Here is a 57,671-nt window from a genome sequence, read left to right on the forward strand (position 1 = left end):
CGGGTTTTTGTGATTTCTGTACCGATGCTCTAGTGACCAATCACAACTTAATTGTCACAGTCTTCACCTCAGTGTATTGCTGCAAACCGTACTCGCCGAGTTCGCGACCAATACCGGACTGCTTAAACCCACCAAAAGGTGCAGCAGCGTCAAAAACGTCATAGCAGTTTACCCAAACAGTACCCGCACGAACGTTGTTAGCTATGGCGTGCGCTTTGGTGATGTCTTTTGTCCACACAGCAGCCGCTAGCCCATAGATGGTGTTATTAGCTCGTTGAATGACTTCATCAATATCTTTGAATTTGATGATGCTCATCACCGGACCAAAGATTTCATCTCGCGCAATTTCCATGCGATCTTGCACATCAGCGAAGATTGTCGGGGCGATGAAGTAACCCTTGTCACCAACTTGGTTACCACCACACAGTATTTGAGCACCTTCTCGCATTCCCGACTCTATATAATGCATCACTTTATTGAACTGGTCTTTATCTACCTGCGGACCTTGTTTGGTATTGAGGTCGAAGGGATTGCCAACAGTACGCTGTTTCGCTCGTTCGACACTCTTGGCTACAAACTCGTCGTAACATTTTTCTTCCACAAATAACCGCGAACCTGCAACACAGCACTGTCCCTGGTTAAAGAATAGAGCATTGTGAGCACCTTCTATAGCCTCATCCATGTCAGCGTCGGCAAAAACTATATTGGGGCTTTTACCGCCAAGTTCCAGAGTTATGCGTTTGAGGTTACTCTTGGCAGCTGCTTCCATCACCAAATGCCCTACTTCAGTGGAGCCAGTAAAGGCAACTTTGTCAATATCCATATGGTGAGAAATTGCCGCACCTGCTGTTGGTCCGTATCCCGAAAGAATATTCACAACACCAGGGGGGAAACCAGCTTCAATAATGAGTTCGCCAAGCCGCAATGCTGACAGTGGTGTTTGTTCGGCTGTTTTCATAACTACGGTATTGCCAGTTGCCAAAGCAGGTCCTAACTTCCAAGCCTGCATGAGCAGTGGAAAGTTCCAAGGAATAATTTGACCTACCACACCTACTGGCTCGTGACGAGTGTAGCAAAAGTAAGGACCATTAATGGGGATAGTCTTACCTTGTACCTTATCAGCCCACCCCGCAAAGTAGCGATAGCAGGCGATGACCAATGGTAGGTCAGCATTCATCGATTCTGAAATTGGCTTACCATTGTCTAATGTCTCCAACTGTGCCAGTTCTTCTTTGTTTTGCTCGATTAAGTCAGCGAGTTTGTATAGTAATTCGCCGCGACGAATGGCGGACATTTTACGCCATTCTCCATTATTGAAAGCAGCACGAGCAGCATGCACTGCCTTATCTACATCTGCTGCATCCGCCTCTGCGACACTGCAAATCGTCTCACCCGTAGCAGGGTTAATTGTTTCAAAACGCTTACCGCTAACACTTTCTACCCACTCGTTATTAATCAGCAGATTGGTTGGACCGATTTTAACCTGGTTTTCTAGTTTGAGTGCTGTAACCATCTGGTCCTCCTATAAGCTAAGCTTTTATTAGAACATTGTTTAAATCTACTTAATATGTTGCTTGGTACGTGAGGTATCGTGTAACTTTCTTTATGTAATTTTATAGTTCGCTTTATATATGGAAAACATCATTGCAGTTGCTCAACAAACAAGACAAGCTGCACTCAAACTAGCAGTGCTTTCGACAGAGGCAAAAAATCAAGCGATTGAGGCGATCGCACAAGCTTTAGAATCGGCCAAAGATGAAATTTTGCAAGCGAATATTGCTGATTGTGAAACATCTCTTGCAGAAGGAATCGCCGAACCGCTCTACAAACGTCTCAAGTTAGACGAACATAAGTTAAGAGATGCGATCGCGGGCGTTAGAGATGTTGGGAAACTAGCCGAGCCCGTGGGGACTGTACAAATTCATCGCGAAATTGATACAGGCTTAATCCTTAAGCGATTAACTTGTCCTTTAGGAGTCTTGGGCATCATTTTTGAAGCACGTCCGGAAGCAGCTATTCAAATTGTTTCCCTAGCTATCAAGTCAGGCAATGGCGTTATTCTCAAAGGTGGAAAAGAAGCTATTCGTTCTTGTGACGCAATAGTCAAAGCAATTAAACAAGGATTATCTCAAACTGCGGTCAATCCAGATGCAGTCCAGTTGTTAACAACGAGAGAAGAAATATTGCAACTTTTGAAATTAGATAAGTATGTAGATTTAATTATTCCCAGAGGTTCTAACTCATTTGTGCGCTTTGTTCAAGACAATACGCGCATTCCAGTCCTCGGTCACGCTGATGGGGTTTGTCATCTTTATATAGATAAAGCTGCAGACGTAGAAAAAGCTGTTGCCATTACAGTTGATGCAAAAACGAGCTATCCGGCTGCTTGTAATGCAATTGAAACTTTACTCGTTCATGCCAATATTGCTCCAAAAGTCTTACCACAGATAAGCGAAGCTTTGCAAAAACTGAAAGTTGAATTAAGAGGTGATGAACGCACGCGCCAAATTCTACACAATATCTTAGAAGCAACCGAGCAAGACTGGGAGACAGAATACACTGCTCTGATTTTATCAATCAAAATAGTGGATTCCTTAGAAGAAGCAATTGCTCATATCAATGAGTACGGTTCCAAACATACTGATGGAATTGTTTCTGAAGATGAAGAAGCTGCTCAAACGTTCCTAGCTTTGGTAAATGCAGCCGGAGTTTACCACAACTGTTCCACCCGCTTTGCTGATGGCTTCCGTTATGGTTTTGGTGCAGAAGTTGGAATTAGCACTCAACAAATGCCACCTCGTGGTCCTGTTGGTTTAGAAGGTTTGGTAACTTACAAATATCAAATGAGCGGTAACGGTCATATTTCGGCTACTTATACGGGTGCAAATGCTAAGTCCTTTACCCATCGAGATTTGCTATAACAGTGAGCAGTGAGCAGTGACCAGTGTGCAGTGACCAGTGACCAGTGACCAGTGTGCGATCGCTCCTTTGAGTTGTGATTACGATATATTAATCGGAATTGGATATGACTAGTGAGTCAGATTTAGTCAATGAGGTACTAGGTATTATTACAGTTGGTGTGAGTCGTCAATGCAATGAGAGATGAAGACAAGACAAAAGAGCAGCTGATTCAAGAAATAGCTGAACTGCGACAACGTGTTTGTAGTTTAGAAACATTAACTGCTCAACAGCAGCAAGCAGAAAAGGCATTGTACGAACACACTCAACGGCAAGTTCAAAGAGAGCAAGCACTCAATCGAGTTATTCAAAGCATTCGGAATTCTTTAGACATAAAAACAATTTTTTCCACAGCAGCCCGTGAAGTGGCACAACTCGTACAAGCCGATCGAGCAGAAATTGTACAATATCTATCAGAACGGCAACTGTGGTTAAATGTAACGGATTACCGCAAAAATCTAGAGTTACCAAGTGCTTTGGGATTAGAAATTCCTGATGTCAATAATGAAGTAGCATCTCGACTCAAGCGATTGGAAGTTGTTCTTATTGAAGATGCAAGCACTTACCCAGACGAAATCAACCGCGATTTTGCTGAAACTTATTCTGGAGCCTGGTTACTGGTACCGTTGCAAGTTGGCTCTTCAGTTTGGGGTAGTCTGAGCGTGATACGCACTCACCAATCTTCCCCTTGGCAACAGGAAGATGTGGAATTAACATGTGCTGTAGCTGACCAATTAGCGATCGCCATACAGCAATCAACCCTCTACGAACAAGTACAAAGCGAATTACTCGAACGCAAACGAGCAGAGGCAGAAATTTACTTTCAAGCGCATTTATTATCAGCAGTAGAACAAGCAGTCATTGCCACTGATTTAGATGGAAAAATTATTTATTGGAATCGCTTTGCAGAAACTTTATATGGATGGTTGGCACAAGAAGTGCTTGGTCAAAATATTATGGATGTTGTCTCAACTACGACTTCACGAGACCAAGCAATTGAAATTATGTCTAACTTGCAGCAAGGTAAAAGTTGGTCAGGCGAATTTCTCGTTCGGCGTCGAGATGGGACTCCTTTCCTTGCGCTAGTTACCGACTCACCAATTTATAATGACCAGGGGGTAATAATCGGAGTTGTTGGTATTTCTGTTGATATTACCGAACGCAAACAAACAGAAGAGAAGATCCGCCAACAAGCTGCGTTGCTTGACATTGCTACAGATGCTATATTGGTTCGAGACTTAAACCACAAAATTCTCTTTTGGAACAAAAGCGCCGAGCGTCTTTACGGTTGGAAAACACAAGAAGCTTTGGGACAGAATGCTCAAAATCTGTTATACAGGGAAATACCGCCACAACTGCAAGAAGCGCTACATCAAGTTAACAAGACAGGCGAGTGGTATGGCGAATTAAACAAAGTCCGAAAGGACGGCAAAGAAATCATCGTCGAAAGCCGATGGACACTCGTACAAGATGAAAACGGCAAACCAAAATCAATTCTGAACGTTGACACCGACATTACAGAAAAGAAACAACTTCAAACTCAGTTTCTTCGCGCTCAGAGATTGGAAAGCCTTGGTACACTTGCTAGCGGTATTGCCCACGACCTCAATAATATATTGTCTCCAATTCTTTTATCAGCTCAAATTTTACAAATAAAAATTGGCAATGAACAGCACAATAAGCTACTTGAAACTTTAGAAATTAATACTCAGCGTGGTGCAAATTTAGTCAAGCAAGTCCTCTCCTTTGCGCGTGGCGTTGAAGGTCAGCGCACGGTGTTACAAATTAAGCACTTGATAATGGAAATTCAGCAGCTTGCCAAACAGACATTTCCTAAATCTATTGAATTTGTTTGTAAAATAGCGCCAAACTTGTGGACTGTCTGTGGAGATGCAACACAACTCTATCAGATGTTGATGAACTTAGTTATCAATTCTCGTGATGCGATGCCCAAAGGTGGTATTTTAGAACTTTCTGCTGAGAATTTTTTCATTGACGAAAACTATGCAAGGATGAATATTGAGGCAACTGTTGGACACCATATTGTTATCTCTGTTAGAGATACAGGCATAGGTATGTCACCTGAAGTCTTAGATAGAATTTTTGAACCTTTCTTCACCACCAAAGCAGTTGGACAAGGAACGGGATTGGGTCTTTCAACTGTGCTTGGTATTGTTAAAAGTCATAGTGGGTTTATCAATGTTTCTAGTTCTGTTGGCAAAGGAACAGAATTTCAGGTTTTTTTAAAAGCTGTGATGGAAAATGAAACGCAGTCAATAGAAAATTCGGAAATACCAACAGGGAATGGAGAATTAATTTTGGTGGTAGATGATGAAGCAAAAATCCGAGAAATTACTAAAACAACGTTGGAAAATTATAATTATAAAGTCCTAATTGCTAGTGATGGTATTGCAGCTATTTCATTATATGCCCAAAATGTATCTGATATTCGCGTGGTTTTGTTAGATATGATGATGCCGACTATGGATGGCTTTACCACGATCCAAACCCTGAAAAAAATCAACCCATTTGTGAAAATTATTGCCTCTAGCGGTCTTCGAGAAAATCAGCTACTTGCGGAATCTGTTGGTATTCACAAGTTTTTGCCAAAGCCATATACGGTTAAGCAGTTATTGCTAATGTTACAAAGTCTCATTTGAAAATAAGGAGTTAGGGGTTAGGGGTTAGGGGTTAGTTATTAGTACTTCTTCCTCGTCCCTACTCCCTACTCCCTACTCCCTACTCCCTACTCCCTACTCCCTACTCCCTATACTTATACCAGCGCTCTTAACAAAGCTTGTAGCTTGAGCTGAACCTCTGCAAGTTCCTTGTCAGGATCGGAACCAGCAACAATACCAGCACCTGCATAAAGTCTTGCGCGATCGCCATCTATAAGTGCCGAACGAATTCCTACAATAAACTCACAGTTTCCTTCAGAGTCCACCCAACCTAATGGTGCTGCATACAATCCTCTTTCAAAGTTTTCATAACGGCGAATTTCACGACAAGCAATCTCTCTAGCTGCACCTGCAACGGCTGGTGTTGGATGCAATTGCGCGACTATCCTTAAAGGATGTACGTTATTAGGAACAATGGCATTGATAGGAGTCCATAAATGTTGAATGTTAGACAATTGTCGCAAGCGTGGTCTTAACACTTGAGGTAGTAAACCCAGTTGGGACAGCCGTTGTGTAATAAAATCAATCACTAGAGAGTGTTCGTGCCTTTCCTTTATACTACTCAACAAGCGACTGGCATTCACTGCATCTTCAGCTGGTGTTTTACCCCGTGGTGCAGAACCAGCTAAAGCATCAGTAATTAATTGCTGCTTGTGAATGCCGATCAAACGCTCCGGACTTGCTCCTATAAAGTTCTGTCCTTTTCCATTACTTATAGAAAAAATACAACAATTGGGGTGTATCTGTCGTAAATTATTTAAAGACTGTAGTAAGTTAAATCGAATGTTGGCTCTAACATCCAGTGCATCTGCTAAGACAACTTTCCTGAGACGCGTTGACTGAATACTTTCCAAAGCCCCTAATACCGATCGCTTAAATTGCTCTGGATTGGCTACATATTTTTGGCTAAATTTTGGCTGCGTCACCGTCAATGGTGAAAAGTCATATTCTAGAGAATTAATAGTTTCAAGTTTACTCCACAAAACCTGTAATATTTTTTGAATATCCACATTAGCATTAATTGAGATATTGGCAACAAATGTGTATCGATTGTTTTTAACAGCCACTTGCCAACGGGGAAGAAAAATAGTAGCAGATGGAAATGGATAATCTGCTTGACTGAGTTCTTCAAAGAAACTAAAACTACATAAAAACTGCGGTTTAGAAAAAGCTCGCTCGATTTCCGAAAAACAAATTGTTCTGTCGAGACAATCTTTGATAAAATCTTCTGACTCCTTGAAGCGGTTTTTACCTGTTATTTCTAATTTAGCAACAGCATCAAAAGAAGCGATCGCCTCTTTTTTCCCTTTATTCTCCCAATAAAAACTAAATTGCTGAGGTTGAGCCAGTTTACCAAGTACAACCAGAGGATCGACTGGGTCAATCTCTATCGAAACACTAGCAATTTGCGTGCAATTCTTCCTTAGGCAATTTTGCTGAATCGCCCAAAGAAAGTGGTATAGCTCCTTATTGTATACAAAAAAGTCAGCGCGACATTGTGAAACTGTCATGATCTAAAAATAGTAAATTTTTTTGAAGTTATCTTCCAAAAGAGTCATAAATCATGGTCGTATTTCTACAGGTAACACAAACAGACCCTTTTAACCAGAGTGAGTTTAGCAAAGTTGTAGTTTTGCAAAAACTTGCCTGCGATGTCCAGTTTCTGCTGTAATTTGAGACTGAGACAAAAAGTGGCAACTTTTAAGTTGTTACCTACATAGAGTATATTTCCCAACCATAAAATTTTTTGGATTGGGAAGTGCTGGCAATTTTAGTAAATCGCGACTAATGACTACAAAGCTGATTTCTTATCCCAACAATAAGTTATGGATGGCGGCACTAAAACCGCCGATGTACAGCGTTGCTATTATGCCCATCTGGGTGGGTACGGCTGTTGCTTTTTCTGAAACGAAGACTTTTCATGGAGTAGTTTTTTCGGCCTTTGTAGCTGCTGCAATTTGTATCCTGGCTTGGGAAAATCTCAGTAATGATGTCTTTGATTCAGAAACAGGCATTGATAAAAATAAACACCATTCTTTGGTCAACTTGACTGGTAATAAAAGCCTGATATTCTGGTTGGGAAACTTATTTTTAGGTCTGGGTTTGCTAGGAATATTAGCAATAGCTTGGTGGCAACAAGATTTAACCGTAATAGGAATAATCATGTTGTGCTGTGCTTTAGGCTATACCTATCAAGGACCTCCCTTCCGTCTAGGATATCAGGGTTTGGGGGAAATCATTTGCTTTTTTGCCTTCGGTCCGTTGGCTGTATCAGCTGCATACTACAGTCAAACGGCGAGTTTGTCATGGCGGGCGTTGATAGCTTCGGTAGTCGTTGGGATTGCCACAAGTTTAATTTTGTTCTGTTCCCACTTCCATCAAGTAAAAGACGACATAGCTGCAGGTAAGCGTTCTCCGATTGTCCGGTTGGGTACGCAAAGAGGAGCCGATCTCCTACAGTGGTTTACAGGCAGCATTTATGCATTAACCTTCATAGGCGTGCTTTGGGGAATTTTCCCAGGTTGGACTTTGCTCAGTTGGGCAAGTTTACCCTTTGCTAGGAAGTTATGTAACCACGTCCAGACAAATCACAACCAACCAGACAAGGTAAATAATTGTAAATTTATTGCTGTATCAGTCCATTTTTGGAGTTGTTTGCTATTTGGATTGGGGTTTGTATTTGGTTAGTACGGGCGCAAGGCCGCCGCGCCCGTACAGTGGTTAATGGTAATTAGCCATTAGCATTTAGCATTTAGCATTTAGCAATTAAAAAATGCATTACCAATTTCAGTTTCGTCCTTATCGGCGGAGGTTTGTGCGATCGCTAACTACAAGTCATGGTGTTTGGGATACTCGCGAAGGTATAATTCTTAAACTCACAGATGATTTGGGTAAAGTTGGTTGGGGTGAAATTGCACCCATCAGCTGGTTTGGTTCTGAAAACTTAGAGCAAGCTCTTTTGTTTTGTCGTCAGTTACCAGAGATAGTGACAGACGAAACAATTTTCTCGATCCCTGACGAGTTACCCGCTTGTCAATTTGGCTTTGAATCAGCTGTTTGGGGAGTGGGGAGTAGGGAGTGGAGAGTAGGGAAACATCAGGGAGTGGGGAATGAGGAAGCAGGGGAAGACAATTCTACCTTGTCCTCTTTGTCCCTCAATCCAAAATCCAAAATCCAAAATCCAAAATCCCTAACATACAGCGCCTTATTACCTGCAGGAGAAGAAGCATTGGAGGTATGGCAAACACTGTGGCAGCAGGGGGATCGTACTTTTAAATGGAAAATTGGCGTTTACCCTGTTGCTGAAGAACTAAGAATTTTTCAAAGGCTCGCTCAAACCTTACCATCCTTGACAAAACTCAGGTTAGATGCAAACGGCGGATTGAGTTATGAAGAGGCTAACTTGTGGTTGTGGACTTGCGACAATGTCAAGGCTAACAGTACTTTGACTGTAGAAATTGAATTTATCGAACAGCCACTGTCTGTAGATAAATTTGATTCTATGTTGGAATTAAGTTACTGCTATAACACTGCAATAGCCTTAGATGAATCTGTCGCGACATTCAACCAACTAAAAACTTGTTACCAAAAAGGCTGGCGAGGGATTTTTGTCATTAAGCCGGGAATAGTTGGTTCGCCATCGCGTTTGCGTCAATTTTGCTGGGAGTGTGAAGTTGATGCTGTATTTTCTTCTGTGTTTGAAACTTCTATTGGTAGAAAAGCAGCACTCCAACTGGCTGTGGAATTATCGCGACACAACAGGGCGTTGGGTTTTGGAGTCAATCATTTTTTTGCAGAAGAGGAAGAAATTTGGTTGAAAAATTTATGGTAGAAACGTTAGAGTATCTTGGAGAAAAGTCATTTCGCTTACCTTCAGATTGGCTAATTTGCGAGCGCGATCGTCTATTTCCCCTCATTACTAAACAACGGTATCTAGAGTTAATGCAGTTTTCCAATGGGAAAACACCACCAAAGATTCTCTTAGCAGAACCTGAACCAGTCAAGTTTCTCGCCAGTTTTCTCGCAGCTTGTCAAGCGAGTTGCCCAGTTTTCCTTTGTAATCCTAATTGGGGACAACAGGAATGGGAACAGGTTTTTAATTTGGTTAAACCGGATATTATTTGGGGTATGGGGGAACAGCAACATTCTTTCCCTCACTCCCCCCCTCCCTCACTCCCTCACTCCCTCACTCCCTCACTCCCTCACTCCCTCACTTCCTCTCCACTCATCATGATTCCCACCGGCGGTTCGTCGGGAAAAATTAAGTTTGCCATGCATACTTGGGAAACTTTAATGGCATCAGTACAGGGATTTAAAGCATATTTTCAAGTAGATAAAATTAACTCTTTTTGCGTATTGCCTCTCTATCATGTTGGCGGTTTAATGCAATTTATGCGCTCCTTTACAACAGGTGGTCATCTGGCAAATCTCCCATTTAAAGAGTTACAATTCGGACAAAACTACAGCATTAAACCACAAGAATTCTTTATATCTTTAGTACCAACACAGTTACAACGTCTCCTGCAAAATCCAGAATCAACCCAATGGTTAAAACAATTTCAGACAGTTCTTTTGGGAGGTGCGCCTGCTTGGAATGAACTTTTAGAAGCAGCAAGAAGCCATAAAATCCGATTAGCTCTTACTTATGGCATGACAGAAACCGCCTCTCAAATAGCCACCCTCAAACCTGATGATTTTTTAAATGGTAAAGAGAGTTGTACCCAGCTTCTACCTCACGCTAAAGTCAAGATTTATCATGAGCAATGCGAAATTTTAAAGCCAAATCAAATAGGCAATATCAAGATTTATTCTCAATCCTTAGCTCTTGGTTACTACCCTAATAGTAAAGATAATCAGGGTTATTTACAAACAGATGACTTGGGATTTTTTGATGAACAAGGATATTTACACATCTCTGGACGTAGCAGTGATAAAATTATTACAGGTGGTGAAAATGTTTATGCTATAGAAGTTGAATCAGCCATTAGAGGAACTCAAATGGTAACAGATGTTTGCGCGATCGGTGTACCCGATCGAGTTTGGGGACAAGCAATAACGGCAATTTATATACCTAAAAATTCAAATATTACTGATTTAAAAATCAAGACATCTCTGAAAAATAAAATTAGCCGATTTAAAGTTCCCAAACATTGGATTCAAGTAGAAAGTTTACCTCGAAATTCTCAAGGTAAAGTTAATCGGCAGCAGCTACAGCAATTAGCTAGCAATTTTCTGCAAAAGAATCTTGATTAAAGTTAATACCATCAAAAAACCTTTGCTGTTATTGGGGGTCACGCTCTTTTTTCAAATTTGTATAACTTCATACTTTATCCTTCAGATAGTTTCTCTCGATTTTCTTCTCTCTACACTTTCCGCGCCTTTGCGATTTGTCTCCAACCATTGCTTCATATGTTCCGGTAACTCTGTTTTGGTTCTGCTAGATGTATCAATACAAACGTGTCTGGTAATCGCCTTTGCAGCAACTATCTCGCCAACAATAACTTCATAACCAACTTCAAATCTGTCCCCACTGAGTTGTTGGGGTATGAGTCTAATAACTAAATTATCCCCAGAGTACAACGGGCGAAAAAAATCGACATTCGCATGAACGATGGGGAAAGCAATAGATGGATTCGTAAAAAATTCTTTGAGATTAATGCCAAAGGTGGCTAGAGATTCTTCATAGGCTTCATGACATATAGCTAAGACATTGGCAAAGTACACAACTCCTGCTGCATCTGTATCTCGAAAGCGAACGGTGTGCTTGTATGTAAAAGCCATATTGAAAAATTGTGGGTATAAAGTATATAGCAGGCTGTTTGCCTGCTACTGTAACCAATTTTACCAATTATTTGTTGGTTCGATCTAAAGGTGAATAAATATCCTCAGAATCGGGATTGAGGTAGGGACGCTGTAAATCAATGCCTAACTTAGCAAAATGCTGATAAATTGCTGACATCCTCTTGTCGGTAGAATTATCACCGTTTTCCCAAGATTCTAACAAAGCATTCGCGACAATTTGGCAACGGTTCATGCCAAAACTTTCTTGGGAGGCAAATTTTTGGCTTGGTTCTTCTGCAAGACCGAGTCCTGGAGCTAAAAATTTAGTGAATAGAGGAATGTCTTTGTGAAAATGAACTTGATGCTTCACATAGACAGCTTTCAGAATTTTTCGCACTGCTAAGTAGTTTTCGCGTTCAAAGTAAAGGACTCCCGAATCGTAGCGTCCGTAGCTAGAGCGATTGTGTAAAACTTGGAAACTAAATGGAATTTCAGCAGAATTGAGTAGTTTTGTCAGACTATTCATGAGGGCGATCGCACCTGTTGGGGTTACATTAAAGTAGATTCGCCCTACTCCGAAATCACCGTCTAGGTTAACTTGTAAATCCTGACCGACATTGCTAACTGCTATATAAAAGCCGTTTTCTATACGATTTTTCGGCATCCAAATAGCAGTTACTTCACCAACTTTAGAAGATTGAATTATTGTTTCTAAGTTGGCAGGATGCTCAACGTATAATGTTAAACCACCTTTGGCCACTGCCATACTACCATCAGGTTCTTGCCGCAAGACCTCCCAACCAGAATCAAAATAACCAACACCGTGGTTGCTAGCATGTAGTTGTTCGTAAAATGGTAAGTCGATTTTAAAGTTAGAATCGCTTATCTTACTTTTGTGTGGAAGGTTACTAGGACAAATGCCATTTTTTTCTACTAGGGTCTTTTTTAGAGCACCATTGTAATAGATACCGTGAAGAAAATTTCTCAGTAATAGAGAGAGATATTTTTGTTGTAAACTAGGCGAAGTTTGCTGAAATCTATCTGCAACTCGGTCGGGTAAGGAAAAAGGTTGGTATTTAGGATGGCTAATGCAAAAGCTCGATTCAATTTGGATGTTGCTAGCTATATCTAAGAGAGATTTTAAGAGTGGTTTTGAAGATTTTAACATGATTCGGAGAATAGGGGAGTGAGGGAGAGAGGGAAGGAGGGAGGGAGGGAGGGAGAGAGGGAGGGAGGGAGTGGGGAGAAATTTTTTTATATTCCCTTGTCTGTTTCTTGTTCCCCACTTCCTCTAACTAACAGCCGCGCAAACGGGCTTGATTGTTGTAGAGGCGCAGCAAATTGACCTCTTTTTGTGCTTGAGAAAATTTCGGAAGTTTTACAATAGGTTTGACGATCTCTGCTTCCGAAACACCAAAAACAGTCATTACAGATTCTTGGGGTTTGGTAAGTAAACTTCTGGCAACTTGAAACGTACATATGCCTGAGTTATCAAAGTAGCGATGCTGCTTTATTTTTTCATCTATTTGATGAAGCAGCGCTAAACCCGCAAATTGAACAGTCCGGAGAAGAAAATCATTACGCTCTTGAAGAATTGTGGGAAAAGTATCGAGATAAGCCTGAATTAAAGCTAATATTGAAGGCTGGAGAATGTCTAATGGAATCGCAGCTAAATGCAAAGATTCATCTAACTCTAGAGTAGGGTCTACTACCAGACTTTCTAACCCCATTGCCAGATAACTGGCTACTAAAGTTCCCAAATCAAAAGCTGGATCTCCCCAAGCACAAGCTTCCCAATCAATCAGTCGCACCAAGCAGTTATCTAGTTGATCCCATTTGGAATGAAGCAAAATGTTGTCCAATCTCAACTCGTTATGAGTCAAACAGCAAGGCTTCCATTCATAAGATAATTCTGCGATCGCCCCTTCTATGGTTTCATAGCGTTGGTAGAGCGTGTAGAATTTTAAGGCGTTAGTGGGAACCGTACCAATGATTTCCGGTCCGATCGAGCCAAACCCTTGTGCTGGGTTATATAACTGATAGCGATACTCACCTTCTGGCGCAGTTGCCATAAAATCGCGATACTCGTGGCGCTTGAAGGTAGCACGATGCAACAATGCCACACAAGTACCGATCTCACTGGCAATAGTCTTGGGAAAGCGCAAGTTTTGTTGATAAAAACTGGCAACGTCAAAATAGTCTTTTAGGTAATTGCGAACTAAGATAGATTTTTTGTCATCAAAGTACACCACCAAGGATGCGATCGCAGAAATACTCCCCAAAGCAGGAAAGCGTCCAAGCAATTGGTGAAACAGCCACTCCTTGAAAAATTCGTGTGGTTTTCCATCATTATCAATATGGCGTTCCTGTTTCACCAACAGCTTGCGATTTCCTTTCAGAGTAACGAGCAAATTGGAATTTTTCTTGCTACTCTGTGGCAATTCAGAGTCGGTAGAAACGCCTTCTTCTGAGCTACACAGACCTGCTTCTTGCAAGTACTGGATAACATTATGAGAAGACAGTGAAGTTAACATGCTCTATTTCCATTCATCGAAAGATTGCTTAGAGAGTTTTTTGTAATGGAAGTTGGTTTTACTTCAGCAATAAGTAGATAGCAGCAATCCTGATATCAATAACCGTTTGTATAAACTATTAATATCTCATTTTAACAATTGACACCTGCCAAAATGGCAATACTCAACTTTAATCTCTCTTTAAATTTTACCTAAGAAAATGTTAGTCTTTTAACAATTTAAGCTGATTTACGTATATACATAAGTTTTGATGTTAAGCATTTGTTGGATTGTAGACTTTCCTGATTTTTAAATGACACGCGAATACACTTATGCACTTTTTCTCGTGACACCTCAAAATACAAGACACCCCAGTTAATTTCCGGATATTTCAAATTATTTTATGATACAGCAAGTTGCTGTAGGCAAGAGCCAAATGGCTTGAAACGATTGCTAGAATAAAATCCGTAACTTCAATCTTTCTAAAGGATGATATTTGCTTCTTTTTATTTTTTAGCACGCTGATTTTATTTCAGACAAAATACTAAACTTTCTGTAATTTAGGCAACAAATTATTGGTCACACGAGAATATTTAGAAATCAAAATAAAACTTCACTTATTTTTAATATTAAGAAACATTTTTTAACAGTGACCAGTAACCAGTGACCAGTGACCAGTGACCAGTTAATGGTCATCAGAAAATATTCCTAGAGTGAATAGCAAGAAATTGTTGTAATTAACAAGAATTGACAAGACAACTCGTGCAAAGTCTCCTACTGTTGAAGTAGTAAGCACGGTTAACTTCGCTTACCTTTCATAACAGGATAATGCAGGGAACAGATTGCAATCATGGGGCGATGCTCCCGAAGGGAGCCACTATGTGAACGCTCTATGATTGCTTTCATAATATGAAAGTATAATTTTCACGTATTAGTTGTTGTGGTTTCCAATGGATTAGTAAGGATTGAAGATCTCTGAATTAGTTTGACAATAGTTAAATTTACTTTAAGGGTCAATACTGTGGTAAAACGTTAAGAAATCTGAATCTTTTAAGGCAGAGAGTGTCAAGAAGCTTGACAAGATGCACTCCTGTAGGTAGGACTAGTTGGTGTCGCGGTGGGTGCTCCTCCGACTAAAACAATATCGCCATTGGTATCCATTACCCAACCAGAGGCTTCCACAATTTGAGTTGGGAAATTTGGAGTGTTAGTGTTGTTTTCTCCCAAACTTACCCTATCCCCATCTCCTTTTCTCCCAACCTCGGATGGAAGTTTTACCCAATTTGCGAGCACTGCATCACCCGTCAATGGTTCAGTGGGAGCCGATGGTAGTCCTCCACGTCCTGTGGCAGTCAATGAACCCCTTCTTTGTTTCCTGTCAAAACTGCAGTCAGTAGCGATTTGTTGTGTAGCATCTACTACATTGACTGGCAGATCAACTAAGTTGCGACTGGGATCGATGTCGGGTGTGTTGATTTGCACCGTACCGTTTATCCCAAATTGGGAACTGGCGTTGATATCACTAAACTCTGTTAGAGAAGGGCGGTACTGTAGCCCATAAATACCGTTCGTAATGATGTTAATGTTTCCTCCACGACCTCCAAAGGCGTTGGCAATAATGTTGCTATCTTCACTTGGGACAGCGACGATGAAGGTTGCATTGATTTTAAGACTACCGCCATTGCCATTATTATCTGCTTTGGCAGATATCAAGCTATTTCGACGCATTAAGATTAAATCACGCACTTGTAAATTGATATTTCCGCCCTCACCTGATGCAGTCGCCGCCTGTAGCTTTCCTTGGTTGTCCAGCCCAATACTCTTAGCATTAACTGTTAGTGACCCTGCATTTCCCGATCCAAAACTGCTCACATTGACGAATGCACCATCGCGGACAAATAAATCTCCCACTTGAATCGTGACACCTCCCCCTTGACCACTCGAACCAATAGAGGTGTTAGCAAACAATCCACTCCCCGGTTCTACAAGGATCATTTTGTTACGGGCATTGACAGTGATATCACCAGCAGACTTGCTACCTTCTGTTGTGGTGAGAAGTCGTCCTCCACGAGTTGCTTCAAGAGAATCTGCCCACACACGGATACTACCCCCCTCACCATCACCGCTAGTACGAGCGTCTATAGTACTATTATTAGATACAAGCAAGTTACTGGTAGTTAGCGTAATGTCACCCCCCTTTCCGCTTCCACTGGTGCTAGTTAAGATTCCACTCGTAAATCCTGAAGCACTCGAACCATAGATGCCTATCTCAGAAGCATTAACAACGATGCTTCCTCCTTGACCTTGGCTACGAGTAGCCGCCGATACTAAGCCCCCATCTTGGAGCGTTAACTTCCCAGTCTCAATCTTTATACTCCCGGCATTTCCAGTACTAAGAGTTTCAGCAAACAAGGCAGATTGACTATCTATGGAGGAGCCACTCACTTCGATTGACTCTTTTGCATTCACGGCTAAAGTTCCACCCCGTCCGCTACCTATAGTAGAAACTACGACTCTTGCTCCATCTCGAATCACTAACCTAGTGGTCTTAATCTCCAAAGACCCAGCATCTCCAACCCCGTTAGTTGCAGCAAATAGTCCACTGGGAATCCCTGAATCCTTTGGGGAAACTCCACGAAGCTCTACAGACTTTGATGCCGTCACTGTTAAAGTCCCAGCTTGTCCATCCTTTGTTCCCGTCGCTACTTGTGCGCCATCGCTGACAATTAATTCCCCAGTTTCAATTGTCAAATTTCCCGCATTTCCTGAATTTTCAGACTGAGTTGTTAAGGAGGAATCACTAAGTTGCACAAACTCTGTAGCTTTCACTAATAAATTTCCTGCATGACCGGAACCTAAAGTACCTGTTCCAATTTGAGCCAAATTTTCAATTTTCAGCGAAGGTGTCTCAATCGTTAAATTCCCACCTTTGCCCGGTGTTTGTGGACCTACCTGAGTTGATATAAGACTGCCTCGTCCGCTGACTGTTACTGTATCAAAAGCTCTAATGAACAAATTTCCAGCATTTCCTTGACCATACGTACCAGTTATTATTTGTGTTGGTATTCCTGTCTGAGTGTGAACGCTCAGCTTTCCGGTTTCAATCGTTAAATTCCCACCATTTCCTGTAGCTTGAGGCGCACTGGCAGTAGATAAGAGACCTCCTTTACTCAGTTCTACTCGATCGGCAGCACGAATAATTAAATCTCCTGCCTTCCCTATACCTCCAGTAGAAGTTGACACTCCTCCCCTATCCTTAACAATTAACTGCTTGGTAATGATTGTCAAGTTACCGCCATTTCCTATTGCTTCTTTGTCATCAACTCCCGTAGACAAACCGCTAGCAAATGAACCCCCAGGACTAGTGCCCGCTATCTCCACAGACTCAGAAGCATTTACCGTTAAATTTCCTCCTGAACCTGCATCCAATGTACGCGTTAATACTTGGGATCCTTCTCTAACAGTTAATCGCTGGGCATCAATATTCACATCTCCTCCAGGAGCGCTTGTAAAAGTGTCGGCTCTTACAATAGATGTTCCTCTAATTTCCAATAGCGAGGCTCGAAGGGAGATTGCGCCTTTGTCACCCAGAACATTAATATTACTATTATCCTCGTTGGCAATATCTACAAAACTTCTAGATATTTGAATATTTCCTAAGTTCTGTACACCCTGATAGTTCAAAGCCCAGCCTTTGTCTAAAGAGTTCAGAGTTACCAAACCATTACCAGTAACGCTACCCAACTCCACTCTTCCTCTTGGTGCTTGAAGAAAGGCATTCTCTAAAGTGAGATTGCCTCCTACCAAAGCCAAAGTTTTATCTTTTGGTACAATTAAACCACGCTGTTGTATGTAACCGAGGAAACCACCAATTCCCTGCACTTTAATACTTCCTGGATTGCCCTCAAATTGCAAACCAATGGGAGTGCTGATGGTCAGTAGAGGTGTTGTTTGAGGAGTTTTTGCACTAAACTCTCTCGCATCAGCAAATTTTAAGCTACTAGCTGTACTTGCTAAAAAAGAACCACCTATATCAAGCTCGGCATTACGCCCAAAAATAATTCCATTGGGATTAATGAGAAATAGGTTGGCATTACCTGACGCCCGGATTAAACCATCAATATTTGAGACTGAGCCACCAGTTACCCGGTTGATGATGTTTTGAATATCGGTAGAATTGTGAAATATTGCAGTGCTACCAGTGGGTACAGAAAATTCCACAAAGCTATGAAATAGATTGCCCCCAGCTTGCGTTCCACCAGTTATATTGAAGTTGTTTCCCTCTCGTATGACGCTGGAGTTAGTAGGTAAAGTGCCATCGGGAGTCATTTGGGCAGAAGCAGAATTTGTAGCGAATGCGAGTGTCAAAGACATGGTTACGCCAAACGCACACACAATCGCATCACTCATCACAATTAGTTCCCAACCGTCAGTACTTGAATTGCTTAACAAGTAGCACCTCCTTACTTCAGCTAATTGCTTACCAATTAACTTTTCAGCTTCTGTACCAGAAATTCTGTGTAGATTAATAAAAGTTTATAATAGATATGTATTGTAAAGATTCGTATTAAAAAATGATGCAAAAAATATTGGTGAAGAAATCCTAGCAATCAAAAACAAAATGAATACCTTGAAGAAGTCTCCACATCTTTCAAGCTAAAGCAGAAAGGATTGGAAATGGTTAACCTTCCTGCAATATCCACACCAAGAAGCTTAATATTTGTTCTACAGAAGGCAGGGGGTAAATTGTCAGGTCAATTGTAACCGTTTGCTGTTCCAACTTCAGGAATTGCCACTGAACCCCGTTGCTAACGCTGCCATAAATGATAGAAATAGATTTTCCCTTGGCTTGATTAAATTTTTGTGCAGCAATCATCTGGGCTACACATTGTCCAATGCCTGTCTTAAGGTCAGCCTGCTTTGCTTCCACAATGATTATAACTGGAGCTTCAATCTCCAGCATTTCAGGAGAACGGCTAATAAGGAAGTCACATCGCCCGTTAAGTCCTAAACTTTCGTCAACTGTAAAGTCTTCTCCAGAAAATAGGCTAACTTTTCGATTGAGAATTCGACGTACCTCTACCAATACGGGAGTGATAATCAGTTCGGAACGAGCTTTTTCACTACCTGTTGCAGTTGCGATCGGTAAAGTTTCTTCTAAATAGTCCTTTAAGGTATTGGAAGGAGTGATTGCAGCAGTCTCTGGCAAAAAGCGAACCCCTTCTACAGTAGAAAGGTCAAAAGCTTCTTTAACTTTGGTGATTGTTGTAAATTGGCTGTAAGGCATAAGTGCAAGAAGGTGCAAGGATATCGAGAATCCTTAATGATTGTAAACTAAGCTTTTTGTCTATTGGTAAATCGGGCAATGAGGAGCTTGTTGACGGCTTTATTGCCTCAAATCATCTGAAGAAAATAAGTTCAAGATTTTTAAATGTAGGGGCGCAATGCCTTGCGCCCCTACAAACAAACGGTGTGGTTCATTTAAGTGAAAACTGCTGTAATCTGAAAATTACTCCCCAACCGTAAGGAACGCAGCTTACAATAATAACATAGCTTAAAACCGACGGGTATTGCGATGCCTTCTCCCTTCCCCGGTATGGATCCATACCTTGAAGCTGGGCTGTGGCCCGATGTTCATAATGCACTAGCGAGCAAAATCCGTGCTTTTCTCGCCCCACAACTGCGTCCTAAATACGCAGCACGGATCGAAATCTATGTCGTTGAAGATACTTCTCCCGAAAGCGAAATCGCCATCCTCTACCCCGACGTTGAAGTGTTGCAACTGCGGACGCGCCGTGAAGCATCTCCACCTCTCCAATCAGGTATTGTCACCACTCCGCCACTACTAACGCTTCCAGTCATTCAACCAGTCGAAATTCGCATTCCTTCCATTGAGATTCGGGATACTGCTAATAACGTGCTGGTATCTTGTGTGGAAATTCTTTCACCTGTAAACAAGCGCGAACCGAATTTGACCGATTACCGTAAAAAACGTCAGCGTTTGTATAACGCCAACGTCCATCTCATTGAAATCGATTTATTGCGTCGGGGAACCCGCCCCTTCAATCATCCCCGTCTACCAGAGTTTCCCTACTTGGTTACTCTTACTCGTGCAGGTTCTTCTGTGATGGACGTGTGGCCTGTTAAGTTACAAGATACACTTCCTACAATTCCCGTTCCTCTTCGCAACCCCGATCCCCATGCTGTTCTCAACCTGCAAGATGCTCTAAATGCAATTTACGATGAAGCTGGATACGATTTATCTCTAGATTACACTCAGACTCCACCACCACCAGCCTTTAATAATGAAGATATCGAATGGATGAACCAACAAATTCAATCTTCTCTATAATATTTCATCTTAGGGCGTTGCATAATAGAGGTTACGTGTGGCAACAGCTTAACGAGTAGCGATCGCTTGCGGTGACCTAAAGCACCCATTCCCAGGCGATCGCTTTCACAGTTATCACACTTCACTCAATCATCCGGGAATTGCCAACAGCAAACGTGTTCGACATCCTTGCTACTACACTTGGTACAAACAACCTCAACTGAAGAATCTACCCATTCATAACCGCATCTACGACAGTAGCAGAAAATGTTGTTACGGTTAGCCATTCTAATACCCGTATGCCACTCGTGTAATTGGGATTTATTTTGAAAAGGAAAAGTATTTGACATTTTAAAGTATGATAAGTCTTTAACCGGACTTGATATAAGAGATCTGATCAAACCCTCTCACCGCGATCGGATTGAGGGCTGCGATTATAATTCAATTCTTATTTTAAAAGGTCGGAATATTCTTGAATGTCCGCACCACTAGTATATTTTGTAATCCAATCGCGATCTATTTTATCTGCTAGATTTAGCGTTCCAGACCAGGAGACAGTGGATTCCAACATATTATCTAGAATTGGCTTGACTTTTTCTTTTTCTTGCCATGATAAAAACACTAATTTCCTGATTGTTCTAGGATTTAAATCGGCCAAGATTGAGTTCATTTCTTCTATCCATTTTTCTTGAGTATCTTGAATCTCCTTGATTTGCTTTTTTCCAGATTCTAACATTTCATTCCAATTCTCTTGGCTAGGGATAAAGCCATATCTAGCCCAGACTAATACCCCTTCACGTCCACCACCAATTCCTGATGCTTTCAATGTTATTTTTTGAACATTGAAAGTTTCAAAGAGTGGGAGTAAGCTTTCTTTAAAAAGTTTTTTTCCGTTCCCTGTTGCTGTTACAGTTTCAATGTGGACTATAAGTTTTTCGTTCTCGCACTTAAATACCTGGTTTAGAGCAAAAATAGTAGTTCCAGGTTTCCAAAGTTCAGTCACTGGAAGATTTTTCTTGACTTCAACTTTTAGTCTCAATCCATTGTCTGCCTTTTCCTCCAATAGAGTAAGTCTAATAGGATTCTTTTGGTATTCTTCAGAAAGATATTTATCTAGAATTTGTTCAATCAATGCCTGAAATGTCAGAATCTTTAGATATTTTACCCAAAAATTCTCCCCCCACGGAATCATACTTGACTCGGTCTCGTCTTTTATATTTTCATACTTCTTTTTAAGATAATCGATTGCTTGCTTTCGGTCTTCTTGTAGTATGTACATTAATCAATTTTAGACCTATTGTAATGTGAATGACTCCATAACAATAAACCATCTAAGAAAGCATTTAAAGCCAACATTAATTTAATGTAATAAAGTGGCAAGGGTTTGGATTCTACATTTTTCAATGGTGAACTCACAGGGTTTACTGTGCAAGTTGCACATTTTAGCTTTCATTTCAACTCCTTGATATAAAAGTCTGTAACCCAATTTCATCAAACCGGAAAATACGATATAGAATTTGTAGCAAAACGGGTTTGCGGTTCTTACATGAGAGAGAAAAGGGGATTTACAAGATGGCACTCAAGCTTTTACAAATTAATTTCCCTTATAATGGTTCGTGGGAAGTTCTGTTGATTATGGTGGTGAAAAGGTAATTATTGTTGGTTGGGAGCACCACGGTTCTAAAGTACAGATGCGTTCAATTATTAGCAAGCGCCGCTTTTATTAAAGACAATCTTGAGAGTTTTCAAGATCAAACCAATATCGTAGGCGATCGACCAATGATGTTGGTAGTTTAAATCCATACGAACAATATCTTCAAAATCTTTAATGCTGGAACGTCCATTAGCTTGCCATTCACCAGTAATACCAGGTTTGACGTTCAACCGTTTCCAATGATGGATTGAATAGTGCATCACTTCATCGGGGGTGGGAGGACGAGTACCGACTAGGCTCATTTCCCCTAGAAGCACGTTCCAGAACTGAGGGAGTTCGTCTAAGCTAGTACGACGGAGAAATGTTCCTACGCGGGTAATGCGAGGATCGTTTGTGTTCTTGAAAATGTAATGACCTTTGGCTTCGTTATTGACAAGATGCTTCAATTGCTCGGCTCCTACAACCATGGAACGGAATTTCCAGATTCTGAAGGAACGACCATTTAAACCACAGCGAATTTGATTGTAAAAGATAGGACCGGGATTATCTAACTGGATACTTATAGCAATCGGAATTGCTAAAATTGCCGTAATTCCCAGACCGACAATTGCACCCAAAATGTCAATCAAGCGTTTTGCTTTGCTTGCTACAGAAGGATGAACTCGAAGCTCAGCAAATTGGGTTATGTCAGTAGTTTCTAAAACTGATGTGTGAATGGTGTGAGAAGTAGAGAGATTAAACATGGCAATGACAATTGCAGTGAATTGGTTTGCGAATCTAGCCTGTCGGAGACAAGAAAGACGCTCTGAGAAGTCTGTATCCTTCCCCGACGCAAGGGAGCGAATGGTTTAAAGCTGAACATATTGATGCGTAAAGACAAAAAATAAATTCCTTGTTTGAATAAAGCTGAATTTATTCATGGGCTTTCCCCGCGTCTCCCTTGTCCTTTTGTCTCCATGTCTTCTAAAGAGTGTTAACTGTAGTCTTGACAGTGTTGTAATTCTCAAAAATTTCAAACTGTGAATCAAGCTGAGTCAACTCAAAAATCATGCGGATAGGTGCTTGCAAATTACAAATGACAAGACGACAGCCGCTCAAACGTGCTGTGGAAAAACTCGTTACTAGTGCAGCTAACCCCGAACTATCCATAAAATCTACTTGTGCTAGATCGATCGCTAAAAGGTGATGAGGCTGAAGCACTAAACTAATTATCTGTTCTCTTAAGACTTGACCTTGCTGCAAGTTCAAAGGTCCTTGAAGCTGAAGTACAATGAGTTGGCATTCTTGTGTGAGAGTCATAAGCTTTACGATTGCCTTTGATATTAAATGTCTATGCGAGTTTAAACTCATACTGAGCGTCTGCACGCACCAAAGCAGTTTGGTCTAGCTATTGTGATTTGGCTGTAAATTTTGTTTTTGTTAGTTGTCTACCTTGACGGTGGTTAAAAGCGTAGGTCAAAACCAAACTTAAAAAGATAAAATTGCCTATAAAATAACGTCGCCATAACCGCTTTGGTTCCATTGCTAAACGCCACAACCACTCCATACCAATAGCACGAATGGAAGAAGGGGCACGGGGTACACGTTCCGCCACAAAATCGAAAAGTCCTCCGACACCCATACAAGTGATACCAGGTAATTGACTGGCGTATCGATCGATCCAAATTTCCTGTAGCGGTACGCCCATTGCCACTAACAACAGATGTGGGCGGGCTACTCGGATAGCCTCTAAAACTTGTGAAGTTTCGCTTTCAGAGAAATAGCCATCTTGAGTTCCTGCAATGACTAAGCCAGGATAGGTTTTCTTTAAGTTAGTAGCTGCTTCTTCAGCAACACTGGGCTTGGCACCCAGAAGATAGACTGATAAGCCTTTTGTTGCACCATTTTTGCATAAAGCCGGAACTAGATCGGTGCCATTCAGGTTATGGACGATTGGTGTACCCAATAAAGCACTACCCCAGCGAACTCCACTTCCGTCCGCTAACAACAAATCACTATGTTCTAATGCCTCTGCCAGTGCTGTGTTTTTTGTAGCGGTTACCATAGTGTGAGCGTTGCCATAATACACTCGACCACCCGTTCGCTTTAATAATCGCGCCAGTAATAACTCAATTGCTTCGTTCGGGGACATGGAATCAAAACGGGTGTTAAGGAAATTAACTCGGTTTGCCATATAGTTTAAAACTTACGATCTAACGTTGAAAAAGGAGGGATTCCAAAGCCTATAAGGCATGGGGCGATGACTGCAACATACGCTTACAGCCTTATTCTTGCTTACTAACTAGCTTGTTTAATTGCTTGTCATGCCAGCAATGTCTGTACGCAAACTTTAATCTTTATGAAAGCTGTTAGTAGCAGATAAGCATTTCATGCTTATGTATAACTACAACAAAAGGGCTTGATGTCATCTGACAAATTTACAAGTATTACTTATAGTTTGATACTGAGATACTGATAAAAATACTATCTGCTGGCTACTTAAAATCTGATGTATACAGCATCCTTACGGGAGGATAAAAGTGTCCACATAGCTATCCGCTTGGCTGTAGCGTTTACAAAGTCTAAGCTTTATGCTAAGGTTATGGCTATAAAATAGTCGCAACCTAGTCCTATACTTTACGCTCAACTTATTCATTCAATTTTTACTGCTTTTAAGATACTTGAAGTACTGAAATACAACTTCATCAACTGAATTTCTTTCAAAAATGTATGTTTTACTAATTCTGTTGAGTAATATCTCAGCAATTTCACTAAATGACATTTTAGGGTACAGAAGATAGGCTGTATGTGCAATATCCTCTTAATTAACCGATATTTGTAATGGAAAGGCATCGAATTATGGTCATTGGTAGCAATGTCCTCACCGTACAGCGCGTTAGCAGCTACTGCTTAAAACAAAATGCGGAAGTGTTCCCCTACTATGGTATTCCGAGAGATGAAGAGGTGACTCTGTTCACCCCCCATGTCTTAGTGCTATGTCTACCTCTTGATCGGGGCTTAGCGTGCGAAAGTATACTTCTTCCCTACATTTTGTGGTCAGAACAGCCTATGAATGACGGGTTACCATCGGTTACTACCCCTACAGAACTCTATGTTCGTTTACAGGAAGTTCTTCAGGGCTTAAATTAAACCATTACGCACCGCTAGAGCTGCTGCTTGGACGCGATCGTCAACGCTAAGTTTGTTAAGAAGCATACGCACATAAGATTTGACAGTTCCTAGGGATAGGTAGAGTTGCTCAGCAATCTCTGGGTTTGAGTATCCTTGGGCAATTAATTTAAGAATCTCGCGCTCGCGATTACTAAGAATGGGTTGTTGAAGCTGTTCATATGCAGGAGCGCAGGATACAGTGGGCGGTTTTAGCATCCGGGCAACCTTTTGAGCTATTTGAGGATCTAAATAAGCACCACCTTGAACAATCAATTGAATGACAGCGAGAAGTTGTTCCCATTCAATGCTCTTCAGGCAGTAACCATCTGCACCAGCTGCTAACATCCCCATCACTTGGGTGTCGCTGTCAAATGCACTCAAGGCAAGGATACAAGTGGCTGGGCGATCGCTTTTTATCTGCTGCGTGGCTGTGATTCCATCTATGACTGGCAAATCAATGTCCATCAACACCACATCTGGCTGAAGTTGAGTAGCTAATTCAATAGCCTGTGCACCATCACCTGCCTCTCCAACGATACTAAAGCCAGATTCAAGGGAAAATTGACCTTTCATGCCTCGGCGTATCAAAGCATGGTCATCCACCAGTAGAATTCGCACGATTTTTTGTGCGCCACTTTCAACAATCATTTTGCCTCCTACTTCCAATTGTTCTCGAACTCAGTCTTACTTGTGGGAACACAGAGGGTAAACCAGAAGGTACTACCTTTTCCAAGGGTGCTTTCGACGCCTATGCTACCTCCGTGAGCCTGAATGATTTGACGACACAAGTAAAGACCAAGACCTGCTTGCCCACATCGCCCTCGTCCCTGAGTAAAGCGGTGGAAGAGCCGTTCCTTCTCCTGCTGTGCAATCCCTAGACCGCGATCGCGCACAGAAACTTTCACTTGCGCTTCTCCAAGGGGTTCTACTTCAAGAACAATTTCGTTGTTCGGTTCGCTTGCTCGTATAGCGTTCTCAAGCAAGTTTTGCACAACCCGTCGGATCTCTACCTCATCACCATAGACAGTTGGCAGTGATTGACCAATTTTATCGATGAGGGCGAACTCACTCTTTGAAGTCGCTTTTATTTGGGTAATGACTTTAACAAAAATCCTTTTCCAATTCAGGGGATCGTGGCTTAAGTTAGCGCCACGAGTAGTTTCATAGCGAGAGACGTCTAAGAGAGTTTCTATCAGCTTGAGGAGATCTTCGTTAGTTTGGTGGTACTCTTCAAAAATTTCTTTCCAAGTGTCGTTTACAGAACCAAAAGCTCCTTTGAGCATACTCTCTAAGGTGGCGCGGGTAGCAAGTAAGGGAGTACGTAAATCATGGGACAGGGCAGAGATCAAGTCCTCAAGCTGTTCGTTACGTACCTCAATGCGTTGCTGACGGTAACAAGCCTCCCCTGCCATTTGGTTGAGAACTCCAGCTAAATGACCAATTTCATCGGAGGACGAATAGCCAAGTCGGGCTTCCATTTGACCCGCACGCCAAATTTCGCCTACCTTAATCAATTGATTCAGGGGAACCTTAACGCGTCGATGTAAAAGATTGAGATTCCAGAATACTCCTGCCAGGATCGCCATGAGGCTGAAGAGCTTTACAGAAAAGTTGATCTCGTGGATCTGTTGCGCCTGATACTTGCGTTTACTTAAAAGTATCTGCTCGCTCTCAAGGAGACTCAAAATTTGAGCGTACAACGTATTGAATAAGGGATTTTCTATAGAAGAATAGCCCTTCGTGTTCGTAGAGACAGGAAAAGCTTTGTGAGCCAGCTGACTTTTCCATCGGTCATAGAAATATTTGATCTGATCGAGTTGCTTAAGTTGAGCGGGGTTATCCTGTACCAGATTGTATAGGCGGTTGAAACTTCTGTGGAAGGCTAGTGCCTCCTTAGTGCTAGTCTTTAGAGAAGCTCTTTCCTCTTGTATCACGGCATTGAGAAGACGTTCTCCTTCACGCTCTACTACTAGACTATGGGTTATCACACCGACTGCTTTCTGAGTAAGGCTTTCTATCCAAAAGTCCACGCCTTGTTCACCCACTACCAATAACACCAGTACGAAAAAGCTAATGTACAGGGGCGCAAATAAATTATTTTTTAGAGTATATGGCACACGTAAACGCATCAAAATTAACGGCTAACACTACAAAATATTTTCATTTAAATAATGACTTTATTGACTAGCTTGAAAATTGGGCATTGGGCATTGGGCATTGGGTATGGGAAAAGAATTATTTTCATGCCCTCGTTGTGGGATTTTCCCATGATTGACTGACTTGAAAGTACGGCATAGGGGATGGGGCGTAGTCAGAAATATTTATTGCCCATTGCCCATTGATCATTTTTATACGTCCTGGTGTACGCAGTTCATGACGGCTACTTATTTATTTCAACCCACAGAAGTAACTCAGTACCTCTTTTGTACAGTGACTACTAAGATACTTGTGAAAGACAAGCTTTGTTTTGATTTATTTAACTCCCCTAATTAAGTCCTCTAATTATAAACCAAAAAAAACTTTTTTAATTTTATTTTTAATACTGAGAATTCAATAACCCACTTTTCTTACTTTTTGAAAAATGAATGATTTTAATTCTTAAAATACAAGTAATCATATCAATTCTCTTTGCTCTTATTGCTCTTACAACAAATTTAGATCTCTCTAACCCTTTTTTCAGGAAGTAGGAGTGTATGTGCTGCAAGATATGACATACCTACTTTTCTGACTTTTCTTACTAAATGCGTCAGGGTGAACAAACACAACTTTGAATGAGGTCTGGAGCGTTACTTTAGGATTTGCATCTTAGAAAACCGCTTACCGGGGCAACAGGCAACGTAAACCAGAAGGTGCTACCCTCATCAAGAGTACTTTCGACGTTAATGGTACCTCCATGAGCCTCGACAATCTGACGGCACAAGTAGAGATCTAAACCGGATCGGCTAAGTCTGCCGCGTCCCTGAGTTAGGCGATAGAAAAGTCTTTCCTTTTCTTGGGGAGTCATTCTTTGTCCATTGTCGTGTACTGATACCTTGACTTCGTTAACTCCAAGTGGTGACACTTCAAGGGTCACTTGTTGATTCCTATCGCTTACTTTTACAGCATTATCAAGTAGGTTCTGCACAACTCGTTGAATTTCAAGCTCATCACCACAGACAATCGGTAGTGATGGAAGAATATTGTAAGTTATTGTGCATTTCTGCTGGGACATGGCATTGCTCCTCGTAATGGCTCGGACAAAGATTTTGTCCCAGTTCAGGAGCTCGCAGTTGAGATTTTTACCAAAGTTGGCTTTATAACGAGAGATATCTAAGAGGGCTTCTACAAGCTTCAGGAAATCTTCATTGGCTTGAGAGTAATCTTCAAGCACGTCTCGCCAAGTGTCACTTAGGGAACCAAACGCTCCACCTAGCATGGAGAGTAAAGTGCTGCGAGTGGCTAGTAAAGGAGTACGCAGATCGTGGGAAAGGGCAGAGATGAGATCTTCAATTTGCCGCCGTTCAGACGTGGTGATACGTTCCAATGTGTCTAAATTAGATCTTAATTCCAATTGGGCAATGACTTGACGACTCAAGGTACGTAATGCTTCTACTTGTTCGGAACTAATCTGTCGTGGAACAAAGTCAATGACACAGAGTGTTCCCAGTGTATATCCTTCGGGTGTAACCAGTGGGGCACCGGCATAAAACCGAATACAAGGAGCGGAAGTGACTAGTGGGTTAGTGGCGAACCGAGTGTCAAGTTGTGCGTCCGGAACAATCAAAATGTCATTTGGCTGCAAAATGGCGTGGGAACAGAATGCTATATCCCGTGGGGTTGACTCAACATCTAATCCCACTTTGGCTTTGAACCACTGACGGTACTCATCAACCAAGGAGATTAAAGCTATGGGAGTGCCACAAATTTGCGCTGCTAAACGGGTGAGGTCATCGAAGGCCGCTTCACAGGCAGTGTCTAAGATCTGGTATCGGCGAAGGGCGGCTAGCCTCTGTAATTCGTTTTGGGGTAGTGTAAGTCCCATTGCTTTGTTTTGACTACTTCCAATCAAACTTGGAGCGTTAATATTTTTGAATTATAAACTTATTTTTAGCCCCGATATCTATACCGTTACAGCGATACAATCCCTATTTTTGGTTAAAAAATTTTATTTTTGAATATCTATCTAAAGATAGTTGCAAAAGTAGCGTATGACACTTTCAAGTCAACGCTGCTTTTTGCTTATCGCCCAATTCCTACATAATTGAACCCAGCTAGCTGCAATTCCTGTGGATCGAGGAAGTTACGACCGTCGATCATAACGGGATTGTTCATTAGAGTTGCCATTTTACGGTAGTCCAAATTCTGGAATTGTTGCCAATCAGTTACAAGTACTAACGCATCGCAACCATCGGCTAAACGCTCTGGATCGGTTTCTACTAGCACACCTGATAGACCATCACGTAAACCGCTTTGGGAAACAATTGGATCGTATGCTTTAACTTTGGTTCCGAGTCTATTAAGATTCTCGATCAAATCTAGTGCTGGAGCATCGCGCATATCATCTGTATCGGGCTTAAAGGTCAGACCGAGTAGTCCTACCGTTTTGCCTTTAAGGATTTTCAGTACCTGCTGCAGCTTTTCAATGGCGATGAGTCGCTGACGCTGGTTAACACTCACAGCGCTTTTAAGTAACTGAGCTTCGTAGCCATAGTCGTCAGCCGTGTGAATCAGAGCAGAGACATCTTTGGGGAAACAAGAACCACCCCAACCGATACCAGCTTGCAAAAATTTTTGACCGATGCGGGAGTCTAAACCAATTCCTTTGGCAACTTGAGTGACATCAGCACCAACGCGATCGCATATATTAGCAACTTCATTGATAAAGCTAATCTTAGTTGCCAAAAATGCATTAGCAGCGTATTTAATCATCTCAGCAGAACTAATGTCAGTCACAACTATAGGGACTGACGGTAAAGATGGATCGGTAGCGAACTTTCGTTCCACAATGGGGGCATACAGTTCCTTCATCATGGCGATCGCTCTAGGGTTATTGCTACCCAACACAATTCGATCTGGATTAAAGGTATCATACACCGCCGATCCTTCGCGCAAAAACTCTGGATTGCTAACTACATCAAACACGGGTAACTTCTCTAAAACCGCTTGATTGCTACCGGTACCACCTGCTGTAACCAGTACTTTTTGACGTTCTGCAATGCCATCAAGTACAATCATCCGCACCCAGTCACCCGAACCAATGGGTACCGTAGATTTATTGACAATGACTTTATAGCCTCCGTTCAAATGTGCGCCAATTCCACGAGCAACAGCTTCTACATAACGAGTATCGCTTTCACCTGTAGGTAAAGGAGGTGTCCCTACCGCAATGAACAGAATTTCTCCGTGAGTCACTCCTGCACTTATATCAGTAGTGAACTCAATATTCCCAGACTGAAGTGATGATTGCATAACTTCCGAGAGTCCCGGCTCGAAAATTGGCGCTTGCCCAGCCTTCATTAACTTCACTTTTTCTTCATTGTTATCTACACAGATGACATGATGTCCGATATGTGCTAAGCAAGCACCTGTTACCAAGCCTACGTATCCAGTACCAATGACACAAACGCGCATATTCTTTTTATAACTAACTAGATTGGTCTTGCAAAATGCGACGTCTCTGGGTTGCTCCAGTTGTTTTTAAAGCCAGAGCCTGAATTTGGTTGTAAACAGACTGAGGCAACAGCAACAAGAAATAGGCAGCGCCCAAGGTCAAAAGCGTTCGGCGCGGTTCTTTAACAAAAATATGCCAGTTGGTTGCTAAAGCTCGATTTACTAATTTTACAGCCATGGCACTATCGTGCAGCGTAACTGCTCTGCGGGCTAAGTACCTTAATTGGTAAGCCCTAGCCAGTGTTTCCCATTGATTAACTATTTCTGGAGCGTACAAACGTGCCCTATTTAGCATCAATTCCCAAGAATCTAATTGCTTGAGCAAGTTTGCTGAAAGTCCTCCCGAATTGACTCGATATAATGTCAGGGCTTCGGGAATACCCTCTATTTGCAAGTTGCTCTTAACCGACATACGAAACCAACATTCAACATCTGTTGAGTCAGCATTGGTATGGCGCGATCGCTCATCGAAGTAAAAATCCTCAACAGTACCGTAAAGATTGTCTTGAAATTTAATCGCTTCAAAAACTTCTCTGCGAATCACTGCTGCCGAACCATTGCTAATTGGATTTCGGCAAAGGACAATCGCTGGAGTAATTCCCTCAATTTGAGGCATTTGATAAATACCTAAGGGTTTTCCATTATCATCGATAAAAGCAGATCGGCTAAAACTTACTCCTACCCTAGGTGAATTTTCTAAGTGTTGAACGTGTTTTTCTAGTTTTTCTGGCAACCAAAGATCGTCAGCATCTAAAAGAGTCAAATAATCTCCTGTTGCATGGCGAATACCAGTGTTTCTTGCCCCTGGTAATCCCCGGTTCTGTTGACGAATAATTTTAATTCTAGGGTCTGTAAATTGCTGGCAAATTTCTATACTTCGGTCAGGGGAACCATCGTCAATAATCAGAATTTCAATATTTTTGTAAGTTTGGTCAAGAGCCGATTGTACTGTAGCAGCAATATATTTTTCAGCTTTGAATACTGGGATGATAATAGAGACTGTTTTCATTTTAATAAGCACCTTTTTCTACAATAGAACGATATAGGTAAGAATTTCAGGTATGTAGAGACGCGCCATGGCGCGTCTCTACATAGGTTGCAGATCGGGACGGACTTTCAAGGATGTATCGTCTTTGGATAAATCCTGTAATTTTTGCGACAATAATCTCAATATTGGTGTAAGCAGATTGGGGTAAGAGCCAAAGCAAATAAGCTGCTACCAAAGTCATAAGCGTAGGACGTGGTTCTTCAAACAAGATGCGCCAGTGAGTAGCTAGCGCCAGATTGATTAATTCCACAGCGATAATTCCCTCTGCTTGCAGACGTACTGCTCTGCGAGCTAAATGCCGAATTTGATAAGCTCTAGATTGGTTTGCTCGCCGTGCAATCAGTTCGGGGGCGTAAGAGCGTACTCGCTCAATCACCTTTTCCCAAGCTTCTATTTTCTTAAACCAGTTGCATGAAAGCGTTCCATCAGTGACTCGGTAAAGCGTTAGAGCTTCAGGAATACCCTCAATTTGCCAAGGAGTCTGAAGCGCTATACGTAACAACAGCTCCATATCCTGTGACATACGAAAGCGTTCTTCAAAATAAAAGTTTTCTACAAAACCATGAAGATTATCTTGGAACTTAATGCCTTCAAACACCTCTCGTCGATATACCCCAGCAGAACCATTTCCAACTGGATCGTGGCAAAGTAAATAAGGTGGGGTAATTCCGCTAAGTTTGGGCATATGATAAGTTCCCAAAGGTTGCCCAACGTCATCAATAAAAGCCGAGCGGCTAAAGCTTACTCCCACAGCTGGTGATTTTTCCAGATGAGCAATATGTTTTTCTAGCTTTTCTGGTAACCACAAATCGTCAGCATCTATCAAAGCCAGATATTCTCCTTGTGCATGACGAATACCAGTATTTCTAGCTCCAGCTAATCCACGATTTTCCTGCCGAATAATTTTAATTCTGGCGTCTGTAAACTGTTGGCAAATTTCTATACTGCGGTCTAGGGAACCATCATCAATAATGAGAACTTCAAAATTTTTATAAGTTTGTTCCAACACCGATCGCAGTGTAGCAGCTATATATTTCTCTGCTCCAAATACTGGAATAATTACAGAAACTTTTTTCATCTTTAAGACCGACTTTGTTTCAGTCACGTTCTTAGGTTGTACTGTTAATAAGGTTATCTCCGATATAGCAATGGAAATACTACCTGCTGGCTACAATCTCATCTTTTGCTGATAGCATTCCATCTATATGTGAGAATTATCCGTCTGGATATCCGCTCAAAGCTTTCTCCTCTTAACTTTGCGTACTCTGCGTCCTCTGCGGTTAAATAAATGACGTTTAAACCGCAGAAGCGCTGAGAGAAGTTGCGTGTGGAGATTAACGAACACTCATTAGCTGGCTAGATACATGTAGTCGAAGGAGTGGTTTTGGAAAAGTTGGGTAACGCCAATGCGATCGCTTAAATCTAAAAACTCAAACTTAAACCCTGGCTGAGGAACTAGCCGTTCTAACCGAGCTGTTTTTAGGTTGACATCGTAGTAATTATTCAAGTTGTCAATGCCAAGGACTTTCATCCCTTCTTGAAAAAGACGCTGTGCTAAGTGATAGCCAATAAATCCAGCAACCCCAGTAACAAGTACTTTCATCGTTAATACTCCTGAAAATTTGCACTCTTTCTAAGATATAGAAGCTTTTTCATCATGAGAGCCTCGGATAGCAGTAGCGTTAATTTTGCTGATTTCTTGGAGAAAGTTGTTAGCAATTTTTGGCGAAACTATTCGTTTCAATAAAAACTTCAACAGTAATTTTTGAGTTTTTTTATCAAGTAAAGTCTGTGGATGGGCTTGAATTGCCATCATCAACTTCTGACCAGCCTGCTTCACTCCATCGATTCCAGGAACACGTGTTAAGCATAAGTGGGCTGAATATTGATAGGTATTAGCTAAGCTCTGATTTTTAAGCGATTGGAATTCCGGTGGAGCTGCTTGAAATGCGCGTTCTAGAACAATTAGCTTGCATTTTTCCATAAACTCCATCTTAGAGGACATTGAGCTTGATGATTGACGATAAAAAATTTGTGGCTTGGGAATAACAACAAAATGCCAACGTTCCGCTAACCGCACCCAATAATCCCAATCTGCAGAACCCCCTGCTGGAGGATAAAATTCTCCTACCGACTCAATGGCTTGCTTGCGGATTAAAGGATTTGAACCACTAGCAAGGAAATTTTTGAGTAATAGGTTAGCATAAACATTTCCTTCAAAATATATAGGCTCATCTGCATGGAAAGATTTTCCTTGTTCATCCATAAAGTGAGTCCAGCTATAAGCAACCCCTGCTTCTGGATGTTGTTGTAAAGCTGCAAGTTGCAGTTCTAACTTATCAGGTGTCCATAAATCGTCAGCATCAAGAAATGCAAGAAATTCTCCAGTGGCGCGAGCAATTCCACGATTGCGAGCTACTGGTAAACCACCGTTTTCATAGGAAAAAATCTTGATACGAGAATCTGCGATCGCATTCAGTATTTCTAAAGTCCTGTCAGTTGAACCATCATTAATAATAATTATTTCAAAATCTGAAAAAGTTTGTTGCTGAACTGACTTAATCGTCTCTAAGATAGTATGTTCGGCGTTATAAGCAGGGATGATAACAGATATAGTTGGCATAAAAACTTACCTTTATGTAATAGAACAAGGACAAGAATTTTTCAAACGAGTGAAGGCAATTTTCTATCAAAAACGTATTTGATAGCCCAAATAGTAAACATAGGCATTGCTAACCCATGAGTCATGAGTACTGCTGCGGCTACCCAAAAGATTCCCCATTTCACAGCAATCAGTAAACAAAGTGCGAATATTACCGTGAAAATCAGATCCCAGTAAAAGTTGATGTGAGTTTTATCCATAGCTTGGAGTAGTAAAGAAGCAGCAATAGCAAAGGGGCGTGGTAGCGCCGAAAGACAGATTAAAACTAAGATAGGAATTGCCGTCAACCACTTTTGTCCAAAAACAATTGGTACATAAAAGGGGGCTAAACTTGACTGAAGAAGAACGAGTGGAACTACAACTAGAGCAATTGTTTTAAGACCGCTAAAAAATCGTCTTTTAACTTGTTTGATGTCTTCACGCACTGCACAAAGATGAGGATACATAGCCCAAATAAATGAATTCATTACATTGAGGCTTATCCCTAGTCCAGCATTAAAGGCGAAATAGTAAAGCCCTAGAGCATCAATGCCAAGAAAACGCCCAATCAGTAAATAATCCAAATTACTTCTTAGCTTATTGAGTAATTCACTTCCAAGAACATTTTTTGCAAAACTCGTAATTTCACGCCATCGGTAAACAGAAAAGGGCTTACTAACGCGCCAAGGATGATTCATACGATTGATGACAACCCAGACAGGAGATGTCAGAACAACTGGTAATACAACAGCCCACATTCCCAGCCCCAGTAATGCCAAACCTATAGTCAAAAGATTGCCGATAAGGGATTGCGTAACAGTGCATAGTGCTAATATATTGAGTCGGTTTTCTCGCTGAATCAACGCACACTGAACCATGTAAGTCGGCAACATTAAATAGACTATAGAGACTATACAAATAGGTAAGATAACTTGCGTATTTCCATAAAACCAAGCAATAGGAAAAGCCGCGATACATTGAATGAGAAAAAGCGAGCAACATAAAATCCAATTAAGCCAGTACGCTGTATTGGATAAAACTTCGACATCACTTTCTTCGGCTTGAATAAGTTTGGCTCCAATCCCAGCTTTGAGGCTAAAAACATCTGCAAAATCTTTCGTAGTCAGAACAACTGCTGCCAGACCGTAATCGTAAGGACTTAACAGGCGAGCTAAAGTAACAGTTGTTGCCAAGCGGAAAATACGATTCGCTAACTCTGCTCCCCCTAGCGAGCTAAAATTCCTAATAAATTGATTGGAGAATTTTTGCTTAAGCTGACTGATTAACATATTTGTTTTTTTAGAAGACAATGATAGATTTTTTTCTGTAAATTCGACTTTTAAACATATGTTTTCTCCGGTGTTCTATCCCCAGGATAATTAGGAGCTTGTACTTCTCCTTTAAGTGCAATTCCCATAACGATCAAACCTGGCCAGTATAGATACGCCAAACGCTGTTGGCTATCATTAAAAGTAAAGAGAAATAAAGTCAAAAGAAAAGACAATGCTATTCTAGCAGTTGCGCTTTTATGCACTTTGATTGCCAAACTGATAACACTCAATACCATTGGTACTAAAAAAGCGGTAAAACCAACTAACCCCTTTATAAATAAAAGACCAAACCAAGTATGATGAGAGCCGATGGGCATTGTTGCTACTACTTTAGGACCTGGTACCTCCGGAACTCCATGACCCCATATAGGAGCTTCTTGCCAACGCTCTGAAGCTATTTCAGCTAAAGCTTCATGCACTCGTGAAGAATCTGGTCTAGCATTATGAAACATATCATAAGCATCTTTAGCAGCACCAAGAATTACCGTGCTAAAAATCCCTGATAAAAAGCTAACGAACCCTATGACAATTGGTGTAGTAGCTTTAGTAATTTTTGAGATAAAAAAAACTAATATGAAAACTATCGGCACAGCTATAAAAGACAAGCGAGAAACCGACACAATACTCATAGCCAAGGAACCGACTATACCAAGCCTGCGCCACGTTTTGTTAGGTTCTCCGAGAGCAAGGAAGAAGTAGATGTTGCCAATCAGACCCAAAGCAGGTCCCCAAGGAGCGAATAGAAACAGACGTACCTCATTCGTGCCATACTCAATACTATAAAGATTTACAGTATAAAAAAGCTCTCCATTCTGTATTAGTCTTTCAATTGGAGAAGAAAAGAGTACCTCAGGCAACTTTAGTATCCAAGTGAGATAAAAAATGGGGATTACAATTAAACTTTGAAGACATAATATACAAACGGCTCGATAAATTAATTGCGGTCTAATGTTGAGACAACCGCTTAAGGGAAATAGTGCTAGCAATGCCCAGTCTGTACCCCAATTTATTAACGACCTAAGAGTTTGGTTAGTACCGACATCGGAGTCAATGCAACCGATAATCGTCGCAAGTGCTATGATGAGAATACAGACAAGCCAAAGCCATAGAATCCAAGAAACGTTAATTTTTTTTTCAATAGGGGTATGCTTTGTTTGGTTCCAAAGTCTCTTGCATAGGTAAAAAAATAGTATCCACCCTAAGATGAAATTTACCGGATATATAAGAGCAAGGAAATACAATCCATAGGTACCAATAATAGAATACCAAATCAAACGTTCTTCAAAGTTTTGAGGTTTCATTGTCCATCGTCTTCCTCTATCTATTTATAGTCGTATCAGACATAGAATTTTTGCGCTCGCGCCACCAAAGTAACACGAGTCCAAGGGATACAAAAAAGGAGCCAAAAGCGGAGCCGAGTAAAACCAATTTCTCTTTTGGTGAACTTGGAGTATCAGGTAAGGTAGGCTGTATAACAATTTGAATGAGTGGATAAGAACCAAAGGTATTCGACTTGCCAAGATCCAGTCTAGTCAAAGTAGAGGAAAAGACTGCTTCAGCAATTTGAGTATTCCGTTTCAGAGAATCTAAGGTAATTTGCTGCTGTGTTAGAGCCTTGAGTCTACCCTCAAGCTGAGCAATCTGTTGTTCTATTGCTTGAGCTTGGGCTGTGAAACCCTTTTGATCTGCTTGAACTGTAACGAGTTGTTGGAAAAGAATGTCACGAGGAGCGGTGTTACCAGAGTTATTATTACTAAGGTTTAATTGCTTTAGGTTTATTAAACTGACTGGTCGTTCCAAAAGAGATTGACCTCGGGCTAGCAAAGCCTGTTGAGCAGAGTCTCGCTTGGCTTTCTCTGTAATTAATGTCGGATGGTTAGGCAAAAATTTGGATTCTAAAACAACCAAAGCAGCGCTAGCATCACTATAGCTTTTTAAGTTCTGTTGAAATATCTGGTCTGTTTGCAGAACAAAAGCATCTGAAGCTTGCTCAGCAGAGAGTTTTAAATTAGTTGATAATTGTGCCAGACGCGTACCAGCCTGTTGCTGTTGGGCTAATATTTCGGCTCGTTGTCTGCGTAGCTGTTCAATGTTGGTTGAAAGATCGCTGATTTGCTCTTCTGAGTTCAAACCCGAACTTGCTTTGTAATCGGAAAGGTGCTTTTGAGCAATTTCTAATTTTCTTTTGGAAGAAGTCAGGGCAGTTTGGTATCCTACATCTCTTTGAATAGCTTCTTGATATCTCATCTCGTTGAGTCTTGCTTGAAAGGCTTGGTAAAACGCTAAAGATTTATTTTGCGCTTCCTTAGGACTCGCACCTTGGAACTCAACGCTCATAATAGAGGTATTCACAATTACCTTAAGCCGAGGTTCGCCAAACTCTTCTAAAGACATATTTAGCCGAGATGCTGCTGCCCTCAATACAGGTTCGCTTTCAGCAAGAAATTTATAAATTTCTCGCGGATCTTGAGTAGAAAGAGCAGCGTATGGAGACACGTTTTCATAATTAGCTTGACCAATGCCTGGTAAATTCACATTGGTGTTTGACCATGCTCCTGGTAAATTAATTGCTGAAGAACTAGTATAGATCGGTGGTGTCACCTTTAGATAAAGAAAAGCTGAACCCCAAAAGGCTAGGTTAGTTGCTAGACCCAAAAGAAAGTAACGTTGCCAACGCCCTTGTTGCGCTCCTGATTTACGCGACCTGTCGGGATAACCAGCAGAGATTTCTATATAATTGGTCATCAACAATCCTCTCCATGGGAAACTAGCAAAGATTGCAGAGTCTGCACGGTATTGTGCGCTCGCCTGAATTTACTTTTAGGCTTAAGCTTTAGTATCCTGAGACATTTTCTGCAACTCTGAGTACCAGTTTCTTACTTAAACACCAGTAAAAATACTATCTGGTGGTTACAATCGCATTGTTACAGATAGCATCCTCTAGGGGAGGTCAGATTATCCACCTAGCTATCCGTGCGAAATGAGAGGATTGGCAAAAAACATCTTCAGAAATTACTCTTTTTCCTCCCGAAGATTACTTAATTAAAAAACCGCTCCAGGCGCAGAGGACACAGAGGAAAGAGGAACATATGATTGGTAATCTTACAGCGAGAAGGGAGTAATTGTGCATCAGTTACCAGATGGTTCTGCTTTCTCAACGGAGTCATCGTTTACCCCTAAAGTCAACTGTAAAGGAGTGCGTGACGGATGCGCTTTCACCACTTCTCTGTAAACTTGATAGTTAGTGGGCAATGTCCTTTGTTCCTCGCCCACTTTATACGTCAATTGGTAGTCCACAGATTTCAACAATTCGGGCAGACTCGCTTCTTGTCCCTGCTTTCTTTGTTCTACTTCATCCACTGAAGGTCGTGGCGGTAAAGCAGCCCACCACAGTCCCTTGTCATCAGGTCCCGTGACTGCTCCTTCTGGCTTTATACCATTACGATTGCGTAAAGAAGTAGTCCCAAAAGTTTCAAAACGCGGTGATGTTTCATTGGTTAGGTCGTTGGCATATTTGACTTGCCAGGTATACTTGGTAAGTGCTGTAGATTCGTACTGAGTAGTGGTTAAAGTGCTGCAACCAGTCAGTGCGATCGCAGATGGCATAAGTAATTTCAGAAGCAAAGATATTGTCTGTTTCATTAGGAAGTAGATGGTAAAGTATCTGTAGACCTCCAGAATGAATGGCACGCTAGAGGGTTAAGTTATGAAAGTTATTCATGGTACATGGATACCTCATGCACAGACTGGCTTTATTCAGTCAGGTTCCTTTTACTTGTGGGTAGAAACCCCGTTCTTCAAAGAATACCGCAATCAACAGACACTTCACCCCGGACATTTGACTGGTGATGAGTTAGAAATATTCTTAATACAAGTGTTGGGCATCCAAGAACCAGCAATTAAACTGCAAGAACGCATATCCCCTAAATACTTTGCCCTCCCAACCAGCAACAATCAGCCTTTACCCTCACCAGAATTAACTAAGTATTTGGAAGAAGAAATACCTGCTGAATATGATGAGTTTAAATACTGGCAGGTAGATTGTTACGAACTTGTCACAGCGACTAAGAACGATAATTTTCAAACTCCAAAAGCCATTAATGCTATTAAACTTATTAATGATATTCACTTTTTAGCACTCTACAATTCTCAAGAAATTCAACTTGGTTCAGACCTTTTATTTTGGTATCACTACACGCAAGTTTTTAAGCAAGTTATTCTCAAAGATCAATATATTCCAGCGTTGAAATACCGAGAGTTAGAAGCTACTGTTTCCCAGAAAAAAGGAAAACAACCAAAAATCAGTACGCCATCTTTTGAAATCTACCCTACTTGGGAAATTATCTCCGAACAATACGAATCAAATATCAAAAAATACATTGAGTATATGCCACTCATTTGTGTGGCGGGTTCAATGACATCTAATGATTCAGTTGAGTTTTTTGATAATGAAACACTGCTACGCCACTTTTCTGAGTCCCTACTTGATAACATAGTGACTCACACACCGTTTCCAGCTTCTTTTGACAAACAAATTGCCGATTCTTTGATCCAGCAGTGCCTTTATCCCAACAGACATAACCCAACTTCCACCAGTACTTCCCTGGCCAGTACTTCCCTGGAAGAATACAAGCAATGGCTGACGTGGAAAACCAAAATTACTCGCACTCAAACTGATTCCCCCTTTAACCTCTGCTTCCAATTGCATTCCCCTTCCCCAGATGCTTTAGACAATTGGTTTCTTCAGTTCTTAGTGAATAGCAAACAAGATCCCTCTCTAAAACTGGCACTTTTTGACTATTGGACAATGAGTCAAAAAACTAAAACAGGAGTATACAAACAATTCGGGCAAAACTTTGAAACTAATTTGCTACTAAATTTAGGATATGCTGCACGGATGTATCCTCAGTTGTGGCAAGGAATGGAAACCGAGCATCCCAAAGGATTGCAACTGACATTAGAAGAAGCGTTTGATTTTCTTAAGGAAGCTGCTTGGGTACTAGAAGATACTGGCTTTAAAGTGATTGTACCAGCCTGGTATACTCCTGCAGGTCGCCGTCGCGCTAAGATTCGTCTCAAGGCATCTGCTTCCAAGCAAAGTGCAGGGAAAAGCAAAACAAAGGGATATTTTAGTCTTGACTCACTCGTACAGTATCAGTACGAGCTAGCTATTGGTGACCAAGTCGTAACTTCACAAGAGTGGGAACAACTGATTAACGCCAAAGTACCTCTCGTGCATTTTCGCGGTCAGTGGATGGAATTAGACCGAGATAAAATGCAACAGTTACTTGAATTCTGGGAGTCCCATACAAAAGAACAACAAGAAATGACTGTGCTGGAGTTCCTGCAACGCAGTGCGGAAGTAGGGGAAGAGTGGGAAGTTGAACACGATGAATTTTTGTCAGAAATGATGGCAAAGTTGCAAGATAAAAGCCAGCTTGAGCCAATTTCCGATCCTATCTCTTTACAGGGTAACCTGCGAGAATATCAAAAACGTGGTGTGTCTTGGCTGAGTTATTTGGAACGTTTGGGACTTAACGGCTGTCTGGCGGACGATATGGGTTTGGGTAAGTCTCTACAAGTTATTGCCAGAGTTGTTCAGGAGAGAGAACAAGGAAACAGAGAGATAGAGGAAGAAAATTTCTCTCCCTCCCTCACTCCCTCACTCCCTCACTCCCTCACTCCCTCACTCCCTCACTCCTTACCACCCACCCTCATCATCGCCCCCACTTCCGTTGTAGGTAACTGGCAAAAGGAAATTGCTAAGTTTGCACCTCATCTAAAAACGATGGTGCATCACGGTAGCAGCCGCTTTCAGAACTCTGCTGACTTTAAAGCTGCAAGTCAAGAACATGATGTAACGATCACTTCCTTTACCCTGGCTCGTAAAGATGAGAAGCTTTTAGGCAGTGTGAAGTGGCAACGAGTTGTTTTGGATGAGGCACAAAATATTAAGAATCCTAAAGCTGCCCAAACAAAAGCTATTTTGAAACTATCAGCCAAACACCGTCTGGCTTTAACGGGGACGCCTGTAGAAAATCGCTTGTTGGATTTGTGGTCAATTTTTAACTTTCTCAATCCGGGCTACCTGGGTAAAGAAGCACAGTTTCGGAAGTCGTTTGAGATTCCAATTCAGAAGAATAACGATAAGGTAAAATCCACAACTCTCAAAAAGCTGGTCGAACCTTTAATTTTGCGTCGGGTGAAAACGGATCGTTCTATTATTAACGATTTACCTGATAAAGTAGAACAGAAATTATACACTAATTTGACGAAAGAACAGGCTTCGCTTTACGAAGTTGTGATTAGAGATGTTGAGGAAAAACTGCAACAAGCAGAGGGGATTCAACGGAAGGGATTAATTCTCTCAACTCTCATGAAATTGAAGCAGGTTTGCAACCATCCAGCACAATTTTTGCAAGATAGTAGCGAGTATTCTCTTGAGCGATCGCATAAATTCAGTCGCTTGGCAGAAATGGTGGAGGAAGCAGTTTCTACAGGAGAAAGTTTACTCATTTTCAGTCAGTTTACCGAAATTTGTGAAGCGATAGAAAAATATATAAAACACTCTCTGCACTGCAATACTTACTACCTGCATGGTGGTACTAGCCGTGAGAAGAGAGAAAGTATGATTGGTGAATTTCAAGACCCAGAGACAGAACCATCTGCTTTTGTACTTTCTTTAAAAGCAGGGGGTGTGGGTATTACTCTCACTAAAGCCAACCATGTTTTCCACTTTGACCGATGGTGGAATCCAGCCGTTGAAGACCAAGCAACTGACCGTGCTTTTCGTATCGGTCAAAATAAAAATGTGTTTGTCCATAAGTTTGTGGCGATTGGGACTTTGGAAGAGAAAATTGACCAAATGATTGAAGATAAGAAAAAACTTTCTGCTAGCGTTGTTGGTTCAGATGAGTCTTGGCTAACGGAATTGGATAACGAAGCATTTAAGCAACTTATTGCCTTGAATAAAAGTGCAGTTTTGGAGTGATATTATGACTAGATTTACTCGAACTTGGTGGGGCGATCGCTTTATTAAAGCATTAGAATCTTTTACAGATGACCGCAGGCTTCAACGAGGACGTGCTTATGCAAGTGGTGGTAAAGTTTTAAGTTTTGCTATTGACAAAAATCACATTACTGCTCAAGTGAGAGGGTCAATCAATCCCTACTTTGGTGTCTATAAAGAACCTACATATAATATTTCTATTGAAATTACACCTATTACAAAAACAGGTTGGAAAGAAGCGATTCACAAGCTTTCATCCAAAGCAAGTATTATTTCGCGACTACTGATAAACGAAGTTCCAGAAGACATAGAGAATACTTTCTCTGAGTTTGGTTTGCATTTATTACCTCATAGCAGACAAGATTTCAAAACTAAATGTTCTTGTCCGGACTATGCCAATCCCTGCAAACATATTGCAGGGGTTTATTATCTAGTCGCTTCTCAACTAGACCACAATCCATTTCTCTTATTTGAATTGCGGGGGTTATCTAAGACAGAACTTCAAACCCAATTAGTTCAAACGCCTCTGGGTAAAGTACTATCTCAAGAACTTAATATAGAAGAAATTCCTGTTGAAGCTTCTAATTCATTTTATACAAAGCTCCAAAAGAAATCAGTTGTCACTCAGCCAAGTGCTAGAGAGTTTTGGTTGGGGACAAAGCGATTACCTCAAACAATTGATGTTTCAACTGCAGGGGGTGTATCGGCAATATTAATTAAAAAACAAGGAGATTTCCCACCTTTCTGGCAAAAGGATAACTCTTTTATTACAGCTATGGAGGAATTATATCAAAGGGTGAAGACAAAAAATCAAAATTTGATGTAATAGACATCTGATGTAGAGCGATGTGTGATTAAATTTGAGTTAATTACGACAATCATGGTTTACAAGTTTGAACAACTTAGTCGAACGGAGGTAGAGGCTATGTTAGGAATTACACTTAAAGAAACACGAGTTTACAGAGAAATTAAGGAAGAAGGACAACAAGAAGGACGACAGGAAGAAGCCGCTAATCTTGTGGTTCGATTGCTCGTTAAGCGGTTTGGAGAAGTTCCGGGAGATTTACGCTCGCAAATCTCCAATTTACGTCTAACTATACTGGAAGATTTGAGCGAAGCACTGTTAGATTTTACCAGTTTGGCTGATTTGCAATCTTGGTTAAAATCACTTCAGAATTAAGATAATCAAGAGGGGTAAGCAAGTGCTTCTGGGTTTTGCTCGATCGTCAAGTAACCGCAAACTCAGTATATTGTCTCACGTGAGGTGGATGAAACGCTAGCACAATTTCCTCTCGCGCAATCCCCTTTTGTAAAAAATCCGTTGCTACTCCATCCTCGGTCCAATCTTCCTCAATCCAAATTTTGTTATCCTTCAAACGGATATGAATCATTACACTTTTAATTCGCTCATCTTTCTGCCAACCCATCAACAGCAAAAGGTACTGGTCGTGTACCTCATCAAAGGCTAAAGCACTTTCAGTTGTAGAACCCAATTTTTCATTAAGTTGATAATACTCTATTAAAACTTCCTGGACGATTTTCCGATAATGCTCTAATCTATCCATTGCACAATTACCTCACTTTCCGCATCAACGATTAACAACTTAACCTGATTGCGATTAATAATCATTTGGGTTCATTTGCGTTGAAAATAACTTTTATAAATTCCTTGTGTAATCGCCAAATATAATTCAAAATTCAATGCCGTTTCTACCAAAATATCTCGGTAAACAACATACTGACCTACAGCTTGCTCTAAATCATTGATAAATGATCGACCCAAGAAACTCTTGACTTCCACAAGAATTTTTCGACCCTGCTTTTCTGCCGTAATCGATTTTTCTGCCGCAATATCCACGTATAAGCGGTCACCGACCTACTCCAGAGTATAATCTTCTGTTAAAATCTCCCAACCATCCTTGACTAATGCAAATTTCACAGCACCATGGTAAACATCTTTAGCAGGCATCGGCATTCTTCCAGGACGTACCCTTTCTATTGTAAAGCGATCGCACTCTAAATTATGCCCCCAAACACTCTGCGACTACAGCCAAGATACGGAACTGTTAGCAATGGAATACGTCTGAGCCATTATATAGGTCAGACTTCTCATCAAATATAATCAATGAAAACTTTGATATCTGGTGTGATTTTCTTGGGATTGACTAGCCTTTTCCTAGCTAGCGATCGCAGTGCTGCCAATGATAGTACACTATCCTTTAAGAATAATCATTTTCAACTTGCACAAAATGTGGGGGTTGAGAGATTTAATGTTGTCGGTACAGAACCATTTTGGAATGTAAGTGTTAGCAAAAGTGGAATTGTCTACTCTTCACCAGAGGTTAAGAAACAAACATTTCCTTACGTAGCACCCCTAAAAGCATCAGGTCGTCCTGAAGATTTTGTCAGGGTATACCAGCTAAAAGGTAAAGGTAACAATACTCTCATTCTTAAAAAAGCAGATAAATGTAGTGATGGTATGTCTGATAAAGAATACCCCTATTCAGCAACGCTCATTTTAGGTAGTAAAGTTTTTGAAGGTTGCGCTGAAAAGAAATAAGTTTTCAAAGCCTTGCTTAGACCTAATCTCAGCCAACTATCTGTCGTCTTCTGCTTTCAAATAGACACAGCAATTCTAGTTAGCAACCTCTATATTATCCGAATGCCGAGAGCGGGCTGAGGTAGAAAAGTCACAGAGGTTGCTACTCGCTACCTAAATAGCCGTCTCCAATAGAGTATTTACCAACTCTAGTCCTCTAGACCTACCCAGATACTGCCTTCTTCCACGCGGGTCGGGAAAATTGTCAGCGCCTTTTGTTTAGAAACCATAGCCATAACTCGTCCCACCCCAGGCGGCCAGGGAGTCCAGTCTTTGACATCTCCACTTTGGAGGTCAAAGGCGCTACGGTGCCAAGGACAAAGGATTGCATTGTCTTCCGTTATTTTGCCACTTTGCAGAGACAGCTTCATGTGAGGACAGGCATTATCCATCGCATAGATCTGCTCTTTGTGATTCAGGAGTAAGATCTTGTGATTACCCACTTTTACAACCTTCCGCTCGTCTTGGGGGAGCGCATCTCGATCAAGCACTTTAACCCAATTCATCCCAACCTCCAGCATTTAACTCTAATCATCGTGGTTATAGATAACCACATTGAGGAACTTGTAAGGCTACATCCCAAACAAACCTAAGCTTATTCTACCGGATAACGGTCATTGACTATTTTCAATTTCTGTAAGTGTTAATCCTGGTTTGAAAAGTGATGATATCTCTGGTTTATGTTGTTGCAGATGCTGAAAGATTCTTTCTCAATTGTCAGACAAAAGTACTGTTATTCGACAGTTATGCTGTGGTTTAAAGCATTTAGAAAAAGTTAGATCCCCGACTTCTTTAAGAAGTCGGGGATCTGAGCGCATTCTACTTCAACAATTTAGACACTTGACATTTTTTTGTCACATTCATTCATCAAACTAAAAATAACGAGGGCTGGAAAGTCTATCACAATCTAGCCAATTCTAAAAATCTTTGCAGAACTATCTACAAATAGGTAAATCTGTACAGATGGAACTCAACGGAGGATTGAAGGTATCGATTTTTTAATAGTTAGTTCATGCCAAGTGTTTCAAGGTCTTTACACTAAGTAAGCTTTTGCAACCCTCACTGACCAAGTACTATATGAGTATACAGCATGAAACCCATAATTCCCGCAAAAATCCCTGGCTATATTCAGACATCTGGTGAGATTTGCAAAGATACTACGGAGCAGCAGCTTTCCCCACGCGATCGCTATGATGTTTGGGCGGAATCTTACGACAAAAACACCGCCAGTTTTGGGTGGACAGCACCGCAATTTCTACTCGAAGCCACAATACATTATGCACCTCCTGCGGGATTTTTGCGAGTGCTTGATGTTGGTGTTGGAACTGGACAAGCAAGTCTTCCTTATCTTGAAATCGGGGCTTGTGTCACTGGATTAGATGTATCACCGCAAATGCTGCACCAAGCTCAATCCAATTACCCCCAGTTTCACGCCCTGATTGAACACGACTTCAATCACTCACTCGTTGAGGCGGGTTTGCAAGCTCAGAGTTTTGATGTAGTCCTTAGCTGTGGCGCACTTCACTTTGCAAAGGATTTAAGTCGAACACTCACAGAGTTAAGATGGGTGCTTGCAGAAGGCGGAGTTCTAGCATTTACCTACATTCCTCCTCAAGCGCGAAAGTTTAGTCCAGCCGCACAAATCCACGCTCCAAACGATGTCGAGCACCTATTACAGCAGCTTGGTTTAACCGTATTAGACCATGAATCATTTGTGGCTTACTATGATGGAGGCGATTCCCAAGACCCCGTGGTGTATCGGCGAGTTGTAGCACGTTGTTCTCAACCAGGAATATCACTTCCAGCTATTTTACAGGACATAGATCGAACCGCCTGCGTCGATCGCTCTCGTTTGCTAGACCTTGTCAGTCAGCCTTTAATGACAGGCACGCTCACAACAGATTGGAGTTGTGATTATACCAAAGTCCGTAACGAAAATCAAGATTTAGTTGAGACATTGCGATACAGTTTAAGCCGTTATGCCGGAGGCATATCGCAACTCAAAACAGGTGAAGTCAAGCCAAAAAATCTCCCATTACCCAAAACCACAGGGGAGTCAGCACGTCAGGGGAAGCCAGAATGTGATGTATTGGTAATAATGCCACATCCTGATGATGAATCTATCTATGCTGGTGGGACTATAGCAGCCCTTACAGAAGCAGGAAAGCGAGTGAGACTGGTTGTAGCAACAGATGGTGCTGCAGGACGTGGTGGAGAACATTCAAGAAGAGTTGAGCAAAGAGCTTTAGAACTGCGCCGTGCAGCCGAATGTCTCCATATCGAACAGGTAGAATGCTTGGGACTGGTTGATTTTGGCAAATATCGAGATGCTTCTCGGATGCAACCGACGACAGCAGCTGATGCACTACAAATTTGGGGACTCGATTCAACGCTAGCCCTTCTTGTTCGTACAATCCGGAAACACCGCCCGCAAATACTTTTAACACTGCATCCAGAAGTCGATCCAAACTATTCCCTGCACGGACATCATCTTGGTTTGGGAGTCGCTGCTTTGATAGCATTCCACCTAGCAGCCGATCCGGGCTTTATCATTCCAGAAACAGCCAACTTGCTTCCTTGGGCAATAAAACAACACTATACAATGGTGAGCGCCCATCACTGCGGTTTTAATATCTTGCAAGTTGAGATCGATCGCCAACAAAAACTGAAAGCGTTATCTGCTTACGAAACACAGCACTACTCAACTCAACGCTTGATAAGAGACTTGAAAACAGAAGTCCCTAGTGCAAGCTTCGAGACTCTCCAACTCTTACAAGCGCGAAGTCGTCAAACTTTTATGACAGCCACTGTGTTGCGATCGCATCAAAAGCTTCACAAACTTGCGATCGAGAGAGATTGGGTTTCTACATACAAAAGTGTACGTCAACGTCTTTATCCACGAGAAGCATTAACCAAGCTATTACAACGACAAGCTGAATGCTGGGGGACATCGGAAGCAGTCTTTGCCAACATCAAAAAACTCTCTCATCCCCATACAATTGCAGTCGTGACGGGACAGCAAGTGGGTGTTTTTGGGGGACCCGCCTACACTCTTTACAAAGCACTTGGAGCTATCCAACAAGCCCAGCACTTAACAGCGCAAGGAATTCCTGCAGTTCCTATCTTTTGGATGGCTAGTTACGATAGTGATCTGGATGAGGTGCAGCACGTTAAGTTATTAGCTAATCAAACCGAACCACAAACACTCAGTCTTAACTTACTTGTTACTCAACATTTAGTTGGTTCCACCACTTTAGGAGAAGGCATTCATGCTCTATTGAACGAGATAGAACAAGCACTCGGTGAACTGCCTCATAGTAAAGAAGTTGTTGCAGCACTACAAGCCATTTATCAACCAGGGACAACCTTTGCAGAAGCCTTTGGTCGTTGGTTAAGCCTGCTAACAAAAGAATTTGGACTGATTATCCTCGATCCATCAACTCGCGAATTTGCCGAACTTGCTCGTAGTGCGATCGCTCGCGAACTCTTTGGTGACGAACGTTCTCAAATACCTCTAGCTCGCGCACGCCAAACATTAACTGCTCAAGGGCTTTCCGAAACTATTCCCACAAATCGTGACGTGCTGCAAGTGTTTTTCGTAGATGGAGATGGTACTCGCAGACGTATGCTTCCAACGAAGGAAGGCTTTGCATTGCAGAACAGCAATATTCATCTCACGGATGATGCAGTCCGAAATTTGTTAGAACAACAACCCGAACGGTTCACACCAAGCGCCCTATTACGTCCCATTTGTCAAGACACGGTTTTACCGACCATTGCTTATGTTGCAGGTCCCACCGAACAGCAATATTTTGCTCAACTTAAGGAAGTCTATACCTGGGCAAAAATCCCCATGCCTCAAATTGTAGCCCGTCCCTCATTCACGGTTTTAGATAGCACTATTTCCAAACAACTTGTTGATGCAGGAGGGACAGCCCTATTGTTGTCCAGTGATGACCCTAGCAACCGTTTGGGACGAGCCGGTCTCCCCAAAGAGGTTCGGGTTGCTTTTGATAAGTTAGAGACTTTGCAACAGCAGTGTTTTGCACTACGAACATCGGCTATGGTGGGTCAAGCAGTCGGTCATGAAGCGATCGCCCTCAAACATTCTATCGAGCAATGGCTATCCACAACTGAGCCAATCCTGAAATCCTGGGGAGCAAAACGTCCTTTAGAAGCTTTGACACGTGCAAAAGTTGAGTTTCCTCCACTCATGGCAACAGTTTGCTCGGATTTGCAGCGTTCTGGAAATCGTAGCAGTCCCCCTCCCACTCGAAATGTAGTGACTCTGGCTCAAGCATTAGCCCGTCTTGAATCCACACTGATTCGCGAAGGACGGAGACAAAATGCATCCGGTATTGCTGCTTTTGCCTACATCAGCCCCAAAGGTAAACCTCAAGAACGCTCTTTAAGTGTTGCAGAACTCCTCGCAACTCACGGTTTTGACATCGTGTCCCATCTTTTGCCCATCTCGTGTCCTGATACGGCTAAAGCCGTTATGCTTTGCTTATCGCATTGAAACAAGAGTAATCACCACAGTTTTCAAATAAATGAACCACACTATGCTCTTGTGGTACACAGGACTCTGCTCTGATGTTACTCTGCTTTTGTGGTACGGGCGTCCCCGCCCGTCCTCTGTGAATAGCAGGCTAGAAGCCCGCACCACAAGAAATTTTGGGAAATTTTTTATTTGGTAGTCCCTAACCTGAAAATTCCTGTAATGTCCACCATTCATAAACAAACATATGAAGTTATCGTTTGCTAGTGTTCCAAACATTGCTCCAGACTTCAATAGCTCTACTCGCCACATTACCTCAGATATTGCCTCATTAGAGTTAGCAATTCTGTCTCTTGGTGGTTTGGGAGGAAGTGGTAAAGTAGCAACAGATTTAGCCAAAGGGTTTGCAACTGCAGGGGCTAAGGTATCTGTGCTGACTAGCTCAGAGCCACAATGGGGAGCAGATCGCGATCCATTGCTCGATTATGTGCCTGTAAACGCTCCCAAGACACCCACCGAGCCAGATCGCAGTTGGATTGTACCCTTGGCGTATGACATTATGGAGCAGATTGAGACTCGCGAAATCAAGGTTTTAAACGTGCATTACGCAGTTGGGCTAATTGAAGCCGCACTACTTGCTCGACAAGCGTTGGCTGCGCGAGGTTACCGACTAGCAGTGTGTTTAACGCTACATGGCAGCGATGTCACTGGATTTGGACGCAGGTTGAACTACGGTTCTCAGTTACGAGAGTGCATAGCTGCGTGCGATCGCGTCACGGCTGTCTCGTCCTGGCTTGCAGACCAAGCCGTTGAGATTTTAGCTTTAAAGAAGCGCCCAACAGTCATCCACAATTCTGTCGATCTTAAACTATTTCGCCCTCTTCGGATACGAGATACAACCCGTTCCAAACAAATCCTCAATTTATGTCACGTATCCAACTTTCGTTCTGTGAAGCGACCTCTAGATGCGATCCAAGTTTTGGCTCGCGTTCGGGGCGCTGGTGTCAGAGCACAACTCTTTATGATTGGCGATGGTCTTTTAATAAAAGAAGCTCGTGAGTATGCGCGAGAGTTAAATGTTGCAGAAGATGTGATGTTCTTGGGAACAGCTTCGCCAAATGAACTCGTGCATTGGCTGAGTGTCACTGATATGATGCTGGTGACAAGTGAATCGGAGTCTTTTTGTTTGGCTGCACTTGAAGCAATGGCGTGTGGTGTTCCTGTGATGGGTACCTATTGTGGTGGATTGGAAGAGGTTGTGAAGGAACTTGGAGCGGATTTACCCGACAAACTCCTCTCTCCTCTTGGTGACACCGCTACAATGGCAACTAAAATTGTGCAGATGTTCAAGAGTCCTGTGACCTATGAAATGATTTGCGATCGCCTCACAACAATGATTAAGATTCGCTTTTGTCGTTCTACCCAATTGCAAGCTTACGGTCATCTATTGAGCGAGTTGCAACAGGGGGTTGGGGAATGAGTTTAGCAAAACGCCATCCTCCTGTAGTGCTAGTTCTTTTAGCATTGTGGTTGATGGTTTTAGCTTCGAGTTCTCAAGCGACGATTATTGCTCCAATTTTGCCGCGCATTGGAGAAGCCTTGGGAATTTCCGAAGCATTGCAAGGGACGTTAGTAACTGGTTATGCGATCGCGTTGAGTGTTTTTGCGATTGTTATTGGACCTATAAGCGATCGTATAGGAAGACGACCCGTGCTTTTGACTGGAACCAGTTCGATGGCTATCTTTTTAGCAATGCATGGGTTTGCCAGTGACTTCATTTCACTGCTTTGCGTTCGGATTGGGGCGGGTGTTTCTGGAGGGATTTTGACAGGTGTAGCAGTTGCTTACGTAGGAGATTACTTCCCTTACGAGCGTCGTGGGTGGGCGAGTGGGTGGGTGATGAGCGGCTTTGCGTTTGGACAAGTTGTGGGTTTACCGATTGGGACAATCTTGGCTGAGCGATACGGTTTTCGCGCCCCTTTTTTGCTGTTTGCGATCGTTGCGCTAGTGTCATTCCTGCTAGTCTTGAGTGTTTTACCCCAACCGCCTATCAACCGTTCCTCAGAGAGGCTTTCTGTCAGATTTGCTCTCAAAGGATACCGAGAACTTTTACGCGATCGTGCGGTTGTGAGTGCGGGGTTTGCCTATGCAACAATGCTGTTTGCAGTGTCAACATTTGTTGTTTTCTTTCCAACTTGGCTGGAAAAAGAAATCGGAGTCAGCCCAACGGCGACGGCGTTGTTATTTATGGTGGGGGGGCTTGCGAATCTCTTATTTGGACCTCAAGCAGGAAGCTTGTCTGATCACATTGGTCGCAAACCCGTAATTGTTGGGTCGTGTTTGGTTTCTGCTGTGTTATTTGCGGTGACACCTTTCGTTGTGTTTGATATGCTCTCTGCTTACGTTGTGTTTTTCTTGACAATGATGCTACTGGCGTTGAGATTAAGCCCACTGCAAGCACTTCTGACAACCCTTGTTCCTGATGCTCGTCGCGGTTCTTTGATGAGTTTGGTGGTGGCGATTGGGCAAATAGGCGGTGGGCTTGGGGGTGCGATCGCTGGAGTTGTTTATGCACAAGTTGGTTATTTTGGCAATGCTATTTTATCGGCATTGGCAATAACTGCAACTGGAGTTGTGATTTTATCGAGTTTATCTGAACCTGGCTTGACAAAGGGAGTGGGGAGTGGGGAGTAGGGAGTGGGGGAAGAGGGATTTTCTCGTGATTAGCTGACTTGAAAATATCCCACGGAAACTAAAGCATCAAAGTAGCTTTACAGATTGTCTTAAGACTTACGCATAGCCCTATCCTTAGAAAGAGGCGGCTATGCGTAAGTCCTAACCAACTTCATAACAAGGTGAAAGCTATGGCATTAATGTTATAAAAAATTTAATCACAACTTCTCCTGATAATGTTGTGGCAAAAGTTCAGATAGGACTGAGTTTGAAATAGAGTTACACGGGTAAATTGTCAATGTTTTACAGCAGTCACCACTACTTCAGATATATTATTAACCTCATTTGCATCTAAATTCTGATTTCGTTGTTTAAACTCATCCAACAAATTAAAGAACTTTTCAAAACCAGCCCTTTCATCGTGACAGTAAAGCATAATCATTTTCGCCCAAGAGCTTACTGTTGTTATTCCTAGCTTTTTCTGTAACCAAGGCTGAAACTCTCCATAAAAATCTTCTTCATACTCAGTATTTTCAATTCCCAATTCACTCCGAGAACATTCATACCCAACCAAAAACATAAATAAATCGCTCACAGAAGGACGACCAATATACAGACCTGGTTTGGCTTGAATTTTTGCTAAAATTTCATACACTCCGCTCATAATATTTTCTCCTTCTAGTCTGGCTTGATATTTTATAAATTATCTAACTCTTCTAAAGAAAATTCCCCACTTCGACAGGAAAAATCATTTATCCATTCATCACGGGGTAATCCTTGACGTGAAAGATTATCAAAAACTAGTCCGAAAACTTCTACACCGTAATGAATGCCATTATCAGTAATTGACTCACTATCACTGTAACGATTGCTAATTATAAAGAAATCATTTCGCTTTTTAGTTCTGAGCTTTATAATTTTTCCCTCAATTCCATTAGAATCGCTCCATGACTTCAATGCAATGGCACATTTGTCACATTCAAGATTTTTAAATTGAGAGGAAATATTGCCAAGTGCTTGATAAATTTCTTCAGTCGATAACCTGCTCAATCATACATCCTAAAATTTACTCGCTTGTCACATACTAAACCGTGATTCCTGCAAGTCCAAACTTTTATTAAGCTGAATTTTTCATCCTCCCTATAGCGATATCACAGTTTCAGCAGATTGGCCCGGCGCGTGACGAGGGCGAAGATGTAAGGTGATTTCCGTATCCAGTCGCTTGAGGAAAATGAGGAGTTTGCCCTCGCTGAACCGTTGAAACTCTCCTTTCATCAAACGAGATACTTCTGGCTGGGGAATGGCAAGAAGTTCGCTAATTTCACGCTGTTTTAGGTTGCGTTGTTTCAAAAGGCGCAGTACCTGAATCCCTATCTTGCCCCGCGTAAAAAGTTCCGAAGCATTCGACAAACCGAGGTCAGTGAATACGTTGCCACTGCTTTCTTCAAAAACGGGTTCCTGTGTCATTGTTGTTCCTCGTCATCTTCCATTTTATATGAAATTTACTATAAAATCAGTCAGACAATAGCATGAAATGTCCCGTGCGCGACCTCTTTTTTAAGTTTTATTTCCAGTTGGTTTCAGTCTAGACATGGTGTAGACTGCCGTTGATGGTTGACCTGGGGTGAAAATCTGTTTGTGGGGCGGATTAAGATCCGCGTTGATATCATCATTGATATCAATTTCTCCTAAATTTTCTATTCGCGCTCACCATCCCCTCCACCAGTTTTTTGACACTGGCTGGAGTTTTCTCCCAATATAGCTGGAGGGATCTGTTCTAAATAGGTTTGGCACAACTTTTCCATGAATCTTAGATTACCAGATTTTGCCTCCCAAGTTGACGTTCGCGAAGCGGCTCGGAACGAGCATCGCATGAACACCCCCCCTGAACGGTTACGAACAAAGGAAATTTAGATAGTAACAACCAACTATGGGCTGTAACAGCTAAAAACTACGATCCTCGAACTTTATACGTAACATTTCAATCTGAAAATGAAAAGGATGATTGGCAAAACTTAGCGATTAAATTGAAAATGAGTTCAGAGGAGCTTGGTGTAAAGGTTTTAAGAAGTTTTTTAAGAAAATTTTACCCTGATGAAGATATTAATGCCTAAAATTTTTTAGAATAACTCCACAGATATCTGTTTTTATATCATGTTTGGATAAACACTTATACTACATTTGTATTTGCAATGCATGCGCTAAAGCGCAACTACAAACCTAATTTATCAGTCATTAGCCAAACATGATATCAATTGCTGAAACAGCAGATTTCACAAATTAATAACTACTTTCCCAAAGTGCAGACCTTTCTCTAAATACTCAAATGCCTCTTGAGTGCTCTCAAATGAGAAAATTTTATCGATAACCGGATGAATGTCATGGGTTTCAATGGCTCGATTCATTGCTTGAAAATCATCGGTTCCGCCAACTTCCATACCTCTAATTGTAGCTTGTTTGTGTAACAATGTTAGAGTGTTAATATTGCTGTCAAATCCATCTAGCAATCCGACGATTGAGATGTATCCGCCCATCCGAAGTGCGTCGAGCGATCGCTGTAGGTTTCGACCTCCTACCGTTTCCAAAATGACATCAGCCCCTTCACCCTCTGTAAAATCACGGACAAGGCTTGCCCAATGAGGTGTTGTTTGATAATTAATGGTTAGATCTGCTCCCAACTGCAGCGCCCGCTTGAGTTTTTCGTCACTACTGGACGTAATGATAACTTTTGCCCCCAAAGCTTTAGCAAATTGCAGGGCAAAGATTGAGACTCCACCCGTGCCATGTAACAATAGCGAATGATCTGGTTGTAAGTTGCTATAGAGTAACGCATTCCAAGCAGTTAAACCTGCGATTGGTAAGGTTGATGCTTCCATGGAGGACAGGTTAGCTGGGCTTTTGACAAGTTGATTGACGTGGAAGGTTTTATACTCAGTTAATTGCCCTGAAAGCCCTCCTAATCCTTGTCGAGTTGAGTAGTCTGTTGTTTGACTTGTTGGTTTGCCGCTCAACCAATTGGGGATAAATGTTGTTGCTACCTTGTCGCCTGGTTTGAATTGCGTGACATTCTCACCTACGCTTTCAACAATACCTGCTCCATCACATACGGGTATGTAAGGCAATGACAGTTTGGGATTGAGAATTCCTTTGACAACCAGTAAATCAACATAGTTTAGAGAAACTGCTTCGATTTTTACCAGCACTTCCCCAGGTGCAGGCGTCAGCTTGACGCGTTCGCTTATCTTCAGGTTGCTAATACCAAAATCTGGATAGAGTTCAATCGTTTTCATACCACCACCATAAGCCTGTAATTTTGATTGTGCAGTAGCTTTGGCAGTTCTGTCCAAGACCTATTTTGCGCTAAACTGATACCCAAAAGGTATCAGGTAGAGTAGATGGAACTGCGGCAACTCAAATATTTCATTACTGTTGCAGAAGAGCTAAACTTTCGGCGAGCGGCAGAACGTCTGTACATGGAACAACCGCCGTTGAGTCGTCAGATTCGTCAGCTTGAGGAGGAACTGGGAGTTGAGTTATTCCATCGCAGCAAACGCGGTGTTGCTTTGACTGAAGCGGGAAAAGCTTTTTTGGATGAAGCCAGGTTAACACTAGCGCAGGCGGAACGAGCAGCGAAAGCAGCACGGCAAGCGATCGCAATGCAAGCACGACAAATAACAATCGGTTTTTCGATTTGTGCGTTCAATGAAGTTTTACCAGAAATCATCCAAGCGTTCCGTCAGAAGTTCCCAGAGGTTAAGCTATCGCTCACAGAAATGTCAACAGAGTTACAAATTCAGGCACTCTTACAAGAAACAATAGATATTGGATTTATCCACGGACCCATTCAGCAACCAGGAATTGAAACTGTGACGCTATTGCGTGAGCCACTGATTGTTGCACTACCTCCCATGCACCCCCTTGCAAATCGCGAAACCATTGATTTAGGTGCGCTCAAAAATGAATCTTTTATTTTGTGTCCGCAACACATCAAACCCGATCTGTACGCACAAGTCATGCATCTGTGCCAACAAGCAGGATTTCAACCAAACGTAGTCCAAGAAGCCAGTCCACCAGAAGTTCTGCTTGCACTTGTGGAGTCTGGAATGGGGGTTTCACTCGTTGCAGCAGGTGCTAAAACCCGACACAAACTTAGTGTTGTTTATCTTCCACTGACTGAAACCACTCCAGGTGTCGAAATTGCTGCTGCTTGGAACAAAGATCGCCAATCTGTTTTTTTACAGCATTTTCTGCAGTTAGTAAAATACAGTGCTCACGCTTCCATAGGGTCAGATCTACCAATCCCCAATTCTTGAAGTTTAGCTTTGACGCTCTCCCATTGGACACCACAGTAGTAATACTTTTTATCTTGAATATCTGCTATATAATAGCCCTGTTTACCCCTTCCAGCACCTCAGTAGGGGTGTTTAATAGCACAAGGAGTATTCAACTGTAGTTGGTAGACACACTGTGTTTAACATTGTATTATCTATCGATGAGAAACTTCTCATCAAATGTTCATCTTATCTTCATGATTTTTTTATTCCCGTACTGAAAAATAGCAGTAGTAGAGTTCAGTTCTCTCACTCCTGGGATTTTTGAAACGAAGCATCCAGCAATATAGGATTCAACAGAAATGCTTAGTTCAACAGTGCTACCGACTCTGGCACTGTTATTTTTTTACTGAATTTAATGACATCCCCCCAAGGACAACAGAAACACGCTCCTTAATTTTCAGGAGAGTTTACTAGCACAAGGGTATGCAACCTAAGAGGGTAGATATCACATTGAGTCTATCGTCCTGTAACGTGCATAACCGGGATGTCATCGCATCGGATAAGAAACTTCTCATTAGATGTTAATTTTCTTTTCATACTTGTATTAAACAATAGCTGTAGCAGAGTTCAATTCTACTTGCTCCTAAGTATACGAAAATCTACCAGCTATAAGGTTTAATAGAAAAGTTTAGTCAACAGTGCTCTTACCCTGCACTGTTATTTTTTACAACTATTGTGAGCAATTCTCTAAAGACGTGGCAGTCGCTACGTCTTTTTTTTCTGTTTATCGACACGCTCAAGAAGTCTGAACTAACCGACTGGTGTACAAGCCGATGAAGTACACACCATCTGCGTTCATCTGCGTTCATCTGCGGTTACTAAAC

The 57,671-nt window shown here is 41.8% G+C and carries 47 protein-coding genes and 1 pseudogene; 15 read left to right on the forward strand and 33 right to left on the reverse strand.

Annotated elements, in window-relative coordinates; all coding sequences use genetic code 11:
- Positions 1-40 precede the first annotated feature (40 nt).
- Entirely contained in the window at positions 41-1,513 is a 1,473-nt protein-coding gene (locus WA1_RS25900; RefSeq protein ID WP_017746980.1) for an aldehyde dehydrogenase family protein, read from the reverse strand.
- A gap of 118 nt (positions 1,514-1,631) precedes the next feature.
- Between WA1_RS25900 and WA1_RS25905 the strand changes: the two genes are divergently transcribed.
- Both WA1_RS25905 and WA1_RS25910 read left to right on the forward strand, forming a co-directional pair.
- On the forward strand, positions 1,632-2,921 hold the full coding sequence (locus tag WA1_RS25905; RefSeq protein WP_017746979.1) for a glutamate-5-semialdehyde dehydrogenase: 1,290 nt from the start codon (positions 1,632-1,634) through the stop codon (positions 2,919-2,921).
- Positions 2,922-3,095: 174 nt separating this feature from the next.
- Positions 3,096-5,618 (forward strand): hybrid sensor histidine kinase/response regulator, encoded by a 2,523-nt coding sequence (locus WA1_RS25910; RefSeq protein ID WP_017746978.1) that lies wholly within the window; start codon positions 3,096-3,098, stop codon positions 5,616-5,618.
- 113 nt (positions 5,619-5,731) lie between these two features.
- On the opposite strand, the gene WA1_RS25915 is transcribed toward WA1_RS25910, so the two are convergent.
- Positions 5,732-7,147 carry an isochorismate synthase gene (locus tag WA1_RS25915; protein ID WP_017746977.1) on the reverse strand — a complete coding sequence of 472 codons (1,416 nt, stop codon included), beginning with the start codon at positions 7,145-7,147 and terminating at the stop codon, positions 5,732-5,734.
- Between the two features lie 277 nt (positions 7,148-7,424).
- Between WA1_RS25915 and menA the strand changes: the two genes are divergently transcribed.
- The 3 genes from menA (at position 7,425) to WA1_RS25930 (ending at position 10,889) form a co-directional block, all read left to right on the forward strand.
- Positions 7,425-8,324 (forward strand): 2-carboxy-1,4-naphthoquinone phytyltransferase, encoded by a 900-nt coding sequence (gene menA / locus WA1_RS25920; protein ID WP_017746976.1) that lies wholly within the window; start codon positions 7,425-7,427, stop codon positions 8,322-8,324.
- A gap of 85 nt (positions 8,325-8,409) precedes the next feature.
- On the forward strand, positions 8,410-9,468 hold the full coding sequence (locus WA1_RS25925; RefSeq protein WP_017746975.1) for an o-succinylbenzoate synthase: 1,059 nt from the start codon (positions 8,410-8,412) through the stop codon (positions 9,466-9,468).
- Positions 9,462-10,889 (forward strand): 2-succinylbenzoate--CoA ligase, encoded by a 1,428-nt coding sequence (locus WA1_RS25930; protein ID WP_017746974.1) that lies wholly within the window; start codon positions 9,462-9,464, stop codon positions 10,887-10,889. The genes WA1_RS25925 and WA1_RS25930 overlap by 7 nt, the downstream gene beginning before the upstream one ends.
- Before the next feature lie 81 nt (positions 10,890-10,970).
- Here the strand turns inward: WA1_RS25930 and WA1_RS25935 are convergent, their stop codons facing one another.
- The 5 genes from WA1_RS25935 to WA1_RS25955 form a co-directional block, all read right to left on the reverse strand.
- Positions 10,971-11,417 carry an acyl-CoA thioesterase gene (locus tag WA1_RS25935; protein WP_017746973.1) on the reverse strand — a complete coding sequence of 149 codons (447 nt, stop codon included), beginning with the start codon at positions 11,415-11,417 and terminating at the stop codon, positions 10,971-10,973.
- Positions 11,418-11,484: 67 nt separating this feature from the next.
- A complete protein-coding gene (locus WA1_RS25940) occupies positions 11,485-12,585 on the reverse strand; it encodes a T3SS effector HopA1 family protein (protein WP_017746972.1) in 1,101 nt (366 codons plus the stop codon).
- A 127-nt stretch (positions 12,586-12,712) separates the two neighbouring features.
- Positions 12,713-13,951 carry a phosphotransferase gene (locus WA1_RS25945; protein ID WP_017746971.1) on the reverse strand — a complete coding sequence of 413 codons (1,239 nt, stop codon included), beginning with the start codon at positions 13,949-13,951 and terminating at the stop codon, positions 12,713-12,715.
- Positions 13,952-14,995: 1,044 nt separating this feature from the next.
- Entirely contained in the window at positions 14,996-18,382 is a 3,387-nt protein-coding gene (locus WA1_RS25950; protein ID WP_017746970.1) for a two-partner secretion domain-containing protein, read from the reverse strand.
- A 229-nt stretch (positions 18,383-18,611) separates the two neighbouring features.
- Positions 18,612-19,217, reverse strand: coding sequence for a hypothetical protein (locus WA1_RS25955; RefSeq protein ID WP_017746969.1), 606 nt, complete (start codon positions 19,215-19,217; stop codon positions 18,612-18,614).
- 288 nt (positions 19,218-19,505) lie between these two features.
- Here WA1_RS25955 and WA1_RS25960 point away from each other — a divergent pair, with 288 nt between their 5' ends.
- Complete coding sequence (locus WA1_RS25960; RefSeq protein WP_017746968.1) at positions 19,506-20,282, forward strand: DUF4058 family protein; 777 nt, start codon at positions 19,506-19,508, stop codon at positions 20,280-20,282.
- Here WA1_RS25960 and WA1_RS57275 read toward each other — a convergent pair.
- The 6 genes from WA1_RS57275 to WA1_RS25980 all read right to left on the reverse strand — a co-directional run bounded on the left by WA1_RS57275 (position 20,267) and on the right by WA1_RS25980 (position 24,088).
- Positions 20,267-20,407, reverse strand: a complete 141-nt coding sequence (locus WA1_RS57275; protein ID WP_158516699.1) for a hypothetical protein — start codon at positions 20,405-20,407, stop codon at positions 20,267-20,269. The genes WA1_RS25960 and WA1_RS57275 overlap by 16 nt on opposite strands.
- The gene (locus WA1_RS53260) at positions 20,408-20,611 is read right to left on the reverse strand and encodes a hypothetical protein (RefSeq protein ID WP_081402946.1); all 204 of its coding nucleotides are present in this window, start codon (positions 20,609-20,611) and stop codon (positions 20,408-20,410) included. It abuts the gene before it with no gap.
- Positions 20,612-20,709: 98 nt separating this feature from the next.
- Positions 20,710-21,540 carry a hypothetical protein gene (locus WA1_RS25965; RefSeq protein ID WP_017746967.1) on the reverse strand — a complete coding sequence of 277 codons (831 nt, stop codon included), beginning with the start codon at positions 21,538-21,540 and terminating at the stop codon, positions 20,710-20,712.
- Positions 21,541-21,965: 425 nt separating this feature from the next.
- Positions 21,966-22,658: a sugar transferase gene (locus tag WA1_RS25970; protein ID WP_017746966.1), complete on the reverse strand. Its 693-nt coding sequence runs from the start codon at positions 22,656-22,658 to the stop codon at positions 21,966-21,968.
- A 220-nt stretch (positions 22,659-22,878) separates the two neighbouring features.
- On the reverse strand, positions 22,879-23,214 hold the full coding sequence (locus WA1_RS25975; protein ID WP_017746965.1) for an STAS domain-containing protein: 336 nt from the start codon (positions 23,212-23,214) through the stop codon (positions 22,879-22,881).
- Positions 23,215-23,302: 88 nt separating this feature from the next.
- Positions 23,303-24,088: a WecB/TagA/CpsF family glycosyltransferase gene (locus WA1_RS25980; RefSeq protein WP_026135062.1), complete on the reverse strand. Its 786-nt coding sequence runs from the start codon at positions 24,086-24,088 to the stop codon at positions 23,303-23,305.
- A gap of 647 nt (positions 24,089-24,735) precedes the next feature.
- Here WA1_RS25980 and WA1_RS25985 point away from each other — a divergent pair.
- The gene (locus tag WA1_RS25985; RefSeq protein WP_272819231.1) at positions 24,736-25,044 is read left to right on the forward strand and encodes a hypothetical protein; all 309 of its coding nucleotides are present in this window, start codon (positions 24,736-24,738) and stop codon (positions 25,042-25,044) included.
- Here the strand turns inward: WA1_RS25985 and WA1_RS25990 are convergent.
- From WA1_RS25990 to WA1_RS26045, 12 genes are all read right to left on the reverse strand, one after another.
- Positions 25,036-25,713: a response regulator gene (locus tag WA1_RS25990; protein WP_017746962.1), complete on the reverse strand. Its 678-nt coding sequence runs from the start codon at positions 25,711-25,713 to the stop codon at positions 25,036-25,038. The genes WA1_RS25985 and WA1_RS25990 overlap by 9 nt on opposite strands.
- An 8-nt stretch (positions 25,714-25,721) precedes the next feature.
- Positions 25,722-27,194: a HAMP domain-containing sensor histidine kinase gene (locus WA1_RS25995; protein ID WP_017746961.1), complete on the reverse strand. Its 1,473-nt coding sequence runs from the start codon at positions 27,192-27,194 to the stop codon at positions 25,722-25,724.
- Positions 27,195-27,856: 662 nt separating this feature from the next.
- On the reverse strand, positions 27,857-29,086 hold the full coding sequence (locus WA1_RS26000) for a GAF domain-containing sensor histidine kinase (RefSeq protein WP_017746960.1): 1,230 nt from the start codon (positions 29,084-29,086) through the stop codon (positions 27,857-27,859).
- A gap of 197 nt (positions 29,087-29,283) precedes the next feature.
- Positions 29,284-30,675 carry a UDP-glucose dehydrogenase family protein gene (locus WA1_RS26005; protein ID WP_017746959.1) on the reverse strand — a complete coding sequence of 464 codons (1,392 nt, stop codon included), beginning with the start codon at positions 30,673-30,675 and terminating at the stop codon, positions 29,284-29,286.
- Positions 30,676-30,688: 13 nt separating this feature from the next.
- Positions 30,689-31,723 carry a glycosyltransferase family 2 protein gene (locus tag WA1_RS26010; protein WP_017746958.1) on the reverse strand — a complete coding sequence of 345 codons (1,035 nt, stop codon included), beginning with the start codon at positions 31,721-31,723 and terminating at the stop codon, positions 30,689-30,691.
- A 46-nt stretch (positions 31,724-31,769) separates the two neighbouring features.
- Complete coding sequence (locus WA1_RS26015; protein ID WP_017746957.1) at positions 31,770-32,840, reverse strand: glycosyltransferase family 2 protein; 1,071 nt, start codon at positions 32,838-32,840, stop codon at positions 31,770-31,772.
- 270 nt (positions 32,841-33,110) lie between these two features.
- The gene (locus WA1_RS26020) at positions 33,111-33,365 is read right to left on the reverse strand and encodes a GDP-mannose 4,6-dehydratase (RefSeq protein ID WP_017746956.1); all 255 of its coding nucleotides are present in this window, start codon (positions 33,363-33,365) and stop codon (positions 33,111-33,113) included.
- A gap of 30 nt (positions 33,366-33,395) precedes the next feature.
- Positions 33,396-34,385, reverse strand: a complete 990-nt coding sequence (locus WA1_RS26025; protein WP_017746955.1) for a glycosyltransferase family 2 protein — start codon at positions 34,383-34,385, stop codon at positions 33,396-33,398.
- Between the two features lie 41 nt (positions 34,386-34,426).
- Entirely contained in the window at positions 34,427-35,692 is a 1,266-nt protein-coding gene (locus WA1_RS26030; protein ID WP_017746954.1) for a lipopolysaccharide biosynthesis protein, read from the reverse strand.
- 50 nt (positions 35,693-35,742) lie between these two features.
- Positions 35,743-37,035, reverse strand: a complete 1,293-nt coding sequence (locus tag WA1_RS26035; protein WP_017746953.1) for an O-antigen ligase family protein — start codon at positions 37,033-37,035, stop codon at positions 35,743-35,745.
- A gap of 16 nt (positions 37,036-37,051) precedes the next feature.
- On the reverse strand, positions 37,052-38,479 hold the full coding sequence (locus WA1_RS26040; protein ID WP_017746952.1) for a GumC family protein: 1,428 nt from the start codon (positions 38,477-38,479) through the stop codon (positions 37,052-37,054).
- Positions 38,480-38,863: 384 nt separating this feature from the next.
- The gene (locus WA1_RS26045; protein ID WP_017746951.1) at positions 38,864-39,376 is read right to left on the reverse strand and encodes a hypothetical protein; all 513 of its coding nucleotides are present in this window, start codon (positions 39,374-39,376) and stop codon (positions 38,864-38,866) included.
- 64 nt (positions 39,377-39,440) lie between these two features.
- Between WA1_RS26045 and WA1_RS26050 the strand changes: the two genes are divergently transcribed.
- The 3 genes from WA1_RS26050 to WA1_RS26060 are packed head-to-tail and all read left to right on the forward strand — an operon-like array spanning position 39,441 to position 43,923.
- Positions 39,441-42,725 carry a DEAD/DEAH box helicase gene (locus tag WA1_RS26050; protein WP_017746950.1) on the forward strand — a complete coding sequence of 1,095 codons (3,285 nt, stop codon included), beginning with the start codon at positions 39,441-39,443 and terminating at the stop codon, positions 42,723-42,725.
- A gap of 4 nt (positions 42,726-42,729) precedes the next feature.
- Positions 42,730-43,569, forward strand: coding sequence for an SWIM zinc finger family protein (locus WA1_RS26055; RefSeq protein WP_017746949.1), 840 nt, complete (start codon positions 42,730-42,732; stop codon positions 43,567-43,569).
- A 24-nt stretch (positions 43,570-43,593) separates the two neighbouring features.
- On the forward strand, positions 43,594-43,923 hold the full coding sequence (locus WA1_RS26060) for a DUF4351 domain-containing protein (protein WP_017746948.1): 330 nt from the start codon (positions 43,594-43,596) through the stop codon (positions 43,921-43,923).
- 46 nt (positions 43,924-43,969) lie between these two features.
- Here the strand turns inward: WA1_RS26060 and WA1_RS26065 are convergent, their stop codons facing one another.
- Together WA1_RS26065 and WA1_RS26070 are read right to left on the reverse strand one after the other, a co-directional pair.
- Positions 43,970-44,308, reverse strand: a complete 339-nt coding sequence (locus WA1_RS26065; protein ID WP_017746947.1) for a XisI protein — start codon at positions 44,306-44,308, stop codon at positions 43,970-43,972.
- A gap of 71 nt (positions 44,309-44,379) precedes the next feature.
- Positions 44,380-44,718 (reverse strand): annotated as a pseudogene (locus tag WA1_RS26070) (element excision factor XisH family protein).
- 150 nt (positions 44,719-44,868) lie between these two features.
- Here WA1_RS26070 and WA1_RS26075 point away from each other — a divergent pair.
- Positions 44,869-45,303, forward strand: a complete 435-nt coding sequence (locus WA1_RS26075) for a COG3650 family protein (RefSeq protein ID WP_017746944.1) — start codon at positions 44,869-44,871, stop codon at positions 45,301-45,303.
- Positions 45,304-45,491: 188 nt separating this feature from the next.
- On the opposite strand, the gene WA1_RS26080 is transcribed toward WA1_RS26075, so the two are convergent.
- Positions 45,492-45,848 carry a Rieske (2Fe-2S) protein gene (locus WA1_RS26080; protein WP_026135060.1) on the reverse strand — a complete coding sequence of 119 codons (357 nt, stop codon included), beginning with the start codon at positions 45,846-45,848 and terminating at the stop codon, positions 45,492-45,494.
- 584 nt (positions 45,849-46,432) lie between these two features.
- Here WA1_RS26080 and bshC point away from each other — a divergent pair.
- The 3 genes from bshC to WA1_RS26095 all read left to right on the forward strand — a co-directional run bounded on the left by bshC (position 46,433) and on the right by WA1_RS26095 (position 52,534).
- Entirely contained in the window at positions 46,433-49,861 is a 3,429-nt protein-coding gene (gene bshC / locus WA1_RS26085) for a bacillithiol biosynthesis cysteine-adding enzyme BshC (protein ID WP_017746942.1), read from the forward strand.
- Positions 49,862-50,087: 226 nt separating this feature from the next.
- Complete coding sequence (locus tag WA1_RS26090) at positions 50,088-51,320, forward strand: glycosyltransferase (protein WP_017746941.1); 1,233 nt, start codon at positions 50,088-50,090, stop codon at positions 51,318-51,320.
- A complete protein-coding gene (locus WA1_RS26095; protein WP_017746940.1) occupies positions 51,317-52,534 on the forward strand; it encodes an MFS transporter in 1,218 nt (405 codons plus the stop codon). The genes WA1_RS26090 and WA1_RS26095 overlap by 4 nt, the downstream gene beginning before the upstream one ends.
- 274 nt (positions 52,535-52,808) lie before the next feature.
- On the opposite strand, the gene WA1_RS26100 is transcribed toward WA1_RS26095, so the two are convergent.
- The 5 genes from WA1_RS26100 to WA1_RS26115 form a co-directional block, all read right to left on the reverse strand.
- Positions 52,809-53,177, reverse strand: a complete 369-nt coding sequence (locus tag WA1_RS26100; protein ID WP_017746939.1) for a hypothetical protein — start codon at positions 53,175-53,177, stop codon at positions 52,809-52,811.
- Positions 53,178-53,209: 32 nt separating this feature from the next.
- Entirely contained in the window at positions 53,210-53,563 is a 354-nt protein-coding gene (locus WA1_RS26105; protein WP_017746938.1) for a papain fold toxin domain-containing protein, read from the reverse strand.
- Positions 53,564-53,653: 90 nt separating this feature from the next.
- Positions 53,654-53,980, reverse strand: a complete 327-nt coding sequence (locus WA1_RS26110) for a helix-turn-helix domain-containing protein (RefSeq protein ID WP_017746937.1) — start codon at positions 53,978-53,980, stop codon at positions 53,654-53,656.
- 230 nt (positions 53,981-54,210) lie between these two features.
- Entirely contained in the window at positions 54,211-54,387 is a 177-nt protein-coding gene (locus WA1_RS57280; RefSeq protein ID WP_158516700.1) for a hypothetical protein, read from the reverse strand.
- A gap of 399 nt (positions 54,388-54,786) precedes the next feature.
- Positions 54,787-55,860: a zinc-dependent alcohol dehydrogenase family protein gene (locus WA1_RS26115; RefSeq protein ID WP_017746934.1), complete on the reverse strand. Its 1,074-nt coding sequence runs from the start codon at positions 55,858-55,860 to the stop codon at positions 54,787-54,789.
- A 48-nt stretch (positions 55,861-55,908) separates the two neighbouring features.
- On the opposite strand from WA1_RS26115, the gene WA1_RS26120 reads away from it, so the two are divergent.
- Positions 55,909-56,826 (forward strand): LysR family transcriptional regulator, encoded by a 918-nt coding sequence (locus tag WA1_RS26120; protein ID WP_017746933.1) that lies wholly within the window; start codon positions 55,909-55,911, stop codon positions 56,824-56,826.
- Positions 56,827-57,671 lie beyond the last annotated feature (845 nt).

The sequence above is a fragment of the Scytonema hofmannii PCC 7110 genome (genome assembly GCF_000346485.2).
Taxonomy (GTDB): Bacteria; Cyanobacteriota; Cyanobacteriia; order Cyanobacteriales; family Nostocaceae; genus Scytonema; species Scytonema hofmannii.

What these genes read in the sequence shown, in the direction of transcription:
- WA1_RS25900 (WP_017746980.1), bottom strand. Translation starts at nt 1,513, where the DNA reads ATGGTTACAGCACTCAAACTAGAAAACCAGGTTAAAATCGGTCCAACC.
- WA1_RS25905 (WP_017746979.1), top strand. Translation starts at nt 1,632, where the DNA reads ATGGAAAACATCATTGCAGTTGCTCAACAAACAAGACAAGCTGCACTC.
- WA1_RS25910 (WP_017746978.1), top strand. Translation starts at nt 3,096, where the DNA reads ATGAGAGATGAAGACAAGACAAAAGAGCAGCTGATTCAAGAAATAGCT.
- WA1_RS25915 (WP_017746977.1), bottom strand. Translation starts at nt 7,147, where the DNA reads ATGACAGTTTCACAATGTCGCGCTGACTTTTTTGTATACAATAAGGAG.
- menA (WP_017746976.1), top strand. Translation starts at nt 7,425, where the DNA reads ATGACTACAAAGCTGATTTCTTATCCCAACAATAAGTTATGGATGGCG.
- WA1_RS25925 (WP_017746975.1), top strand. Translation starts at nt 8,410, where the DNA reads ATGCATTACCAATTTCAGTTTCGTCCTTATCGGCGGAGGTTTGTGCGA.
- WA1_RS25930 (WP_017746974.1), top strand. Translation starts at nt 9,462, where the DNA reads ATGGTAGAAACGTTAGAGTATCTTGGAGAAAAGTCATTTCGCTTACCT.
- WA1_RS25935 (WP_017746973.1), bottom strand. Translation starts at nt 11,417, where the DNA reads ATGGCTTTTACATACAAGCACACCGTTCGCTTTCGAGATACAGATGCA.
- WA1_RS25940 (WP_017746972.1), bottom strand. Translation starts at nt 12,585, where the DNA reads ATGTTAAAATCTTCAAAACCACTCTTAAAATCTCTCTTAGATATAGCT.
- WA1_RS25945 (WP_017746971.1), bottom strand. Translation starts at nt 13,951, where the DNA reads ATGTTAACTTCACTGTCTTCTCATAATGTTATCCAGTACTTGCAAGAA.
- WA1_RS25955 (WP_017746969.1), bottom strand. Translation starts at nt 19,217, where the DNA reads ATGCCTTACAGCCAATTTACAACAATCACCAAAGTTAAAGAAGCTTTT.
- WA1_RS25960 (WP_017746968.1), top strand. Translation starts at nt 19,506, where the DNA reads ATGCCTTCTCCCTTCCCCGGTATGGATCCATACCTTGAAGCTGGGCTG.
- WA1_RS53260 (WP_081402946.1), bottom strand. Translation starts at nt 20,611, where the DNA reads ATGTCAAATACTTTTCCTTTTCAAAATAAATCCCAATTACACGAGTGG.
- WA1_RS25965 (WP_017746967.1), bottom strand. Translation starts at nt 21,540, where the DNA reads ATGTACATACTACAAGAAGACCGAAAGCAAGCAATCGATTATCTTAAA.
- WA1_RS25970 (WP_017746966.1), bottom strand. Translation starts at nt 22,658, where the DNA reads ATGTTTAATCTCTCTACTTCTCACACCATTCACACATCAGTTTTAGAA.
- WA1_RS25975 (WP_017746965.1), bottom strand. Translation starts at nt 23,214, where the DNA reads ATGACTCTCACACAAGAATGCCAACTCATTGTACTTCAGCTTCAAGGA.
- WA1_RS25980 (WP_026135062.1), bottom strand. Translation starts at nt 24,088, where the DNA reads ATGGCAAACCGAGTTAATTTCCTTAACACCCGTTTTGATTCCATGTCC.
- WA1_RS25985 (WP_272819231.1), top strand. Translation starts at nt 24,736, where the DNA reads ATGGAAAGGCATCGAATTATGGTCATTGGTAGCAATGTCCTCACCGTA.
- WA1_RS25990 (WP_017746962.1), bottom strand. Translation starts at nt 25,713, where the DNA reads ATGATTGTTGAAAGTGGCGCACAAAAAATCGTGCGAATTCTACTGGTG.
- WA1_RS25995 (WP_017746961.1), bottom strand. Translation starts at nt 27,194, where the DNA reads ATGCGTTTACGTGTGCCATATACTCTAAAAAATAATTTATTTGCGCCC.
- WA1_RS26000 (WP_017746960.1), bottom strand. Translation starts at nt 29,086, where the DNA reads ATGGGACTTACACTACCCCAAAACGAATTACAGAGGCTAGCCGCCCTT.
- WA1_RS26005 (WP_017746959.1), bottom strand. Translation starts at nt 30,675, where the DNA reads ATGCGCGTTTGTGTCATTGGTACTGGATACGTAGGCTTGGTAACAGGT.
- WA1_RS26010 (WP_017746958.1), bottom strand. Translation starts at nt 31,723, where the DNA reads ATGAAAACAGTCTCTATTATCATCCCAGTATTCAAAGCTGAAAAATAT.
- WA1_RS26015 (WP_017746957.1), bottom strand. Translation starts at nt 32,840, where the DNA reads ATGAAAAAAGTTTCTGTAATTATTCCAGTATTTGGAGCAGAGAAATAT.
- WA1_RS26020 (WP_017746956.1), bottom strand. Translation starts at nt 33,365, where the DNA reads ATGAAAGTACTTGTTACTGGGGTTGCTGGATTTATTGGCTATCACTTA.
- WA1_RS26025 (WP_017746955.1), bottom strand. Translation starts at nt 34,385, where the DNA reads ATGCCAACTATATCTGTTATCATCCCTGCTTATAACGCCGAACATACT.
- WA1_RS26030 (WP_017746954.1), bottom strand. Translation starts at nt 35,692, where the DNA reads ATGTTAATCAGTCAGCTTAAGCAAAAATTCTCCAATCAATTTATTAGG.
- WA1_RS26035 (WP_017746953.1), bottom strand. Translation starts at nt 37,035, where the DNA reads ATGAAACCTCAAAACTTTGAAGAACGTTTGATTTGGTATTCTATTATT.
- WA1_RS26040 (WP_017746952.1), bottom strand. Translation starts at nt 38,479, where the DNA reads ATGACCAATTATATAGAAATCTCTGCTGGTTATCCCGACAGGTCGCGT.
- WA1_RS26045 (WP_017746951.1), bottom strand. Translation starts at nt 39,376, where the DNA reads ATGAAACAGACAATATCTTTGCTTCTGAAATTACTTATGCCATCTGCG.
- WA1_RS26050 (WP_017746950.1), top strand. Translation starts at nt 39,441, where the DNA reads ATGAAAGTTATTCATGGTACATGGATACCTCATGCACAGACTGGCTTT.
- WA1_RS26055 (WP_017746949.1), top strand. Translation starts at nt 42,730, where the DNA reads ATGACTAGATTTACTCGAACTTGGTGGGGCGATCGCTTTATTAAAGCA.
- WA1_RS26065 (WP_017746947.1), bottom strand. Translation starts at nt 44,308, where the DNA reads ATGGATAGATTAGAGCATTATCGGAAAATCGTCCAGGAAGTTTTAATA.
- WA1_RS26075 (WP_017746944.1), top strand. Translation starts at nt 44,869, where the DNA reads ATGAAAACTTTGATATCTGGTGTGATTTTCTTGGGATTGACTAGCCTT.
- WA1_RS26080 (WP_026135060.1), bottom strand. Translation starts at nt 45,848, where the DNA reads ATGAATTGGGTTAAAGTGCTTGATCGAGATGCGCTCCCCCAAGACGAG.
- bshC (WP_017746942.1), top strand. Translation starts at nt 46,433, where the DNA reads ATGAAACCCATAATTCCCGCAAAAATCCCTGGCTATATTCAGACATCT.
- WA1_RS26090 (WP_017746941.1), top strand. Translation starts at nt 50,088, where the DNA reads ATGAAGTTATCGTTTGCTAGTGTTCCAAACATTGCTCCAGACTTCAAT.
- WA1_RS26095 (WP_017746940.1), top strand. Translation starts at nt 51,317, where the DNA reads ATGAGTTTAGCAAAACGCCATCCTCCTGTAGTGCTAGTTCTTTTAGCA.
- WA1_RS26100 (WP_017746939.1), bottom strand. Translation starts at nt 53,177, where the DNA reads ATGAGCGGAGTGTATGAAATTTTAGCAAAAATTCAAGCCAAACCAGGT.
- WA1_RS26110 (WP_017746937.1), bottom strand. Translation starts at nt 53,980, where the DNA reads ATGACACAGGAACCCGTTTTTGAAGAAAGCAGTGGCAACGTATTCACT.
- WA1_RS57280 (WP_158516700.1), bottom strand. Translation starts at nt 54,387, where the DNA reads ATGCGATGCTCGTTCCGAGCCGCTTCGCGAACGTCAACTTGGGAGGCA.
- WA1_RS26120 (WP_017746933.1), top strand. Translation starts at nt 55,909, where the DNA reads ATGGAACTGCGGCAACTCAAATATTTCATTACTGTTGCAGAAGAGCTA.